The organism is Ruegeria profundi (assembly GCF_020171505.1).
GTDB classification, from domain to species: domain Bacteria; phylum Pseudomonadota; class Alphaproteobacteria; order Rhodobacterales; family Rhodobacteraceae; genus Ruegeria; species Ruegeria profundi.
This window is the reverse complement of sequence record NZ_JAIUZS010000006.1, coordinates 1-56,672: the sequence shown is the minus strand read 5'-3', so window position 1 is coordinate 56,672 and position 56,672 is coordinate 1. Positions and strand designations below refer to the sequence as shown.

The window sequence follows — 56,672 nt, the reverse complement described above, 5'->3', positions numbered from 1 at the left end:
AAGGCCAGACCGAAGGCGCCCACGGCCCGCGCAAGCATCACAACCACATCTTCACCTGGGAGCAGGGCGACAAGGACGCGACCGAGGCCATTCTGGCCGAGGCCGATGTGGTCGCCGAGGAAATGGTTTACTACCACCGCACCCACCCCTGTCCGCTGGAAACCTGCGGCTGCGTGGCCTCAATGGACAAGGTGACGGGTAAGCTGACCCTCTATGGCACATTTCAGGCGCCGCACGCGATCCGAACGGTTGTGTCTCTGATCTCAGGTATCGCCGAGCACAACATCCGCGTCATCAGCCCCGATATCGGAGGTGGGTTCGGTAACAAGGTCGGCGCCTATGCGGGCTATGTTTGCTCGGTCGTGGCCTCCATCGTGACCGGCAAGCCAGTGAAATGGGTTGAGGATCGGATGGAGAACCTGATGACCACCGCCTTTGCCCGCGACTACTGGATGCAGGGTAAGATCGCGGCCACCAAGGATGGCAAGATCACCGGGCTGTGGTGCCACACAACAGCGGATCATGGCGGGTTCGATGCCTGTGCTGATCCGACCAAGTTCCCGGCTGGGTTCATGAACATCTGCACCGGATCCTATGATATTCCCACCGCTTATCTGGCTGTTGACGGCGTCTATACCAACAAAGCTCCGGGCGGGGTCGCTTATCGCTGTTCCTTCCGGGTCACCGAGGCTGCTTATTTCATCGAACGGATGATTGAGGTTCTGGCCATCAAGCTGAACATGGACGCGGCCGAGCTGCGCCGGATCAACTTTATCAAGGCTGATCAGTTCCCTTACCAGTCTGCGCTGGGTTGGGAATATGACTCGGGCGATTATCATACCGCGTGGGACAAGGCGCTGAAGGCGGTCGATTATGAAGGTCTGCGGGCGGAACAGGCGCAGCGGATCGAGGACTTCAAGGCTGGCAAAACCCGTAAACTGCTGGGGATTGGTCTGACGCATTTCACGGAAATCGTGGGCGCTGGGCCGGTAAAGAACTGCGACATCCTTGGGCTGGGCATGTTCGACAGTTGCGAGATTCGCATCCACCCAACAGGTTCGGCCATCGCGCGGCTGGGGACGATCAGCCAAGGGCAGGGCCATGCCACGACCTTTGCCCAGATCATCGCGAGTGAGATCGGCCTGCCCGCCGATGACATCACGCTGGAGGAAGGCGATACCGACACCGCGCCTTATGGGCTTGGCACATATGGGTCTCGGTCCACGCCTGTGGCCGGAGCGGCAACGGCCATGGCGGCACGCAAAATCCGCGCCAAGGCTCAGATGATCGCGGCCTATCTGCTTGAGGTGCATGACGACGATGTCGAATGGGACGTGGACCGGTTCGCCGTCAAAGGCGCGCCCGAACGGTTCAAGACCATGAAGGACATCGCCTTCGCTGCCTACAATCAGGCTATACCTGGGCTTGAGCCGGGTTTGGAGGCCGTCAGCTACTATGACCCGCCGAACATGACCTATCCGTTCGGTGCTTATATTTGCGTCATGGAGATCGACGTGGATACCGGCGAATGGGAGGTCCGGCAATTCTATGCGCTGGATGATTGCGGCACCCGCATCAACCCGATGATCATCGAAGGCCAAGTCCATGGTGGGGTGACCGAGGCGCTGGCTATCGCAATGGGTCAGGAGATCGCCTATGATGACATGGGCAATGTGAAAACCGGTACGTTGATGGATTTCTTCCTTCCAACTGCATGGGAAACGCCCAACTACACGACTGATCACACCGTTACGCCCTCACCACACCATCCGATTGGTGCAAAAGGCGTTGGGGAAAGCCCGAATGTAGGTGGCGTGCCTGCATTTTCGAATGCGGTTCATGATGCGTTCAAGCCGTTCGGGCTGGTTCAAAGCCACATGCCGCATGACCATTGGCGGATCTGGAAAATTGCGAATGGGCTTGGGATGCACGGGTAATCGATTTCGAACCGGCCTAGCCGGTCCGATCAAACGGAGGGGGTTCTACCCCCTCCGAACCTCCCCCGGGATATTTTTGGCCAGATGAAGAGTGGATCCTGGTTGTGACGCTGAGTGACGTAAAGAACGGATTGGCAAAGCAGGGGTATGTGGCCGATGACCGCCTGGCAATGGCGCTGCATCTGGCAGACAGCCTGGGTCGGCCTTTGTTGCTGGAAGGTCCTGCGGGTGTGGGCAAGACCGAAGTGGCCAAGGCGCTGGCTGCTTGGCGCGATACTCGATTGATCCGCTTGCAGTGCTACGAGGGACTGGACGCCAGTCACGCAATTTACGAGTGGAATTATCAACGCCAGCTACTAGCGATCCGGGCCAGTGAAGCGCAGGGTGCGACCAGTGAAGCACAGCTGTTTTCTGATGAGTATTTACTGAAAAGACCTTTGTTAGAGGCTATATCAGAAGACAACCCCCCGGTTCTTCTGATTGATGAGATTGATCGCGCGGACGAGGAGTTCGAAGCGTACCTTCTTGAAATATTGTCCGATTTTCAGATCACGATACCCGAGTTGGGCACGATTTCGGCACGGGTAAAGCCAATCGTCATTCTCACCGCGAATGGTACGCGGGATCTGTCCGACGCCTTGCGGCGCAGGTGCCTGTACAGTTTTCTCGACTACCCGTCACGCGATACGGAACTTGCCATCTTGCGCTCTCGGATGCCGAAGGTCGAGGAAAGACTGGCTCGCCAGATCATCGGTGTCGTGCAGGCGCTGCGGAAAGAAGAGCTTGAGAAAACCCCCGGCATTGCCGAGATGCTGGACTGGGCTGCGGCACTGTCTGGTCTGGGGGTCAACGATCTTGCCAAATCAAGGGATGAGGTACAGGCAACGCTTGTCTGCTTGCTGAAAACCGCCGCCGACTATGATGCGGCCCCGCCGGAAGTGATGGACCGGCTTATCGGGAAAGTGGCGTGATGCAGGTTACGCGTTTCCCCTCTCGTGCCGACGGTCTTTCTGACCGTATGTCGGGATTTATCGCTCATCTTCGCATGAATGGCTTGCGTGTCGGGCCGCGGGAAACCGGGGATGCGCTGGCTGCCCTAGCTGCGGTCAACGCGACCGACGTACAGCAAGCGCGGCAAGCCCTATGCGCCGTATTGGCTGGCGATTCCGAAGACTGGCGGCGATTTGATGATCTTTTCGATGCTTATTGGTTCAATATGGGCAAACAACGCAAAGGCGCGGCACAGACGTCACATGTCCGGGTTCAAGCCGCAAAGCCAATGATCTGGCAACAAAACGACCAGACAGAAAAGGGTGAGAACTCGGATACGGATCAGAAGGCCACAGCTGATCCGCGCGATGGGTCGGCCACGGGGATAGACGGGAAGCTTGTTGCAACCCGTCAGGCCGACCTATCGCGTCAAGACCTGCGCGAGTTGTTGGACGAACAGAGCCTATTGCAGGCAGAAAAGGCTGCTATTGCGATAGCGCGTGCAATTCGCGACAGGCGCTCGCGCAGACGTAAACAGGCACTTCGCGGCCCGGCGCTGGATATTCGTCGCATTCAACGCGCCAGCCTCGCGCGGGGCGGAGAGCCGATTGACCTCTTTCACCGCGCTCGTCCACCGCGCCCTATGAAGATCGTGGCGCTGTGTGATGTCAGTGGGTCGATGACCGTTTATTCGCGAGTCTTTCTGGCCTTTCTCAAAGGGTTGATTAGCAGCGGGACGCAGGCGGATGCCTATCTGTTCCACACGCGCCTGATGCGGGTCACAGACGCCTTGCGCGACCATGATACTCTGCGCGCTGCTGGGAGGCTGTCGCTGATGGCCGAAGGGTTCGGCGGTGGAACCGATATCTCGGGGAGCCTCAACACCTTTCTGAAAGGCTATGGTGCGCGGGCACTGAATGGTCGAACCATCGTGCTGATCCTGTCTGATGGGTATTGCAGTTCGGATCCGAAGGCGCTGGGCGATGTGCTGGCGCGTATCCGCCGCAAGGCAAGGCGGATCGTTTGGTTGAACCCGCTAAAAGGCTGGCGGGACTATCAGCCCATCGCCGCGGCGATGCAGGAGGCCAAACCCTACCTGGATGCGCATCTGCCTGCCAACACGCTTGAAGCCTTGGCAGCGCTAGAGCCGCAGTTCCGAAAGCTGTGAGAGGAGTCTGGTATGGGAAGTTTCGACATCTTCGACACCATTGAACAGTTGCGCAAAACGGATGAGGCGTTCTGTGTCGCTACGGTGTTACGAACGGCGGATGCAACCTCGGCCAAGGCCGGGGCCAAAGCCGCAATCACTCGGGACGGGCGCATTTTGGGGCATCTCGGCGGGGCCTGCGTTCAACGGGCTGTTCGGGCCTCGGCTCAGGAGGCCTTGAGCAGTGGTGCGCCGCGAATGATCCGTGTGAAACCTTCGGACAAGGTGGTGAATATGACCGATCCTGATGGTGTACAGACATTCAAAAGCGGCTGCCCGTCAGGTGGTACCGTCGATCTGCTTGTGGAACCTTATCAACACGCACCAAGGCTTGTGATCTTTGGCGAGTCGCTGATTGCCAAGGCGCTTGCTGCGCATGGGGCATTATCAGGGTTCCGTGTTTGCATAAGCGAAAGTGCCGAGATCGAAGGGGATTTTCAGCGCTTTACACAGGAGTCTATCGGGCAGTTGGGCGTCGAGGCGCGCGACTACGTTGTGGTTGCCTCTCAGGGTCGCGGTGACGCCGCGGCTCTGAAAGCCGCGTTGCAAACCGATGCTTTGCGCGTTTCCATGGTGGCCAGCCGACAAAAGGCTGATACTTTGATGACGAAACTTATCGCTCAGGGGTTGGACCCGGTGCGGGCAGGGCGGCTAAAATCACCTGCGGGTCTGGATATCCATGCGATTGACCCGCACGAAATTGCCTTGTCGATCCTGGCCGAGATTGTGCTGTGGCGAAACAGTGATAAGACGACGGAGGCGTCTGATGATGAGAAACGCGCTTAACCGCCTGCGGGTCCTGTGGCCCCTGCGTCCTGAGCAAACGCCGAAAGAAGCGACGGAAACTGCGCTTTTGGTCTATCCGAGATGTTGCTGAACAAAGGAAATCTGAATGGAACTGAGTGATGAAATCCGAATCGCAGCACCGCGTGATGTTGTGTATCGCGCTCTGAACAACCCCGAAATACTGCAGGAGTGTATTCCGGGGTGCGAAGAGCTGACCCAGAACTCACCCGAGGAACTTGCCGCGAAGGTTGTTCTCAAGATCGGTCCGGTCAAGGCAAAATTCGCCGGAGAGGTCACACTGGACAATTCCAACGCGCCCGAGAGGTTTTCGCTGACCGGTGAAGGTAAGGGCGGGGCAGCGGGTTTCGCCAAGGGCGGCGCCGATGTCACCCTGACCGAGGACGGATCGGAAACGATTTTGGCCTATACCGCCAAGGTCGATGTCGGCGGCAAGATCGCTCAGCTTGGCAGCCGTTTGATCGCCGGAACAGCCAAAAAGTTATCAGGCAAGTTCTTCACGCGATTTGGTGAGATCGTGTCGGAACAGTCGGTTTCCTGACCATCGCCAATCACATGCGATAAAACCGGCGGGCCGTCGCCCCAAAAACCTGGTCGCGGTGCTTTTCGGGAACCAGAGCGGTATGCCGGCCAAGCAGTTCCGCATAAGTGGAGGACAGGCTATCCACTGGAAAGTTTGATCCGAACATGCAGCGATTTGCCCCGAATTGGCTCAGGCATGTTTCGACGATGGGCCGGACGCTGTCGACGTTCCAGTTGTGATCAAACATGCCAAGACCGGACAGTTTGCAAGTAACCTGCGGCAGACCCGAAAGGTTCCGCAGTGCCTGCGACCAGCTTTCAAGCCCCTGCGCTGACCGATCATGGGGTGAGCCAGCATGGCACAGCGCCACTTGGGTCGCGGGGGATTGCGCCAAAACGCTTGCGGTGTGTTCCATCAGTTCCGGCAGCAGTTGTAGGTCAAAGCTTAAGCCACGATCGCCAAGCTGTTTCAGCCCGTCCAGAAACTTGGGGTTATCCAGCAGGTCATTTGTGCCGGATATTTGGTCCTCACCCGGTGCGCGACCGACGATCTGGCGCACACCGCGCACAGAAGGCAGTGTTTGCAAGCGGTCAAGCTGTGCGCTCGGATCATCCGAAGTCAGGTCGCAAAACGCGACCTGCACAAGCGGCCAGTCAGGGTTTTCATCGGCAACGGATTGTATCCATTGCGCCTCGGCCCATGGGTCTGACGCGCCGACCTGAATATGGACCGACGCATCAAACCCCACGGCATCACTGCGAAACCGGGGCAGAAGATAGTCGCACTGAATCGGCGTTGGGTCACCGAAAAAACGCACGGCACCCTTTTCCATCAGCCAGGGATAGTGGACGGTGCTCAGATCCCACAGATGGTGATGCGCGTCGACCCTCATGGTGTTTCGATCCCTGTTGTGCGGGTCAGAATATCCACCCCTTGTTGGTTCCAGAAGTGGAGGAGGTCGATGAATATCCAGTTTTCAGCCAGCTTGTCACCTGACCGGCGATAGATATCGATTACGCGGAACTCACCGGGTTTTCCGGTGGCGGGCATTCCCATGAAGCCGCCAGAAGGTACAGCCGTAAAATTCGGCCAGCCGAAGAAACCACCATAGTGCCCTTCGGCCAGACGGCAGATATGCTTGGTTTTCGTCCTATCTGTAAAAGCCGCGCGGAACGGGCCGGAATGCTGCCGCGCGTAGCGTTCGATCGTATAGGTGGCACCGACGCCTTCGGGACCCCACCAGATCATATCGTCATGCCATGTGCGCGCCAGCTCGTCGGTCAGGGACAGGCCGCTATCCCATTGCCCAAGATCCGCGATCATGGCGTTGATGGCGTTTAGCGTTCTTTGCGCTTCTTCTGCGGGTTGGTCTTCGAATAGCAAACCGTCGTGGGTTATCGGTCCCGGCTGCACCAGATGCGCGGCGGTTTGCGGCGGAAACGGATTTTGACCGGCTTGCACCATCAGGTGCGGAATGTCGAAATACATTGCCGTTTCGGTGATCTGACCGTCCGCGACCTTGTGGAATGCGCAGTAACGCAGAAACGCCATCTTGCCAGTGGGGCGAATCCCCAGCCATGCCGCATCGAAAAGACCCATGAGGTGCCCCATCGACACCACCCATACGCCGTCATCGCTAAGTGAGTTGGCGCCTGCAAAAAAGATATCCTGCCGCCGCTGCAACCGTGTGAGGCTCTGTTTCAAGGGCTGCCAGAACCTGCGTGCAACCTCTTGCGGGCCGGTGATCTCGTCAAATGGATGAAAGCCGCGCCACAGCAGATTCGGCGCGCAGAAGCGGGTCATGACAGTAGTGAGGTCGGTCCCGCTTGCACTGTCGAGTGCGTCGTAGAAGGACAGGATCAACTTTTTTTCGGCTTGGAATCCCACAGTGCTTTCCATTTCATTTCAGTGGTTTGAGGTTTGAAAACCGTAAATCCGACTCGGTGTTCGGGCGTATAATTGCATACGTATGCAAAAAAGTCTTGCCTGATTTGATATATCCGAATTACAGTTTTGCAAACGTATGCAAATCGAATCCTTGCAGGGGGCACCATGGCGGAAATTCAATTGCGCAACGTTGGCAAGCGCTGGGGCTCGTTCGTGGGGGTTCACAATTTCGACCTGACCATCGCTGACCGCGAATTCCTTGTCCTTCTCGGTCCGTCAGGGTGCGGCAAGACAACCACGATGCGTATGATTGCGGGTCTTGAGGACGTAACTGAGGGCGACATTCTCGTGGACGGCAAGGTCGTCAACGATCTGGAGCCAAAGGATCGCGATGTCGCTATGGTGTTCCAAAGCTACGCCCTTTATCCCAACATGAACGTCTACGAAAACATCCGCTTTCCGCTGAAGGTGCGGGGGATTGATCCGTCGACCCATGACGAAAAGGTCCGCCGCGCCAGCGCGATGGTCGAGCTGGATGACTTCCTGCATCGCAAGCCCGCTGAATTGTCGGGCGGTCAGCGTCAGCGTGTGGCTTTGGCCCGCGCCATTGTGCGTGAACCCAACGTGTTCCTGATGGATGAGCCGCTGTCGAACCTTGATGCCAAGCTGCGGGTGTCGACCCGCGCACAGATCAAGAACCTCAGCCATGAACTTGCGGTAACAACCATCTATGTGACCCATGACCAGATCGAAGCGATGACCTTGGCCGACCGTGTCGTGGTGATGAAACAGGGTGTTGTGCAGCAAGTGGGCAGCCCGACCGAAATTTATGACCGACCCGCCAATACATTCGTAGCCAGCTTTATTGGCTCGCCCGCGATGAACCTGATGGATGGTGAGGTCTCGGGTGGAGTGTTCCGTACCAAGCATGTGGAAATACCGGTTGATGCGCCGGACGGCCCGATGACGTTAGGCTTTCGCGCCGAAGACGCCAGCCTTGCCGAGGGCGATGGTGAAATTTCCGCACCGATCTACACGCTGGAGCTGTTGGGTGACGCGACCATGATCTCGGTCCGGGTTGGCGGTGCCCTTGTTTCGGTCAAGGCCGACAAATCTTTCCGCGCCGAGATAGGCGAGCCGGTCTCGTTCTCGGTGCCAACAGAAATCTGTCACCTCTTTGAAGCTGAAAGCGGTGCGCGGATTGGGGAGTAACCCCGAAACAGCCCATTCGGGCATAACACCGGTCCGGACGTCGACGACGGACCGATCCTGACAGGGAGAAACGCATGAAACTCAAATCACTTTTCATGGCAGGTGCCATGTCCCTTGCCGCAGGTGGCGCGTGGGCCGATTGTGCCTTTGAAAATGACGTGCCGTTGAAATCGCTTTCGGCAGGGTTCGAAGCCTGGAAAGCCGTGACCGATGCGATGGCTGAATGCGGCAACTTCACTGCTTCGCTGGACCAGGAGTTCCGCGAAAAGCAGCCCGAAGCGTTTGCGGCCGATCCGGCGCTTTATCAGATTGGCGGTGTCTCGAACGCGACACTGGTGCCTCTGCTCAATGCAGGAACCATTCGTCCGGTGGATGACCTGGTCGAAAAATACGGTCAGAACCTTCTGCCGAACCAGTTGATCAAGGTCGACGGCAAAACCATGGCGATTGCGATGATGGTTAATGCCCAGCACCTGATGTATCGCAGCGATGTTCTGGCCGATCTGGGCATCGAAGAGCCCAAGACGTACGCAGATGTTCTGGCTGCTGCCGCCAAGATCAAAGAGGCAGGCGTCATGGAATATCCGATCGGAGCCACCTTCAAAACCGGTTGGAACCTCGGTCAGGAATTCGTCAACATGTACCTCGGTGAAGGCGGTGAGTTCTTTGGCGAAGGAAACATGCCGACGATTAACAACGACCAAGGCGTCGCAGCGCTGGAAATGATGAAGGCCATGACCGAATACATGGACCCGGAATACCTCGTGTCTGACTCCACCTACGTTCAGCAGCAGTTCCAGCAGGGCAAGATTGCCATGGCGAACCTTTGGGCCAGCCGTGCAGCGGCAATGAATGACGAGGCCGAAAGTCAGGTGGTTGGCAAGGTTACGATGGCGGCAGCCCCGATGGGTTCGGTCGCTCCTGCGACCACGGTCTGGTGGGACGGGGTCGTTTTTGCCACCAACATGAGCGATGAAGAGGCTGATGCCGCTTTTCGCGTTGCGCTTGAAGGCATGGATGAAGACATGGTTCGTGCCAACAATGATGCCGCCGTCTGGCTAAGCCCTGCCTATTCCGCAGGTGAACTGGCCGCAGGTGCTGCCGCATCCGCCGAAGCGGGCGCCAAGGCTTATCCGGCGTCGGGACCGATGGGCATCATGCACACCGCTTTGGGCAACGGCCTTGCCGATTACCTGACCGGTGCGAAGGACGCCCAGACAACACTGGCCGATATCGAGGCGGACTATACAACCGCCGCCAAAGAAGCCGGTCTGATCTCCAACTGATCCTCCTGCGGGAGGGCCGCGGCCCTCCTGCGCCTTCCCCTGAGAACCATGAGAAAGGCAGAGCCATGAATTTCCGGACATTTGCCGCCTTTGTCGGCCCTTCTGTCTTTATGATGCTTCTCTTTATCGCGTATCCTCTGATCAGCGTGTTCATGCAGAGTTTCTACATCACGCAACCGATTTATGAGACGGTAGAGATAGAAACCTGTACGCCCGGTTTCCTGACACAGACTTGCATAACGGAACAGGTCTCTCAGCCCAAACTGGACGAGCACGGAGAGATCATCACACAAACTGAATACGTAGGGCTGCAAAGCTATCGCAATGTGCTTGAGCCTGAACGGGCCTGGCGCGCGATCAGCAATGGCGAATGGAACGTGTTGTCCACGATTAACTTCTGGAAGGCGTTGCGTTTTACCCTGACGTTCACCCTGATTACATTGCCGTTGGTGATTGGGTGCGGTCTGGGCATTGCGGTCCTTATCAACAATGCTGCCCGAGCCATTCGCGGACCGGTGATTTTCGTCTCGTTGCTGCCTTTCATTATCACGCCCGTGATTGGGGTGCTGTCGATCAACTGGCTGTTTCGGGGCGATGGTATTCTGACCGCGATGCTTGAGACATGGCTGAACCGCGACATCGCCTTGTTTGCACAGGCCTGGACGATCGAGATCCTGATGATGGTCTACCGTGTCTGGCACGTCGCGCCCTTTGCCGCCATAGTGTTCTATGCCGGATTGCAGACCGTCAACCAGGACAGCCTTGAAAGCGCGGTAATCGACGGTGCGACCCGTTGGCAGCGGATGAAGTACATCGTGATCCCGCATCTGATGCCGCTGATCATCTTCGTGTCGATGATTCACCTGATGGACAGCTACCGGGTGTTTGAGGAAATCGTCGGCTTCTCAAGCCAGGGATACGTCATCTCTCTGCAGTGGCTGACCTACGACTTCCTTGTGCCTGATCAGGCCGGCAACCGGTCGATCAGCCGGGCCTCGGCCAGTGCCATGCTGACCATGATCGGTGTCGTCATCCTGCTTATCTTCCCGCTGCGCCGGACATGGCGTGATCATAAAGGAGGTCACTAAGATGTCTTCACGTGCGCTTCGCCAACCCCTCAGCTTAAGGCTGACGTCGAATATCTTCCTTGCATTCTGGTGCATCGTGGCCGTGTTTCCGATCCTTTGGATTACGGTCATGAGCTTCAAATCGCCGGTCGATGCTTTTGACAGCAATGCGCTGAACGTCATCTTTGGGCCAGCAACATTGGCCAAAGGGCAGGGAATATCGATACTCGATATCATTGCGGGCATTGCGGTTTTCTGGGGTACGATCCTCGTTTCAACGAAGACGCTGCCCTCGATGGTCAGGACGTACAGCAAACCCGGACAAGCGTGGTTTGGGTGGGTGATCGGTGTACTGGTTGTGATCGTCGGCTTCCTGCTGGTGTTTTTCGTAATCCTGCCCGCAGTTCTGGGTGTGCTGAACCCGATATTCGGCCCGCTTGGAAAAGATGTGCTGGGTCTGACCACCGAGCACTACAAGACAGTGTGGATCGACCGCGGCTTCTCCGACAATTTCCAAAACTCGCTGATCGTAACGACTGGAGTTGTCACGCTGTCACTGACCGTGGGTACACTGGCCGGATATGGGCTGGCGCGTTCCGGCTCGACATTGGCGTTTTGGATCCTGATTGTTGCGCTGATTTTCCGGGCTTTGCCCCCTTCGGTGCTGGTTTCGGGTTACCTGCCGGTCTTTATCTCATCGGCGGAATGGCTGGCCCCGATCCTTGGGGAAAACGCGCCTACGCTTTACGGTAAGCCATTTGCCGTGATCGCGGTACTTGTTGCGATAAACCAGCCCTTTACCATCTGGATGCTGCGGTCGTTTTTCCAGAACATTCCGTCCGAACTGGACGAGGCTGCGCGGGTCGACGGTTGCAGTCACTTTCAGGCGTTCCGGCGTGTTATCATGCCGGTGATGTGGCCGGGTGTTATCACCACGGGTTTGTTCAGCTTCCTGCTGGCATATAACGACTTTCTGGTCACGTCGCTGCTTTTGGACGCACAGAACCAGACGATGGTTCCGGCCATTGTTGGTATGTTCAACCGCGAAACGACGACTACCGATCAGGTCGTCGCCGTGGCGGCTGCCGTATCGATCACTGCACCGCTGATCTTTCTTGTTCTGATCTTCCAACGCCAAATCGTAAGCGGCCTGACCGCCGGAGCCGTGAAAGGCTGATGAGCAACCACGCCCGACACAACGCCATGGCGCGCCATCCTGCCTTAAACAGGTTGCCACGGGACTTCCTGAGCTTTGGGGTTTCTCCTCAAAACTCATCCCCGGACAACCTGAAAGGATATGAAGAATGAAAGGTTCCCGCCCCGAACAAGCGGTTCTGACCCGCGACACGGACCTTAGCAAGACGGAAGAAACACGCCATGTCATCGAAACCATGGTCGATGGGCTGAACGACCACCGAATTGACGATATCGGCGAGTTTTTTTCGCAGGGTTTTCGCTGGATGGGCAACCAGGGCTGCGGCACCAAGACCGGTTTGAAAGAGTTTCAGGACAACTGGCAGCGCCCGTTTCAGGCGGCGTTCTCGGACAAGACCTGTATCGACGAAGCCCGACTGTACATGGGCGAATGGGCGGCTGCGTTCGGCCGTCAGGAGGCCACCCATTCAGGCGAGTTTCTGGGTATCGCCCCGACAGGTAAACGGGTCGAGATTCGGTACATGGATTTCTGGAAAGTGGTCGACGGCAAGATCGTGGACAATTGGGTGAATGTCGATTTCGCCCATGTTGCGGCGCAGTTGGGCGTGGACGTGTTCAACGGGCAAGGTTGGGAAGCATTTGACCGGGGCGAAAAAACTCCGCCCCGGCCCGAAAACTGAGGATTGGAAACATGACAATCAAGTATCTGAAACGCGGGAAGTCTGACGCTGACCGGGCCGAGGATGACGCCAAGACACGGGCCGTTGTTGAGGCCACGCTGAAAGACATCGAAACCCGTGGCGATGCCGCCGTGCGTGAACTGAGCGAGAAGTTTGACAACTATTCCCCGACCTCGTTCCGGCTGTCGAAGCAGGAGATCGACGATCTCATTGGTCAACTGACTGACCGTGAATTGGCTGATATCAAGTTCGCGCAGGAACAGGTGCGAAACTTTGCGCAGGCCCAGCGCGACTCGATGCTGGATATCGAGGTTGAGACATTGCCCGGTGTCATTCTGGGCCACAAGAATATCCCGGTTCAGTCGGTCGGATGCTACGTGCCTGGCGGCAAGTTCCCGATGGTGGCCTCGGCGCATATGTCGGTGGCGACGGCCTCGGTCGCGGGTGTGCCCCGGATCATTGCTTGCACGCCTCCGTTCAACGGCAAGCCCAACCCAGCGGTAATTGCGGCCATGCATCTGGGCGGGGCGCATGAGATTTATGTCATGGGCGGTATTCAGGCCATCGGTGCTATGGCAATTGGGACCGAGACGATCGACCCCGTTCACATGCTGGTCGGCCCCGGCAACGCCTTCGTGGCCGAAGCCAAGCGTCAACTGTTCGGCCGTGTCGGTATCGACCTGTTTGCTGGTCCGACCGAAACAATGGTGATTGCCGACGAGACCGCTGCGGATGCGGAACTCTGCGCAACCGACCTTCTGGGTCAGGCTGAGCATGGCTATAACAGCCCCTGCGTGCTGCTGACCAATTCGCGCAAACTGGCCGAGGACACCATGGCCGAGGTCGATCGCCTGCTTGGCATCCTGCCAACGGCTGGCACTGCAAAAGTGTCATGGGACGAGTATGGCGAAGTGATCGTCTGCGATACCTATGACGAGATGTTGCATGTCGCCGATGACATCGCGTCCGAGCATGTTCAGGTTATGACTGACCGCGATGACTGGTTCCTGGAAAACATGACCTGCTACGGCGCGTTGTTCCTTGGTCCGCGCACCAATGTCTCGAACGGGGACAAGGTGATCGGAACAAACCATACCCTTCCAACGAAGAAAGCCGGGCGCTATACCGGCGGGCTTTGGGTAGGCAAGTACCTCAAGACGCACAGCTATCAGAAAGTGCTGACGGATGAGGCGGCGACGCTGATCGGCGAATATGGCTCGCGCTTGTGCATGCTGGAAGGTTTCGTTGGCCATGCCGAGCAATGCAATGTTCGCGTGCGCAGATATGGCGGCATCAATGTCCCCTATGGCAAACCCGCACCCTATCGGGATGCTGCTGAATGAGTGACGCGCATACCCAACACAAGGCTCTGATCGCACCGCTTAGGGCCGCGATGTACGATTTTTCCGAGGCTGGTGTTCGCAAGGCGCTGGCTGATGTTACCGCTGAGAATGCCGTGTTCCACCTTTGCCATCCTTTAGGGGACAGCGTTGGCGGCGAAGCATTTTATGACCGCGCCTACAAGGATCTCCTGGAAGCCTGGCCCGATCTCGAACGGCGCGACTACATCGTCATGGCCGGACCGGATGAAGATGGCGCCGATTGGGTCGGCTGCGGGGGTTACTATACCGGTACTTTCACGGGTCAGTGGCTTGATATTCCGCCAACCGGTCATCAAGTGACCATGCGGTTCCACGAATTCTTTCGGTTCGTGGACGGCAAGGTTGTTGAGGTTCAGGCGCTTTGGGACATTCCTGAGGTCATGATGCAGGCAAACGCCTGGCCGATGGCCCCCAGCCTTGGTCATGAATGGCATGTGCCCGGACCGGCGACACAGGACGGTTTTGTACCCGGTCCCTATGATGCGGCCAAGGGCAAGGCGACCTGTCAGCACATCATCGACATGCTGGAACACCTGAAAAAGCACCCGTCGCAAGGTGGACCCGAAGTTATGGAGATGGAGCATTTCTGGCACCCGCGGATGAACTGGTACGGCCCGTCTGGGATCGGGACCGGGCGCGGCTATGCTGGGTTTCGTAACTGGCACCAGATACCGTTCCTGAACGGTATGCCGGATCGCGGGCAGTACGTGGATGACATCACCTATCACTTCTTCGGCGATGGCGAATACGCGGCGGTGACTGGCTGGCCCAATATGATCCAGACGGTGACGCATGATGGTTGGCTGGGGATCGCACCTTCCGGCAAAAAGATCACCATGCGCAGCCTCGACTTCTGGCGGCTGGAAAACGGCCGCATTCGCGAAAACTGGGTTCTGGTTGATCTTCTTGATGCGTATCGGCAGCTTGGCGTTGACGTCTTTGCCCGTCTGCGGGAATTCAACAAGGCCCGGAATCTGGGCCGTATTGAAACGCCTGATGGAATGAGCTGATGACTGACCTGCCCCGTACTCCTTCGTTTTCGCTAAAGGGTAAAACCGCCCTTGTAACTGGAGCGTCCTCGGGGATCGGGCAGGGCTGTGCCGTGGCGCTGGCCGAGGCCGGCGCCCACGTGGTCTGTGCCGCGCGGGGTGCCGACCGCCTGGCTGACACCGTTTCCGCGTTGCAGGGGCAGGGCTGGTCAGCCGAAGCCGCGGTCTTGGATCAGGGTGACCTGGATGCTCTGAAACACCTGTTCGAAGACCGCGCCTTTGATGTCGTTGTGAACTCTGCCGGAACCGCGCGCCACAGCCCGGCGGTTGAGACGACGCTCGAGGATTTCGACGCCGTCACCGATGTAAACCTGCGATCCGCCTATTTCCTGTCGGCCTATGCAGCCAAAGCATTGATGGTCGCGGGCAAACCGGGGTCGATCATTCACATCTCAAGCCAAATGGGTCACGTGGGCGGTGTTGACCGGGCGCTCTACTGCGCAACCAAACACGGTTTGGAAGGCATGGTCAAAGCCATGGCGATCGAATGGGGCAAGCAGCGCGTTCGGATCAACACAATCTGCCCGACCTTTATTCGCACGCCACTGACCCAATCGACTTTTGAAAATCCGGAGCGGGCCGCCTGGATACTTGAGAAAATCAAGCTGGACCGGGTGGGTGAGGTTGAAGACATCATGGGTGCGGTCACATACCTTGCCTCGGACGCCTCGGCACTTGTCACCGGGACTTCGATGCTGATTGACGGCGGGTGGACGGCGGACTGATGCCCGAGAAAGTCACCTCTCTTCAAGTTGCGCAGCTGGCCGGTGTTAGTCAGTCGGCGGTCAGCCGGGTGTTTACCCCCGGTGCGTCGGTCAGCAAAAAGACCGAAGAGAAGGTGCGCGAGGCCGCGGCAAAACTGGGCTATCGCCCTAACGTTCTGGCGCGGGCGATGGTGTCTGGCAAAAGCCGCATCATCGGCTTGGTGGTCGGGTATCTGGACAATTACTTTTATCCCGAAGCGCTTGAGAAGCTTTCGAATGCCCTGCAAGAGCGGGGCTACCACGTTTTGATTTTCATGGCTTCACGCTCGGCCGGGAATATCGACGATGTGATGGACGAGATCCTTGATTATCAGGTGGACGGGGTCATTCTGGCCTCGGTCCCAATGTCATCGGACATTGCCATGCGCTGCCAGCAGGCGGGCGTTCCTGTGGTTCTGTTCAACCGTAGTCAGGATATTGAGGGGATCACCACCGTCACGTCCGACAACTATGCGGGTGGTCGCAAAGTGGCCGAGTTCCTGGTGGCGGGGGGCCATGAACGGATTGCTTACATCGCAGGTTGGCAAGGCGCCTCGACCCAGCGTGACCGCGAGGCCGGATTTCGCGCGGCGCTGAACGCGGCCGGGCATGACCTGTTTGCCCATGACGTGGGTGAGTTTCACACCGAAAACGCCCGCGCCGCCGCGCGCAGGATGTTCGATGTGGACCCCAACAAAAGACCGGATGCCGTATTTGTTGCCAACGACCATATGGCCCTGGCGGTGATGGATGTGATCCGTTTTGAACTTGGCCTGCGCGTGCCCGAGGACGTCTCGGTCGTGGGTTATGATGACGTGCCGCCCGCCGGGTGGCCCGCCTATAACCTGACGACAATCCGGCAGCGGGCCAACATGATGGTGGCCGAAACCGTGGCCGCACTTTTTGAACATATCGACTCCCCCGCGACGATCGAGCCGCGCAAGGTGGCCATTGATGGGCCATTGGTCGTGCGGACCTCGGCCCGGTTGCCAAAGGGGTGGACACCACAAAGGACAGAGACATGAAAGGCTTCGATCCGAAGTTCCGGGATTTTCCGGATTACATCATCGGTATCACCAAGGAAATCTGGGAAGACCGGGGTATAGCCACACTGCATGACTATTACAGCGAGGATATCGTTGTACGGTCGCCCGCGTCGGTGGTCGTGGGCAACCAGAATGTAATCGGCGCAACCATGGCGACGCTGGCCGAGTTTCCTGACCGGCAGCTTCTGGGCGAGGATGTGATTTGGTCTGGTACGCCCGAAGACGGAATGCTGAGCTCTCACCGGATCATCTCGACCGCGACGCATCTGGCCGAGGGTGTGTATGGCAGGCCAACCGGCACCAAGCTGCGCTACCGGATTCTGGCGGATTGCCATGCCATCGACAATCAGATCAACGATGAATGGCTGATCCGAGATCAGGGTGCCATCGTGCGGCAGATGGGTTGGGACCCCAAGGAATATGCCGCGGACCTGATCGCGCGCGAAGGTGGGTCGGAGAACTGCGTCAAACCGCTGACGCCCGAAACCGATAGACCTGGACCCTATAAGGGCACTGGCAACGACAATGAATGGGGTCAGCGCTATGCCGATATACTGATCCGGATCATGAGCGCCGATATGCGCGTGATCGAGGCCGAGTATGACCGCGCCGTGCAGTCCGAATATGTCGGCGGTGTCACGGGCCACGGGTGGGACTCGGTAGACCGGTTCTGGATGGGCCTGCGCGCCAGCTTCCCCAATGCCGAATTTAAAATCGAACACCAGATCGGTCGCGACGATCCGAACATGGCCCCTCGTGCCGCTGTGCGCTGGAGCTTGTGGGGCAAGCATGACGGGTGGGGTGTTTTTGGTGCGCCGACTGGTACTCAGGTCTATGTTCTGGGCATCAGCCATGCCGAGTTCGGCGAGTTGATCACGGGCCACCCGCAATTGCGCCGTGAATACACGTTGTTTGACGAAACCTCGGTCTGGAAACAGATTCTGCTGCAAGGCGGAGAGGGCTGAGTGACCGCGACAGTATCATCTCTGAACGCCAGTCAGGCGGCGCGGCGACATCATTCGCATCGCGCGTCGCTGCGCGCGCGGCGTCTGAACAATCGTCCTCCGGGGGTGGGAATTGATCCCAACACACCCCTCAATCCCAAGGAGACACAGTCATGAGCACCATTCAACAACGCATCGTCCGCTATGGCGAATTGCAGCCCTGTAAAACCGCCTTTATCGATGCGCATACGCCGGGCAGCGATCAAAAGGAAAACTTCACCATTATCGGTGGTGGCGTGTCGGAATCGCCGGATCAGCACGTGCATATTACCGACAAGATCGGCTTTAACATCGGTGCGGCGGGTCAGCCGCCGAAATGCCGCAACTCGCTGCACAGCCACACCACGGCCGAGGTGTTTTTCGTTGCCAAAGGCCGCTGGCGGTTTTTCTGGGGCCGCTATGGGACGGCGGGTGAGTTCATTGCTGAAGAGGGCGACATTTTCAACATTCCTACCGGCATCTTCCGTGGTTTCGAAAATGTGGGTCAGGACTATGGGATGATCATGTCGATCCTTGGTGGCGATGATGCGGGCGGGGGTGTCACATGGGCGCCGCAGGTGATCCAAGACGCGCAGGCGCATGGTCTGATGCTGGGTGACAATGGCGTCTTGTACGACAGCAAGAAGGGTCAGGAACTGCCGCACAATGTCCGCCCGATGCCCGTGCTGACGGAAGAAGAGTTGAAAAACTATCCCGAGGTTCCAGTCGATGCCGTGGTTGGCAAATACGTGGCCCGATACTGGGACCTGATGGCGCTGGCAGCAGACAAACCGGCGCTGGTGATCGGCGAAACCGGCCTTATCAAAGACAAACCGGGTTTTGAGGTTGATTTCCTGACCCGTGGCTCGTCCGTCACCGAAGCGGTCAAGGCCGATAAGCCAGTGGTTCTGATGCCAGCCAGTGGCCATTGGCGCATCTCTGTCGACGGGTACGAGACGGTATTGTCCAACGGTGATACCGCGCTGGTCATGCCGGGCGAGGCATACAGCGTAGCGCCCTCCATGACCGGGCAGGCAGGTCTGTATCGGATCACGGCAACCGACGATCCCGCCGGGGCCACCTGGGCCGGATGACGCTTGATCCCGACAATACCCGCGCCGTCTATGACCGGCAGGCCAGAACCTATGATGAGCAACGCTCGCGGGTTCTGTTCGAAGCGCGCTGGCTTGCGCGCTTCACCGCCAGTCTGAAACCCGGTGATCACGTTCTGGATCTGGGCTGCGGCACGGGCGAACCCATCGCGCGCTGGTTCATGGCCGAGGGGTTCACTGTCACCGGCGTTGATTTCTCGGACGCCATGCTAGAGATTGCCCAAAGCCGTTGGCCCGATTGCGATTGGCGGCAGGCGGATATGCGCGATTTTGAGTTGAACCAGACCTTTGATGGGATCATCGCCTGGAACAGCTTTTTCCACCTGACGGCTGATGAGCAGACAAGCTGTATCGCACGAATGTCACGCCATCTGCGTTCGGGCGGTATGCTGATGCTGACCGTAGGCCCAAGTGCCGGTGAGGAACACGGCACAGTCGGCGGTGAGGCGGTGTATCACGCGTCCCTTTCGCCCGCAGGCTATGCGACTTGTCTTGAGGAAAACGGGATGATTATGACCGGCTTTCTGGCAAAAGATCCGGAAACCCAAAGCCATACAGTTCTGATGGCGCGCAAGATATAACGGAGGGGCCATGCCTGTAAAAACAACACATGTCGGGTCTTTGCCACGCTCGCAAGAGGTGGTCGATTTTATCTTTGCCCGCGAACGTGAAGAGCCTTTCGATCAGGCCGCTTTTGACGCGAGCATGTCGAAAGCCGTTTCCGAGACTGTGCGCAAACAGGTTGAGGCGGGCGTGGACATCGTCAGTGATGGCGAGACCTCAAAGATATCCTACGCCACCTATGTCAAGGATCGCTATACTGGGTTTTCAGGCGACAGCCCGCGCAATGCTCCGGCTGATCTGAAGATGTTCCCCGGCTTTCTGAAACGGCTGGCCGATGACGGTGGCACACCTAAATACGCGCGGCCACAATGCACGGGCGAGGTGCGCTCGAAAGGGCAGGGAGAGCTTGAGAAGGATATCGCCAACCTCAAGGCTGCCATGGCGCAGCACGGGGCCGAGCGCGGGTTCATGAACGCGGCATCTCCGGGCGTGATTTCGCTTTTCCTGCAAAATGATTTCTACCCAACGCGTGAGGCTTATCTGGCCGCGTTGGCGGATGCGATGAAGGATGAATACGAAACCATCGTGGCCGCCGGTCTGGATATCCAATTGGATTGTCCCGACCTTGCCCTGTCACGCCATATGCTGTTCACCGATCTGACAGACGAGGAATTCGTCAAGATCGCGGATATGCATGTCGAGGCGCTGAACCATGCGTTGCAGAATGTACCGCAGGATCGGGTGCGGGTGCATATCTGTTGGGGAAACTACGAAGGCCCGCATTGCTGCGATATCGCCATGGAGAAGGTGTTCTCGACGCTGATGAACACCAAATCTCGCTATGTGTTGTTCGAAACCTCGAACCCGCGCCATGCGCATGAATGGACGGTGTTCCGTGACCGCAAGGGTGAGATTCCCGACGACAAGGTTCTGGTTCCCGGTGTCGTCGACACCACGACGAACTTTGTCGAGCATCCCGAACTGGTGGCGCAGCGGATTGAACGGTTCACCGATATCGTCGGCGCTGACCGGGTTATCGCAGGCAGTGATTGCGGTTTTGGCACCTTCGCGGGCTTTGGTGCGGTTGATCCGGACATCGCTTATGCCAAGCTGACAGCATTGTCCGAGGGCGCAAAGCTGGCCCGGGCATGACTCCGCTGGTTCTTTTACCCGGAATGATGTGCGACGCGCGGTTGTTTCAGCCGCAGATCGCCGCACTGTCGGGTTCGCGGCCATTGATGACCTTTCCACTTTCGGCGCAGGACAGCGTGCAGGCCATGGCGGCCGAAGTTTTGTCCAATGCGCCCCCGGTTTTCGCGCTGGCGGGTCTCTCCATGGGTGGCATCGTGGCGATGGAGGTGGTGCGGCAGGCACCAGAGCGGGTTGAACGGTTGGCCCTGCTGGACACCAACCCGCTGGCCGAAAAGACGCAGGTCAAGGCGCGTCGCGGGCCGCTGATGGCTGCGGTGAAGGCGGGCCAACTGCGCCAGGTGATGCGGGATGAGATGAAGCCCAATTACCTGGCCGATGGCCCCGACCGGGGTGCCATCCTTGACCTGTGCATGGCCATGGCGATGAATCTTGGCGCCGATGTATTCCTGCGCCAATCCCGCGCTTTGATGGATCGCCCCGACCAGAGTGAGACCTTGAAAGCCTATACCGGTCCCGCACTGGTTCTGTGCGGGCGCGAGGATGGCCTGTGCCCGGTCGAGCGGCACAGGTTGATGCATGAATTGCTGCCAAACAGCTCATTGGAAATCATCGAAGAGGCCGGGCACCTGCCTACTTTGGAAAAACCCGATGATACGACAGCAGCCCTGATCCGGTGGTTAGAGGCCATATGATACGACCGTTGCGCAGGGTAAGTGCTTCTCTGCTTGCGAACTTTGTCAATTGTATTGCACTGATCTTTGCATCAAGCGGTACCCCGCGCGAAAAATCGCAGAGATCTCATGCTCTGAGAGGTGACCGTCACCTTACAGAAGGCCCGACGCGGCGTGCACGTCGGACTTTGGATATAGCTGTTTAGGGATATGCTGGCTTCATCAGGCGCGCTGTGTGGCTTTGCGCCCGTATTTGTTGCCGCGCAGAAGCATGAATGCTGACAGACCCAACGCCATGACCTGAAGGTCAGCAATTGTAAGCGCACCCCAGTAAAAATAAATGATTACCCCGGTAACAGCCGCCACACCTGCAAAGCCGCCAAGACGGGTCAGGGCATCGCCAGCAAGCCGGAACTTACCCAGTTGCGGTCTGAACGTTTCGATTACACCACCCACGATCAGTGCGGCAGCGCCAAAAATTTCCGCAAATGCGGCAAGGATGTACAATGCAGCCGGTACGCCAAAATCCCCCGGTGACGTGAACACGGACGGAAACTTTTGTTGGCCGTAGTAGAACAGTAGCCCCGCAAGTGGGATGCGGATTGTCCAGTGCGCGATGCGATCACTCCAATCGAATCCGGGCACACGGCCCTTGCGCCGCCCAATCGTGTAGACCACTTGTGCAAGTCCCTGACGTTTCGATGTGTTTGAGTTTACCGTCATGTCGCTCGGCATGTCATTCCTTCCTTGTGTTGCTGATAACTGCTTTGGGTTCTCCGTCCATCGTTCAGCAGGACCTGTGCGTCCCGCTGCCATTTGTGCCGTTTCTTTAGCTGCTTTGATCAGTGCTGCTTTCGTCGGAGGTGATCAAAGACTTTGCTTCTTCCACCAGTGCCTCAAGCTTATCGCCACCTTTTCCGGGCACGCGTGCGTTCAGGATGTCATCGGCATTTGAGAGGTCATCCCCGACTACAACCAATGCGACCATACCCATGGCCTGATGCGGCAAGCACACAACAGCAGTAAGGCCGGTTTTTGTTACTTCGTACTCAATTGCCTGGTTCACGCGTCCTCGGAACGGTTCCTGTCCTTCGGGAAGCGCGTCTTTTACGGATTGAGCGTTGTGTGACTTGTCAGTTGGAACGAAACGGATAATGTCACCGACTTCGGCACGGATCAGTTCCTGGCTGAAGATCATTCGGTCTCCGTCCTCGTTCTTGTTCAACATCTCGATCTCGATGATGTCAGCAAGCGCAGGTGCGGCAGATGCCACACTGAGTGCAATAGCGAGCAATGTCGTTTTCATAGCGGTCTCTCGATTATTGATCTGACAGCAGATAGCGAGCGCTGTTGAGAAGTCCGGTGAGGAACCGAAAATAGCGACGGTTTAGCGCACCAAGGGGAGCAGACGCACACAGGCAGGTTTCGATTGGACGTATCTGCCCCATGTCCAAATGATGGATTAAAGGCCGCAGGATTTGCCCCATGTGGCAGGTGATCTTTGTGCTTCGAACATATCAGAGGTTCTTAATTACCGATCTGCCGTCCCCTACGTGGTGCGGTTTCAACGGCTTTTGCAGCGTTGAGAAGCCGTCTTGCGGCTTGCCCCGGAAATCCTTCTTCCTCGCCCTCGTCGAATACCGCGTAGGCAGCATATGCAAATCGGGGCGCTTCCTCGATCAGGCTTAACCAGCCTTCACTCAGTGCCGGTTCAACAACACGCCGCGGAAAATAACCGGCCGAGGGCACAGACCTCAGGTACTGAAGGCCAAGTGTACCAATCCCCAATTGCAGGCGTGGCGCATCAAGTTCGGGAAAATTCAGCAAATGGTCAGCCCGGAATTCCGGACCCCAATCTATCAGAACGTATGCTTCACCCAGCTCGGTGGGCAGTGCATGTGGTCCACTACTCACCAGGACAAACTCATCCTGAAAAAGTTGAAGGGCAGAGAGGCCGGAGGCTTTGCGAGGGCGGTACATGATAGCAAGGTCAAGGCCGCCCTCTGAAATCTCGCGCGACAGGGTTTGAGGGGACGCAGCCGATGCCCGTATCGCGACATCTGGCAGTGCTGCCATTAGATCGGGTAGGGCCTCGATGAGGTACCCGTCCCAAAGGCTGGGAGCGGCCCCGATTTCTAGCGCGGCGGCCATTGTCACGGGCAGGCCCGCATCCAGTTTTGCCTGCGTCCAGGTACGCACAAGGACCTGAGCATGTTTCAAAAAATGCCGCCCTGCCGGTGTTAGGGTTGCGCCCGATTTGCCACGTTCAAAGACCGCCTGTCCCAGCTGTTGCTCGAGCGTTCGAATGCGCATACTGACCGTCGATTGCGTAACATGCACCTTGTTTGCCGCATCAAAAAAGGTGCCTGTTTCAACAACGGCCAGAAATGTTCGGGCAAGCTCAATATCCAAGGTTCACCTATTTGAATATCCGATATTATCGACGAAATAAATTCGTTATTCAATACGATACGACTGTGGCATAGTGCCGGCGTAGCGCAAAAGTGCCCCCACAGATCGGAACACCAATCAACGGAGTTCATTTTGTAGTGGAGATTCCGGGCTGCGGAGCGGTTGCAACCTGAACACCCGGTTATGCACCGACACCAGCGTGCTACACCAACCCTGAAACGGGCAAGCTGCCCATGTTTCCCGGAGACCAAAAATGGGTCGAGTTTCAATTGTTACTCTGCTCTCACCACTGTTCGCGCTGCCTGCGTTCGCCGTACCTGCCGATCCCGATATGGATGGCGACGGGCTTGCGTCTTTGGCAGAGCTGCAGACGAAGTATCCTCAGATAACCGAGGATATTTTCCTTGATATAGACGCGAACGCAGATGGTTTCATCAACGAAGTCGAATTGTTGGCCGCCGTTGAGGCCGACCTTCTGCCTGCGTCCATTACCGATCAGTAAGCCAGGGGCGATCAAGCTATGAGAAAGCCAATCCCACCCTACAGGTGGATGCTTGCAGCGTTGGGTATCTGGTTGGTCATGTCTCCATTTCTTCTGTTCAGCCAAGAGGTTCTGCTACGGGGCTTGGCTGATCGGGAAATGCTTGTTTTCATGACCTTCGGATTTGGCATCCTGCTCATTTGCAGCAGAGCTACCCAAGGCCACCTTTTCATGCGGGTGGCTCCGGTCGTGGCGACAGGGGGTGTTTTGATTGCGATGCCAATGGTTCTGGGTTTCACCGGACACCATATGGCTGCGGCCAATGCGTGGGTGTCCGGTTCGGTTCTGATTGTGCTTGCCGCGTGGGAGGCGTTGGTGAGCCAAAAACGGTACATGATCGTTTAGAATGACACGGGGCGCGGGATGTCGTCCCGTGTTATTCTGAAATGGTGCCATGAACCGAGAACTCTCAAATGAGGCATAGCCATGACCATCGCCAGCATAGTTGACGCGCAGAAATTCAAGCGTCGCCCCTTCTGTGATACCGACACAACCGTTTTTGATGCAGCCGTGACGATGGCCCTTCTCGAAGTCAACGCGTTGGCTGTTATTGAGGATGGGCAACTGGCCGGAATTATCACGGATCATGATATCCTTCTGTGCCTTGCGGATTCCGGCTCGTCTTTTTACGAGCAAACCGTAAATGATTGGATGACCGAAAACCCGGTTGCCTGTCCGACTGGCGCTAAGCTGTCCACCGCTCTAAACTTGATGGCCAAGCACGAGGTCCGCAATCTTGTAATTACGAGGCGCGGTGACCCGTTGACCGTGGTGAGCAGCAAGGAAATCCTTGCGCGCATCCATGAAGAGGATGAGCTTGAACTGGCGGTGCTCAGGGGCATGGCTCGCAAACCCTCGGATCGGCCAAACGCCTGAAATTAAGGCGATACGCAATTATTAATGAAGGTCAGTGAACGGCCCGTTGACCAGTTTTCAGCTTTTGAGAAAACAGTCGGCGAGGGTCAGGCAAAACGTTTTGCCTTATTCATCCGTAACACGGAACTCACCAGACGCCGCATCGGTCGGAGGTTCATCAAACTCCTGCGAGATGAGCCCTCTGCGGATAAGCTCGCGAATTGCGGCTGCTCTGGATGGCAAACGGTTTTCAAACCGCCAGTCATCGATCGCTTTCAGCTCTTCCAAGTCTAGCATCAGCTGGAGTTTTTCAGTTCTTTTCGGCGGCCGGGATTGGTCAGACACTGAAACACCCTCAATTACATACGTCACTTACTCCAAATATGTATGACAGGGCATCTCCATTTCTACAACCGCATGCGTCAGCGCTGTTCGACATCTTGTTCATGGCGCCTCATGAACCTGGGTGGCTGATGGCGTATACGTCTGTTAAGCATATGTTTTTATTTGATTTTAATATAATCCACATCCATGTTGACGACAGCTGGTCAACAAAAAGGATTGAATATGACGTATCAAGTTCTGAAACCCGAAGCGCAAGACCAAACCCACGATACGGGCATCGGCAAAAACACTTGGATCGCCAATGCCGTCACTGAAGTGCTGGCCGACAGCATGCTGCTGATGGTGAAAACCCAAGGGTGCCATTGGAATGTCGTAGGTCCGCTGTTTTTACCGATACATGAGCTGACCGAGCGTCAGTATCGTGACCTTTTTGAGGCGGTCGACGAATTGGCGGAACGTATCCGCGCCTTGGGTCATATTGCGCCGATTTCATTCACGGACATGATAAGCCAAGCGACGTTGGCGGAAGAAGAGACCGTAAAGGACGCGCATGGAATGATAAAGCAGTTGATTGCCGATAACGAAAGAATTGTGCGCAACCTGCGGGAAACGGCGGCACTTGCATCACGGCACGGCGACGGAGCGACCGAAGACCTGATGAATGCGCGCATGGTCAAACATGAAGAGGCGGTTTGGATGCTGAAAGCTGTCGTGGCATCCTGACGTTGCGCCGTTCGGTATACAGAAAGTGTTCGCAATCTAGTTGGTTAGAACACGAGCAATTTCACAGTTGAAAAGCTATCTAGATCGCGCGCACGACAGTCTCTCACCGCCTTTTAAGCGGTGAGAAGACCACCTGGGCACTATTTGTCGGCAATTTCAGGTCTTGCCTTTCATTGACCTGGTGCTGCTTTTGCAAAGGTCAGACTGAGAATAGGACATTCACGGACTTCCGACGTATACCTACGCACTTTGCACTTTGGTCCCTACAACGCATCAAAATCGGAAAACCTTCTGGCTCATCGCGTATCATTCAGAGCGCTTTGTCACCAGCGTTTTTGGTTGCTTCTTTCCAGCTTCTGACTTACCGCAATCGTGCTGATGTCATGAGGCGTCGGTTGATCGACACGGTGAAAATACAAGAGTATTTTTCAAAGTTTAAACATTGGCAACAGGTGCCCTTTGGAACGTTTTCATGTTTCTCAACGGCCCGCTGCCCGTTAATCTGTACAGCATGGTCCGACATCTTTTTCCCATCTCATCCTTGCTTTTTGGATCGGGTCTTCTTTTGTTCGCGGGTGGCGTGCACGGCCTCATCCTCCCGGTTAGGGGATCAATGGAGGGCTTTTCCCCAAGCGCTCTTGGTCTTTTGGGAACGGGATGGGCCATCGGCTATGTTGGCGGATGTCTTGTCGTCCCAAGGCTGGTCGGGGCCGTCGGTCATATACGCACCTTTGGTGTGATGTGCGCGCTGGCTGCAGTAACGATCCTGTTTCAAGCCATATTCATCAACGCATGGGCGTGGATACCGACCCGCGCACTCTCTGGATTTTGTTTTGCCGGCGCTGCGATGATCGTTGAATCGTGGCTGAATGACCGGGTTGCGCCCAACAGCCGCGGAACGATTTTCGGCGTGTATACGATGGTGAATTTAGGGGCAGTTACAGCCGGACAAATGGCTATCTCTCTAGGCGACGCAACAGGATTTGTCTTTTTTGCGATCGGAGCAATCGTGTATTGCCTGGCTCTTATTCCAACCGCCTTGTCCACCTCGGCTTCGCCCGCACCGCTGACATCCGTAAGGCTAGACCTGCCCGCGCTGTGGCGAAACTCACCCGTTGCGGTCGCAGCGGTTTTTCTTGTCGGGATTTCGAATGCGGCTTTCGGCACGTTGGCTGCCGTCTATGCAGACCGCGTGGGCCTGTCACTTACGGCCATTGCGTTGTTTGCGAGTATCCCCGTTCTGGCCGGTGCCCTGGCGCAGTTGCCAATCGGATTTATCAGTGACCGCATGGACCGACGGAAGGTCCTGCTTTTCACGGCTGTACTGGCCCTTGCATCTGATTTGGCATTCGTCATCCTAGTACCGGAGTCCCAGTTCATGAACCTTGTTCTTGTCGGCGCGTTTGGTGCAGCGATTTTTTCGATGTACCCGGTTATCGTCGCCCACGCGAATGACCATGCGCCGGCGGGCACCTCGATCCAGGTTTCAGGTGGTTTGCTGATGGTTTTTGGCCTGGGTTCGATTATTGGCCCGTTGATCGCTGGTGTGGCCATGGCTGGCGTTGGGCCGCAGGGGCTGTTCATGACGACGGTTGCCGCGCATTGCCTGATGATCGCTTTTACTATCTGGCGCATCTTTGCCAAATCCGCCGTGCCTGAGAGTGAGAAAACAGCGTTTCGTGTCAGCGCTCCGGCCCGTGGCGTCACGCCCGAGACCGCCGTCCTTGCCGTTGGCGAGGACGAGGCAGCGTCTTTAGCTGAGGCAGAGAGTGAACTGACCCGCGCCAGATAAAAGTAAGATGGCCGGGAATCCGGGTTTAAGACCCAGATGAGAAGGTTAGCGCCTTTGGCTGCGTTGGTTCAGTCTCGAAACAGTGCGGCTGCTGTAGGCTACGCGAAGCGAATTTCGGAAATTGAACTGGAAAAGCGAAACTCAATCAAAGTGCGGGTCAGCGCCGAATACTAGATCGCGCTCTGGATGAAGTGTTCGGGTTCTCAATACTATTCTGCAAGTCACTGTGATATATAGATAAATTGATATTTGGGTACAAAAAACGAGCCCACATAAAATTCGTTTTTAGCAAATTTCTTGAATTCAGTAGAAGTAAAGGAGTTTGAATTCCGTAACTCACAAATCCATTCAAACTTTTAGAACTTGCTTAGAGATCAAATGGAAATTTGGTGCCCAGGAGAGGACTCGAACCTCCACGTCCATACGGACACTAGCACCTGAAGCTAGCGCGTCTACCAATTCCGCCACCTGGGCAGGTGTCGTGGAGGGGCGTTTAAGCCTACTGGCGAGGGGCGTCAACCGGATTCGGGAAGTTTTTTTAAGTTTTTTGTCACACAACCACGTTGGTTCACAGCCTGTCGAGTTTTCGCATGTTCGCGGCGTTATTGCGCCTTGTTTGCGAGGGCTTTGAGCGCTAATTCAGGTCAAAACCAGTCAGTAGGAGCCCTCGCATGTCCAAACTGGTCACGATTTATGGCGGATCGGGATTTGTCGGTCGGTATATCGCTCGGCGTATGGCAAACGAAGGATGGCGCGTGCGGGTTGCCGTGCGGCGCCCGAATGAGGCGATGTTTGTCAAGCCGTACGGCGTGGTGGGACAGGTCGAACCCGTGCTGTGCAATATCCGCGACGATGCGTCTGTTGCAGCCGTGATGCATGGCGCCGATGCCGTGGTAAACTGTGTGGGCGTTCTGAACGAACTGGGGAAGAACGCGTTCGATGCGGTGCAGGCTGACGGCGCGGCGCGCATAGCACGTGTTGCCGCTGACCAAGGTGTTGAGCGCATGGTGCACATCTCGGCGATTGGTGCGGATGCCGGATCGAACAGCGCATATGCCCGCAGCAAGGCGGATGGTGAGGCCGGTGTGCTGGCGCATATGCCAAACGCGGTGATCCTGCGCCCGTCGATTATTTTTGGAACAGAAGACCAGTTCTTTAACCGTTTTGCCGGAATGGCGCGTATGGGGCCGCTGCTGCCCTTGGTCGGGGCCGAGACCAGGTTTCAACCGGTTTACGTGGATGATGTGGCCAAGGCCGCAGTAATGGGCGTGCTGGGTCAGGCTGAAGGTGGCGTCTATGAGTTAGGCGGACCCGAGGTAAAAACTTTCCGCGCATTGATGCAGCAGATGCTGGACGTGATCAATCGCCGACGTGTAATTGTCGGTATACCCTTCTGGACGGCATGGATCATGGCGAACGTGCTCGATTTTTTGAAATTCGTAACGTTCCAGTTGTTCTCCAATCCCATCTTGACCCGTGATCAATTAAAAAACCTGCGACGGGACAATGTGGTGGCCGATGGCGTTAAAAGCTTTGCGGATCTGGGCATTGCTCCTGCGACGCTGGAGTCTGTACTCCCGGACTATCTGTGGAAGTTCCGCCCCTCGGGCCAGTATAATGAGATTCAGAAGTCGGCTGACAACCTGCGATCCTAATCAGCTATACGCAATCACTAAAAGGATCGCGCCCAGAATTACGCGGTAGATGACGTAGGGTGTAAAGCTGACGCTTCGCAACAGTCGCATCATCAGGCTAAGGGCCAAAAGAGCCGAAACAAATGCGAAGAGGGCGGCGATTGCGCCATCTTTGGCCAGTTGTGTATCCGCCTCGCGGATGACATCAGCCGACAGCAACACGCCCGACGCCGCAATTGCGGGGATTGACATCAACATTGCAAGCCGCGCGCCGTCTTCCCGCTTGTAGCCAAGGTGCCGTGCGCCGGTAATCGTGATTCCTGAACGCGAAGTGCCGGGGATCAATGCCAGCACTTGCCACAGCCCCATGATCATTGCATCCCGCAAACCCCAGTCGCTGGTCTTTTTGGCTTGCGGGCCTTTCTGGTCCATCCAATACAGCAAAAGCCCGAAGCCCAACATTGTCCATCCGATGACTGCCATTGAACGAAGGGACTGGCTGAAACCGGTTTTGAACAGGATGGCCCCAACGATAACGGTGGGAATGGTTGCTATGATCAAACTCATCGCCAAGCGTGCCTGCGGGGTATCAATTCGTCCTGTCAGGGCGCGCGGCAGACCCGCAATGAGTTGTTTTACATCGGACCAAAAATAAAAAACCACTGCACCCAGCGTTCCAACATGCACCGCGACATCGATTGCAAGCCCTTGGTCATCCAGGCCGGTCAGGTTGGGCAAGAGGATCAGGTGACCCGATGATGAGACGGGCAAAAATTCGGTGATACCCTGAATAATCGCCGCGAGAATCAACTGAAATAAACTCATTTAACCTGCCGTGTTGCCGTCACGTAATAGTTGCGAGCAATGGGTATAAGTGTGGTGTGAAAAAGGAAAGCATGTAAATAGGTCCGAATCGGACATTAAAAACATACTTTTCTTCAAAATTTTTTACCGCAGCCCTGCATTTTTTTAAAATAGGTAAGTATAATTGACTTTTAATATCAGAACGTATCCCGTAAACAGGCGCGACCAAGCCAATTCATGGAGTCCGACCCGTGGCCAAGCAAGCGATGCTGAAATTTGTCCAGATCGATCGTGTCATGCCCGAAAAGCGTGCCGCCGATGACCGCAAAGACGACTTTGACGAAATTTATGCCGAATACGCTTCGGCCAAAGCGGAAGAACAGGCCAGCCGCTGCAGTCAGTGTGGTGTTCCATATTGCCAGTCGCACTGTCCGCTGCACAACAACATTCCGGACTGGCTGCGCCTGACCGCAACGGGACGGTTGCAAGAGGCCTATCAGACCAGCCAAGCCACGAATACCTTCCCGGAAATTTGCGGCCGTATCTGCCCGCAGGACCGTCTGTGCGAAGGCAACTGCGTGATCGAGCAATCGGGTCATGGGACGGTTACCATTGGCTCAATCGAGAAATACATAACTGATACGGCGTGGGACAAGGGCTGGGTCATGCCCGTTTCGCCGTCGTCCGAGCGCAGCGAGAGTGTTGGGATCATTGGTGGCGGCCCCGGTGGTCTGGCGGCTGCGGATATGCTGCGTCGTGCCGGGATTCAGGTCACGGTCTATGATCGCTATGATCGCGCTGGCGGTCTGTTGATGTATGGCATACCGGGATTTAAACTGGAAAAGGATATCGTGCAGCGCCGCAATGATCTGCTGGCTGACGGTGGGGTTGAGTTTGTTCTGAATTGCGACGTGGACGCGGCCAAGTTCGACGAAATCCGTGCCAAGCATGACGCCGTGATCATCGCCACGGGCGTATACAAGTCGCGTGATCTTTCCATGCCGGGCAGCGGATTGGATGGCATTGAAAAGGCTATCGATTTCCTGACCGCCTCGAACCGCAAGAGCTTTGGCGACGTGGTTGAGGATTTCGACAACGGACGTCTGAATGCCAAGGGCAAAAAGGTTGTCGTGATCGGCGGCGGGGACACTGCGATGGACTGTGTGCGCACATCTATCCGCCAAGGCGCGACCTCGGTCAAATGCCTGTATCGCCGTGACCGCGCCAACATGCCCGGTTCGCAACGCGAGACACAGAACGCCGAGGAAGAAGGCGTAATCTTTGAATGGCTCAGCGCGCCCAAAGGATTCACCGGCGATGACAACGTCACCGGTGTGATGGTGCAAAAGATGCGGCTGGGTCAGCCCGATGCCTCGGGTCGTCAGGCGCCTGAAGTTATCGAAGGTGCGGATTATGTCGAAGAAGCGGATCTTGTGATCAAGGCGCTGGGCTTCGAGCCCGAGGATCTGCCCACTCTGTTCGGACAGCCAGACCTGCCCGTAACACGATGGGGAACCGTCAAGGCCGCCTTCCAGACCGGTGCGACCGAGATGGATGGCGTCTACGCGATTGGTGACATCGTGCGCGGCGCGTCTTTGGTTGTTTGGGCGATCCGGGACGGGCGCGACTGTGCCAATGCGATCATCGACACGTTCAACAGCAAGGCTGCAATCGCGGCCGAGTAACAGTCACGCTCAGCGGCAGGAGGAACGGAGTGTCCGAATTGCAAGGCCAATGTATGTGCGGCGCGGTCACCGTTACCGCGACCCCGGCGCGTGATGCGCTTGGTGCGTGCCATTGCGACCAATGCCGCCGCTGGACCAGTTCGATGCTGATCACGTTCCCGGCCGAGCATGGCTATGCCGCTCTGGGTCCGGTCAAGACCTTTACCTCGTCGGACTGGGCAGAACGCGCCTTCTGCTCCGAATGTGGGTCGGCCCTGTGGTACCGGATCACACTGCCGGGTGAGATGTATGGACACACACAAATGGCGGCGGGCCTTTTCGAAGACATCGACCACCCGCTGAAACTTGAACTTTATATCGACAAGAAACCCGAGGGTTACGCGTTCGCGGGTGAGCGCCAGCAAATGACCAAAGCCGAGGTTGAAGCCATGTATGCCCCCTCGGAAGAAGGAGACAGCCAATGACCAAATATGATGCCAATTGGGTGCAGGCCGAAGAAGCCAAGCGCAAATGGATGGCGGAAAACGGTCTCTATTCCGAGCAGGAAGAACATTCATCCTGTGGTGTCGGGCTTGTTGTATCGATTGATGGCAAGCCATCGCGCAAGGTTGTGGATGCCGGGATCAACGCGCTCAAGGCGATCTGGCACCGTGGTGCGGTGGATGCCGATGGTAAAACAGGCGACGGCGCGGGTATCCACGTTCAGATCCCGGTTCCCTTCTTTTACGACCAGATACGCCGCACTGGTCATGAACCGAACATGGGTGAGCTGATTGCGGTCGGTCAGGTGTTCTTGCCCCGCACCGATTTTGGTGCGCAGGAACGGTGCCGAACGATTGTGGAAACCGAAGTTCTGCGCATGGGCTATTACATCTATGGCTGGCGCCACGTGCCGGTGGATGTGACCTGTCTTGGCGAAAAGGCCAACGCGACCCGGCCCGAGATTGAGCAGATCCTGATCTCGAACTCCAAGGGTGTGGATGAAGAGACGTTTGAGCGTGAGCTTTACGTCATCCGCCGTCGCATTGAAAAAGCAGCCATCGCTTCGGGCATTTCGGGTCTGTATCTTGCATCGCTGTCCTGCCGTTCGATCATCTACAAGGGCATGATGCTGGCCGAGCAGGTTGCGGTCTTCTACCCCGATCTGATGGATGAGCGGTTTGAATCGAATTTTGCGATCTATCACCAGCGCTATTCGACCAACACGTTCCCTCAATGGTGGCTGGCGCAACCGTTCCGCATGTTGGCCCATAACGGTGAGATCAATACGCTGAAGGGCAACATCAACTGGATGAAAAGCCATGAAATCCGCATGGCGTCGGCGACCTTTGGCGACTATGCCGAAGACATCAAGCCGATTATCGCCGGTGGGTCTTCGGATTCAGCTGCATTAGACTCGGTTTTCGAGGTTCTTGTGCGTGCTGGTCGTTCGGCCCCGATGGCTAAAACCATGTTGGTGCCCGAAAGCTGGTCCAAGCAGGCGGTGGAACTGCCACAGGCCTGGCGCGATATGTATTCCTACTGCAACTCGGTGATGGAGCCTTGGGATGGCCCCGCCGCGCTGGCGATGACCGACGGGCGCTGGGTTTGTGCCGGCCTGGACCGCAATGGCCTGCGCCCGATGCGCTATGTCGTGACCGGCGATGGTCTGGTCATCGCGGGTTCGGAAGCAGGCATGGTGCCGATTGACGAGGCCAGCGTGACCGAAAAAGGCGCGTTGGGACCGGGTCAAATGCTTGCGGTCGATATGAAAAAGGGCAAGCTGTACCGCGACAAGCAGATCAAGGACAAGCTGGCGCGCGCGTTGCCTTTTGGCGAATGGGTCAGCAAGATCAACGATCTGGACGAGTCGCTGGCCGGTGTGACCGAAGTGCCGATTTTCTCAGGTGAAGAACTGCGCAAGCGTCAGATTGCAGCTGGCTATTCGGTTGAGGAGCTAGAGCAGATTCTTGCCCCAATGGCTGAGGACGGAAAAGAATCCATTGCCTCGATGGGTGACGATACGCCGTCGGCCGTCCTGTCCAAGCAATACCGCCCGCTGAGCCATTTCTTCCGCCAGAACTTTAGTCAGGTGACCAACCCGCCAATTGACTCACTGCGTGAATACCGGGTGATGTCGCTGAAAACGCGGTTTGGAAACCTTAAGAACGTGTTGGACGAGGACAGCAGCCAGACCGAGATCATCGTGCTGGAAAGCCCCTTTGTTGGCAATGCGCAGTGGGACAAACTGGTTGAGAACTTTAACGCTCCGCTGGCTGAGATCGATTGTAGTTTTGAACCTGGACGGGGTGCACTTAGCGCCGCTTTAACCCGTGTTAGAGCCGAAGCAGAAGAAGCCGTGCGCTCGGGCGCGGGGCATCTGGTGCTGTCTGACATGAACTCGGGATCAGGACGCGTCGCGATGCCGATGATCCTGGCGACCAGCGCCGTGCATTCGCATTTGACCCGTCAGGGGCTGCGGACCTTCTGCTCGTTGAATGTTCGCGCGGCCGAATGTGTGGACCCGCACTATTTCGCCGTACTGATCGGCTGCGGTGCAACCGTTGTAAACGCCTATCTGGCCGAGGATTCGCTGGCGGACCGTATTGATCGCGGTTTGCTGGATGGCACATTGACGGAAAACGTCGCGCGCTATCGTGAAGCCATCGACCAGGGCCTCCTGAAGATCATGGCCAAGATGGGGATTTCGGTGATTTCCTCGTATCGTGGCGGTCTGAACTTTGAAGCCGTCGGTCTGAGCCGCGCCATGGTTGCCGAGTATTTCCCGGGCATGACCAGCCGGATATCCGGGATCGGCGTCACCGGTATTCAGACCAAGGTCGAAGAAATCCACGCCAAAGGCTGGGAGAGCGGTTTGGACGTGCTGCCCATAGGGGGCTTTTACAAAGCCCGGACATCGGGTGAGACCCACGCGTGGGAAGCAACGTCGATGCATATGATGCAAATGGCCTGCAACCGCGCGTCTTATGAGTTGTGGAAGCAATACTCGGCCAAAATGCAGTCGAACCCACCGATCCACCTACGTGATCTGATGGATTTCAAACCGCTGGGCAAGCCGGTGCCGATTGAAGAGGTCGAGTCGATCACCTCGATCCGTAAACGTTTTGTCACGCCGGGCATGTCGCTGGGCGCGCTGTCGCCCGAGGCGCACAAGACGTTGAACGTGGCGATGAATCGGATCGGTGCCAAATCCGACAGCGGTGAAGGTGGTGAAGACCCGGCGCATTTCGTTCCGGAGCCGAATGGCGACAACCCGTCGGCCAAGATCAAACAAGTGGCCTCGGGCCGGTTTGGCGTGACCGCAGAATATCTGAACCAATGTGAAGAGTTGGAAATCAAGGTCGCCCAAGGTGCAAAACCCGGTGAGGGTGGCCAGCTGCCCGGCATGAAGGTCACTGACCTGATCGCGCGGCTGCGTCACTCGACCAAGGGTGTAACCCTGATCTCGCCGCCGCCGCACCACGACATCTACTCGATCGAGGATCTGGCGCAGTTGATCTATGACCTGAAACAGATCAACCCGCGCTGCAAGGTGACGGTTAAGCTGGTGGCGTCGTCTGGCGTTGGCACGATTGCCGCCGGTGTCGCCAAGGCAAAAGCGGATATTATCCTTATTTCGGGTCACAATGGCGGCACAGGTGCCTCGCCCGCGACCTCGATCAAATACGCTGGTCTCCCTTGGGAGATGGGCCTGACCGAAGCGCATCAGGTTCTGGCGATGAACAACCTGAGGGATCGCGTCACGCTGCGAACCGATGGCGGTCTGCGTACCGGGCGCGATATTGTCATGGCTGCGATGATGGGGGCCGAGGAATACGGCATCGGTACGGCCGCTCTGATCGCGATGGGCTGTATCATGGTGCGTCAGTGTCAGTCGAACACTTGTCCGGTTGGTGTCTGTACGCAGGATGAATCCCTGCGCGCCAAGTTCACGGGGAACGCGGATAAAGTGGTCAACCTGATCACCTTCTATGCGCAGGAAGTGCGCGAACTATTGGCCAGCCTTGGCGCGCGGTCCATGGACGAAGTGATCGGGCGCGCGGATTTGTTGGCACAGGTCAGCCGTGGCTCGGCGCATCTGGACGATCTGGATCTCAACCCGCTTTTGATCACCGTAGATGGCGCGCAAGACATCGTTTACAACAGGGATAAAGACCGCAACGCGGTGCCGGATACGCTGGATGCTGAGATCGTCCGCGATGCCGCGCGGTTCCTGAAAGACGGCGAAAAGATGCAGCTGTCTTACGCGGTGCAGAACACGCATCGGACTGTGGGCACCCGCGTCTCAAGCCATATCGTTCAGAACTTCGGTATGCGGAATACCTTCCAGCCCGACCACCTGCATGTAAAGCTGCAAGGTTCGGCCGGGCAGTCGCTGGGGGCATTTGCTGCACCGGGTCTGAAGCTTGAGGTATCGGGCGATGCCAACGACTATGTCGGCAAGGGCCTGTCGGGCGGCACCATTGTGGTGCGACCGCCGCAGGTCAGCCCGTTGAAGGCGGATGAAAACACCATCATCGGTAACACGGTTCTGTATGGCGCCACCGACGGTCACCTGTTTGCTGCCGGACGCGCCGGAGAGCGTTTTGCGGTTCGGAACTCGGGCGCAAAGGTCGTGATCGAAGGCTGCGGCTCGAACGGGTGTGAATACATGACGGGCGGTGTTGCGGTGATCCTGGGCGATATCGGTGCCAACTTTGGCGCAGGCATGACCGGTGGCATGGCCTATCTCTACGACCCGGAAGGTAAGGCAGAAAAGCTGATGAACAAGGAAACGCTGGTGACCTGTCCGGTGACGGTTGACCATTGGGAAAACCAGTTGAAATCGCTGGTTCAGGCGCATCAGACCGAAACCTTCAGCCGCAAAGCCGCCGATATCCTGCAGCATTGGGATGTTGAAAAGGCGAACTTCCTTCAGGTCTGTCCGAAAGAGATGCTGAACAAGCTCAGCTATCCTCTGACCCACGAAGCCACTGCGGTGCCGGCAGAGTAAACCCGTCAGTCTTCGCTGCTGACAAACCCGCGTGTCGTAGAAAGCACGCGGGTTTTCTATTTTTGTCAAATTTATATGCACTTATTGATTTATCATCAGGCGCTCGTACAAAAGTCCAAGTTCCTTCACAATTTGCTGCCAAGCTGCTGTGCAATGTGACGAAGAGGCAAGAGCGAACCTATGCCGACGACCTATACAGATCAGTTTTTTGACATGGACCCTGCGAACCCGCCGGCGGCCGGAACGACGCTGACTGTGCAGAGCTACACACTGGTTGATCAAAATGACGATGATGATATTGACCGGTTCAACAACGACACGGTGAATGGTCAGGATGTTACCCGCTCGTGGCCCGGCGATACGGTGACGATCAACGTTTCGGGCGTGGGGAATGTCACATATACCGGCACGACTTTTTATCTTGCCGACGGTACACGGGTTTTTACACCAACCGATGGTCAGGTTCTGCAACCCGGAACATTTGTATCGTCTTCATTTGTTACGTCGCAGGGTCCGTTGGATGTTGGCGATCTTGGCCCTCCCTGTTTCACGCCCGGTACGCTAATCGAAACGCCGAGTGGTTTGCGCCTTGTCGAAGACTTAAAGCCTGGCGATCCGGTGTTAACTGCGGATAACGGCGCGCAGCCCTTGTTGTGGGTAGGTCGCACCACCGTTAAGGCCGAAGGCAAGCTGGCCCCAGTCCGGTTTGAGGCCGGCGTGCTGGGTCTGGATCATGCGCTGATCGTATCTCCTCAGCATAGGATGCTTATCGAAGACTGGCGCGCGCCGTATCTGTTTGGTTACTCAGAGGTGCTGATCGCAGCGCATTGCCTGGTTAACGGCGACACTGTCACCCGCGTCGAATGCGATGAGGTTACATACATCCACCTGCTTTTCTCACGGCACGAGATACTTATCGCTAATGGGGCGAAAAGCGAAAGCTACTATCCCGGACATGCGGTACGCGCGTCGGACCGGGATACGCAGGCTGAACTGCTATCGCTGTTTCCGGAGTTGCGCACCCGCAACCCGGTTCTGCCGGAAACTGCCCGCCCGGTGATCCGCCCGCGCGAAGCGCGCGCCTTGGCGATTTAAGCCGTTTTCAAGCCTTGCGCCGCGTCGTATAGCAAGAGGATGGCAAAAAAGGCAGTACGCAAGTCGGGCGGCAAGAAACGCAAGGCGTCCAAAACACAAAAACAAACATTCACACGGATTCGTCTTTGGGCGACCCGTATTGTGTTGGGTGTGGTTGTTTTTGTTGTTGGGTTGGCGGCGCTTTATTCTGTGGTAAACCCACCATTGACTCATACCATCTGGTCCGAATGGCGCAGGTTGGGCAAAGTAGAGCGAAATTGGGTGCCGATTGAAGACATCTCTCCAGTTATGGCGCGTGCCGTTGTTGCGGCCGAGGATGCAAATTTTTGCCTGCATTGGGGTTTTGACGTCGAGGCGATCCGCGATGCCTTGGAAGATGGGGGGTCTCGTGGCGCATCGACCATTTCTCAGCAAGTGGTCAAGAACGTATTCCTGTGGCAAGGGCGCAGCTGGGTTCGCAAAGCTCTGGAAACCTCGCTTACGCCGGTGGTTGAGATCTTCTGGAGCAAGCAGCGCATCCTTGAAGTTTATCTGAACGTGGCTGAAACCGGAGAAGGCGTGTTCGGTGTTGAGGCAGCAGCCCAACGGAATTTCAATGTGTCTGCCGCCCAGCTTAGCCCGGTACAAGCGGCCCGGATTGCCGCCATCCTGCCTTCACCACGTAACCGATCTGTCACGGACCCTTCGGTTCGCACCCGCAGGCGGGCCGCGGCAATACTGGATGGAGCGGCCACCATCCGCGCAGATGGTCGCTCAAACTGTTTCGAGGATTGAAACTTATTGCCCCTCAAGGCTAAAGCTGAGGGGTCTACACTGGTTCGATTGGAAGCCCATGGCGCGTCTGTTTCATGTTCCCCTGTCCCCTTTTTGCCGGAAAGTCCGCCTGTCCCTTGCGGAAAAGAAGATCGAGGTTGAACTGGTCGAAGAGAAATACTGGGAAAGAGACCCGGATTTTTTGCGTCGCAATCCTGCGGGGAAAGTGCCGGTCTTGCGTCTGGATGGGAAGATTTTGGCAGAAAGCACCGCCATCTGTGAATATATCGAGGAAACCCGCCCAGAACCCTCGTTGATGCCAAAAAACCCTGACGCTCGGTATGAGGTTCGGCGCCTCGTGGGGTGGTTCGATGATAAATTCCACCATGAGGTCACATCAAAGCTGCTGTACGAGCGGGTCAACAAGAAAGTAACCGGCGAAGGCTATCCAGACAGCAAGAACGTCAAGGAAGGTGCCCGCGCGATCAAGTACCATCTGGATTACATGGCTTGGTTGCTGGATCATCGCCGCTGGTTGGCTGGGGACACCATGACTTTGGCGGATTTCGCAGCGGCGGCGCATTTTTCAGCGCTGGACTATATCTCGGATGTGGATTGGAACCGATCCCAGGCGGTTAAGGATTGGTACGCCAAGATTAAATCACGTCCTGCATTCCGATCGATTCTGGCGGATCAAGTTCCGGGATTCCGGCCACCGTCCCATTACGCCGACCTTGATTTCTGATTACTGCATCCGGGGGCCGTTTGCCTGATTTTGGTGTAAATCGTCCACAAGAAGATTGGGCTTTCGCCGTTCACCGCCCGAGGATTACTCTAACCAGATGACGAACGGATCGAGCTTAAAGGATAAGCTAGTGGCGCAGGCGCTGACCGAAGGGTTCGTGTCGTGCCGCGTGTGTCGTCCTTGGGACGTTCCCGAAGTCCCTGCTCGCCTTGAGGCGTTTCTGGAGGCTGAGTATCACGGGCAGATGGGTTGGATGGCTGAGCGGACCCATTGGCGCGGCGATCCCGCGGCATTGTGGCCGGATGCACGGTCGGTGATCATGCTGGCCGAAAGCTATACACCTGAACATGATCCGACAGAGGTTCTGAACCACCCGGACAAAGCCGCGATTTCCGTTTATGCGCAGAACAAGGATTATCATGATCTGGTCAAGAAGCGGCTGAAACGTCTGGCGCGTTGGCTGATCTCTGAAGCCGGTGGAGAGGTGAAGGTCTTTGTTGATACCGCGCCGGTTCCGGAAAAGGCGCTTGGCCATGCTGCGGGGCTTGGCTGGCAGGGGAAGCACACCAATCTTGTCAGTCGGGGTTGGGGCAATTGGGCTTTTATAGGGTCTGTTTTTACCACTCTGGACATACCAGCTGACATGGCAGAGGTGGATCATTGCGGATCATGCCGGGCCTGTCTGGATGCCTGCCCGACAGATGCTTTTCCTTCGCCGTATCGCTTGGATGCGCGACGGTGTATTTCTTATCTGACCATTGAACACAAAGGCCCGGTGGATGAAGAGTTGCGGCCTAAGCTTGGCAATCGGATTTATGGCTGCGATGACTGCTTGGCCGCGTGTCCGTGGAACAAATTCGCGGTGGCAGCCAGCGATATCCGCTATGCAGCCCGTGATGATTTGAAGGCACCGTCGTTGGCAGAGTTGGCCGCGCTGGACGACACTGCATTCCGCGCAAAGTTTTCCGGTTCACCCATCAAGCGGATCGGGCGTGATCGGTTTGTGCGCAACGTGCTCTATGCAATTGGGAATTCCGATATCTCAGAACTGTTGCCCTTGGCGCAGGAATTGACTAACGATCCGGACCCTGCCGTGGCGGATGCTGCGCGCTGGGCTGTCAAACAACTGCTGTAAGTGCCGCAAACAGGCTGGACGTGTCGGTCCAAACCGTTACACCCAACGACAGCGAACAGGAAGGAGTTCCCGATGGCGCTGGCTTTGGGGGTGGATACGGGTGGAACCTACACGGACGCGGTTCTGATCCGGGATGAGCATGAGGTGATCGCCTCGGCCAAATCCCTGACGACACGGTCCGATCTGGCAATTGGCGTCGGTAAGGCGATTCAGGCAGTTCTGGACGCGGCGCAGGTGGCGCCAGAGCAAATCTCGATGGCGTCGCTGTCGACCACATTGGCGACAAATGCACTGGTCGAGGGGCAGGGCGGGCGCGTGGCGCTGATCTATATCGGGTTCAAGGAAGACGACCTCGGTAAGCACGGTCTGAAGGATGCACTGAAAGGTGACCCGGCCCTCGTCTTATCAGGAGGTCATACCCATGCCGGAGGACAGGCTGCTCCGCTGGACATTGCGGCGCTGGAGTCGTTTTTAGACTCTCACAAAGGCATTTCTGGCTTTGCGGTGGCCGCTCAATTCGCCACGCGCAACCCCGCGCATGAGTTAGAAGCGGCGCGACTCATTGCCGACAAGACCGGTGCGCCGGTGACGTGTTCGCATCATCTTTCAGCCAAGCTAAACGGGCCGAAACGCGCCGTTACAGCGGTTTTGAATGCCCGTTTGATCGGTATGATTGACCGCTTGATCGGGCGGGCCCAGGATCAGCTATTGGAACTTGGTATAACCGCTCCGATGATGGTTGTACGCGGCGATGGTGCATTAATGAGCGTCGAGCAAGCGCGCGAGCGACCGATCGAAACGATCCTAAGCGGTCCGGCGGCGTCCATTGTTGGCGCTAGCTGGCTGACGGGGGCTGAAAATGCGCTGGTTTCTGATATTGGTGGCACGACCACGGATGTTGCACTGATCCGGGATGGGAAACCGGCGATAGATCCAGCAGGCGCACAGGTCGGCGGGTTTCGCACTATGGTCGAGGCTGTGGCGATGCGGACGCATGGTTTGGGCGGTGACAGTCAGGTGCATGCTGTGACCGAAGGCTTGGGCGGTGGGGTGTTTCTGGGGCCGCGGCGGGTGGTGCCTGTCTCTTTGATCGCGTCAGAAGCCCCCGAAATCGTTCATGCCGTTTTGGATGCGCAGCTACGGTCGACCACTGTTAGTGAGCATGACACGCGCTTTGCGCGCCTTGTTCCCGGTATTCACGCTGGGGGGCTGGGTGGACGCGAAGAGGCTTTGATCGAGCGGTTGGGAGACCGGGTTATGCCGCTGAGCGATCTGTTGCGCACCCGGATGGAGAACGGGGCCCTGACGCGTCTGGTGGATCGAGGGATCGTTCAGGTTTCGGGCGTCACGCCATCAGATGCCAGCCATGTACTGGGCCGGCTGGATAGCTGGGATGCTGAGGCTGCCGAGAAAGCGCTGGAACTGATGGCGCGCAAGCGTGTGGGAACTGGTGACAGATTGGCAGCCACGCCCAGTAACCTGGCGGAGATGATTGTAAACCAGCTAACGGAACAGACCGTTTTGACCGTATTAGAGACTGCTTTTGCTGAAGAAGCAGAGCATTTCGGTCTGCCACCCGCCGAATTAGCCCGCCATGTTCTGACGCGCAAAGGCTTGTCAAAGCATCGCGGGCTTTTGGCGCTGGATGCAGCGTTGAATGTGGATGTGGTGGGGCTTGGCGCGTCGGCCCCAAGCTACTACCCGGCAGTTGGCAAACGCTTGCACGCCCGGATGATCCTGCCTGAGCACGCAGGTGTGGCCAACGCCATCGGTGCCGTGGTCGGGCGGTTGACCCTGCGCCGGTCCGGTACGGTGACATCCCCGTCCGAGGGGCGCTATAGGGTTCATCTTGAAGATGGTCCGCAAGACTTTACCGAATCCGACACGGCACTGGACATGCTTGAATCTGTGCTGCGGGATGAGGCAGAGGGCGCCGTTCGCGAAGCCGGGGCTGCGGATATCCGGGTCGTGGTCGATAGAGACATCCGCACCGCACGGATCGAAGCGCAAGACGTGTTCGTCGAGGCGATGGTCACTGTCGAGGCCAGTGGTCGGCCCCGCGTGGCGTCAGGGTAGCCCCGCAAGGGGGCTGCCCCACTATTCTGCCGCGTCGCGCTTGGGCAGAACCCAATCTGCGCGTGGGAAATGGCAGGTGTAGCCGTTCGGGATACGCTCAAGATAGTCCTGATGCTCGGGCTCGGCCTGCCAGAAATCACCGACAGGCTCGACTTCGGTTACAACCTTGCCGGGCCATAGCCCGCTCGCATTCACGTCGGCAATCGTGTCCAGGGCCACTTGTTTCTGCGCGTCGTCAACATAGTAAATCGCCGAACGATAGCTCATCCCGCGATCATTGCCCTGACGGTTCAGCGTTGTTGGATCATGAATCTGAAAGAAAAACTCCAGCAATTCGCGATAGGTGATTTTTGTTGGATCGAAAAAGATCTCGATCCCTTCGGCATGGGTCCCGTGGTTGCGATAGGTTGCGTTTGGCACGTCACCGCCGGTATAGCCGACACGGGTGCGCGACACCCCCGGCAGTTTGCGGATCAGGTCCTGCATGCCCCAGAAACAGCCCCCGGCCAGTACGGCACGATTTTCGGTCATCAGATATCCTCCACATGGTTCAGGTAGTCGCCATACCCTTCGGCTTCCATCTCATCGCGATGAATGAACCGCAGCGCGGCAGAGTTGATGCAATATCGCAGGCCGCCATGCTCGCGCGGCCCATCAGGAAACACGTGGCCCAGATGGCTGTCGCCGTGTTTCGAGCGTACTTCGACCCGCACCATGCCAAGACTTGTGTCAGATTTTTCCAGCACGTGTTCATCAATGATTGGCTTTGTAAAACTGGGCCAGCCGCACCCGGATTCGTATTTATGGGTCGAGGCAAACAGTGGCTCGCCTGATACGATATCCACGTAGATGCCCGGTTCCTTGTTGTGCAGGTACGCGCCCGTTCCCGGACGTTCAGTGCCGTTGCGTTGCGTCACCCGAAGCTGTTCGGGTGTCAAGGCAGCAATGGCTTCACTGGATTTGGTGAAACGCGTCATGGTTCCTCCCGCTTGGTTTGACTGATATGTAATCTGGTGCGCCAGAGAGGAAATAAAAAGCCCATTTCAGCGGCCTCGCGGTGTCGTGTGAATGATCCACATGGGCGCTTGCCGCGTACACTCAATATATCGGAGGGGTAGAAATGGTTCGTGTACTTCTTTTGACCGCTTTAATCCTGATTGGTCGCACCGTTCAAGCGTCACAGATGAGTGGTGAGTTTCCGTCGATCGACGGGGGCACATTGTCGATCGAGGATTGGCGAGGTCAGGCGGTTCTGGTGGTGAACACGGCGTCGCAATGTGGATTTACGGGCCAGTACGAAGCACTCCAACAAGTTCATGAAGAGTATTCGGACCGTGGCTTGGTCGTTTTGGCCGTACCGTCGGATTCGTTCAATCAAGAGCTGAACTCGGCCGAAGACGTTAAGCAGTTTTGCGAGGTGAATTTTGGCCTGACCCTTCCGATGACTGATATCACGCCGGTCATCGGGCCGGATGCGCACCCTTTTTACAAGGCAGTCCGGGCCGAGACCGGGTTTGCACCGCGTTGGAATTTCAACAAGGTTTTACTTGATAAAAATGGCTCTGTTGTCGCCACGTTTGGATCGAATGTCCGGCCGGATTCGTCAAAGCTGCTGCGTCAGGTCGAGGCCGTGCTTCCCTGAGATGGCTGCCGCGACAGCTGCACAGCCAGAATGCCCAAGGTGGTGATCCCCACCCCGACAAAATCCAGCGGTCCGAGTTGTTCCCCCAAAAGGATCGCCGCGATGCTGACGCCGAACACCGGATTGAGGAAATGGAAAGTTGCGGCACGGGTCGCCCCGATCCGATCCAGCAACAACACCCAGATCAGAGTGGCCAACAGACCTGGAAATAGCGTCGTATATGTGAACGCCAGCGCAAGGGGTACGGTTGGGTGAACAAATATTGTTTCAAACATGGGCGCGGCAACAAACAGGACCGCCGACCCCACCAGCATCTGTAACCCGACCACCATCATGAAGTTTCCACCTGATGTGGCGCCGCGAATGGTGAGCGTTGCGAATGTCAGCGCCAAAGCGCCGATGCAGCACAGTGTAACGCCGAATAGATCGACACCACCGCCGATGCGGGTGCTCAGGATAAGTGCGACGCCCGCGAAACCGGCAAACAAGCCTAATACCGCGACCGGCCGTAGCTTTTCGCCCAGAAACAGAAAACCCGCAAATGCCACCAGCAGGGGCATGGTGGACGCGATTATTGCCGCAACCGAAGCCTCGACCGTTTGCATTGCATAGAAGTTTAGACCCAAATAAAGGGCATTTTGGCAGATACCGAACAAAATCGTTGCACGCCATTGGGATCGTGTCAGATGCCAGCTTTGTCCCATTACCCGGGCAATGAGGACCCCGAGGAAACCCGAGATCAAAAACCGCAGCGCCAATGAAAACAATGGTGAAGCATCCGCGACGATGATCCGGGCCGAGGTGAAGGCTGACGACCAGATGAAGGCAAAAACCAGCCCCATGGCGATTGCGCGAAAATCCATTGGTCCCCCATTAACTCGGTGGGACTTTTTCTGATTTTCAGGTGGGTCGCAAGCATCCTTGTCAAAAATACCATGCCTTTAGCACAGGCATGGCTGTCACGATTTTGTTGGTTGGCCTTGCGATGTAAGACACGCCTCAAAAAACAAACAACGAGAGCTTAGTCGCGCGTTGCCCGCTGACCTCAATCTGGATTTCCGAATGATCTGATCGGCTCAATGACCTTGCCCTGAACGAAAACGGAGTACATTCGCCCGGTTTTTGTTATGCGGGTCAGAGTTGGCAGAGCTCACTGCTACGCTACCTTCTATTAAAGGTAATTGGGAAAACCACAGAATGTTGGAAGAAAAACGCAAAGATCTTGATGCAGAAAAGCAGAAGAAGATCCTGCTGCGGCTTGTTGACGAACTCAGCCAGTCCTCACCGGACTTGTACTACAGGCCAACTAGCGACATTGCGGCATATCTTGAGAAATATATTCGTGGCGATGCAAAGCTGACGGTGGATGAACGTACGTTGATGAACCGGCTCAGCCGCCGCGATCTGGAAGTATTATTGAGCCTGCACTAACGCCATAGAAACTGACACCATAGAAAAAGGGCCCCCGATCGGGTGGCCCTTCATCATTTTTCATGCTGCCTGCGATCAGCCGTTGACGCTGTCCTTAAGAGCTTTCGCAATGGTCATCTTGACCACTTTGTCGGCTTCTTTCTTGAACTGCTCGCCAGTGGCAGGATTGCGCACCATGCGCTCGGGGCGCTCGCGGCAATAGATTTTGCCGACGCCAGGCAAGGTCACCGCACCGCCAGCCGATACTTCGCGGGTAATCAGGCCAGTAATAGCCTCCAGCGCGCTGTTGGCGGCTTTCTTGTCGGTTCCCATTTCCTCAGCGAGAGCAGCAACCAGCTGAGTCTTTGTCATAGGCTTTGCCATTTCTTGGTCTCCTTAACGTGCCCGATAGATTGGGCCTCACCGCGTAACTGTAACGGGATATTGTGGTCAAACACAACGAATAGTAGCGCTGAAAACCCTAAAAATAGGGGGGTTTCGTTGCTTTTTTGCGTCAGAGAAAGGCTGTTTCGTCAAACGAACGCAATTTCCGGCTGTGTAAACGCTCCAGCGGCATGCCGCGCAGGTGTTCCATCGCTCGTATTCCAATTGCCAAATGACGGCTGACCTGAGTGGTATAAAACGCCGAAGCCATACCGGGCAGCTTTAGTTCGCCATGCAGAGGTTTGTCTGACACACACAGCAAGGTGCCATAGGGCACCCGGAACCGATAGCCGTTTGCAGCAATGGTGGCGCTTTCCATATCCAGCGCGATTGCGCGGGATTGGCTGAGTCGCTGCACCGGGCCGGACTGGTCGCGCAGTTCCCAGTTGCGGTTGTCGACCGAGGCAACTGTACCGGTTCGCATGATCCGCTTAAGTTCATAACCTTCCAATTCCGTAACCTCGGCCACGGCCTGTTCCAGCGCCACCTGAATCTCGGCCAGTGGCGGGATCGGCACCCAGACCGGCAGATCATCGTCCAGAACCTTGTCTTCGCGCAGATAGGCATGGGCCAGCACGAAATCCCCCAGCGCCTGGGTGTTGCGCAACCCGGCGCAATGGCCGACCATCAGCCAGGCGTGCGGGCGCAGTACGGCTATGTGGTCCGTGGCAGTTTTGGCGTTCGACGGGCCAACGCCGATGTTCACAAGCGTGATCCCGGACCCGTCGGCACGTTTCAGGTGATAAGTGGGCATCTGCGGCAGTTTCAAAGGCTGTTCAATCACGCCATCTGGGTCCGTAATTTCGGCATTCCCGGTCGAGACGAAGCTGGTATAGCCGCTGTCGGGGTTCGCCAGTTGCGCACGGGCGTAGCTTTCAAACTCAGATACATAGAACTGGTAGTTGGTGAAAAGAACGTGGTTCTGAAAATGATCGGGGTCGGTTGCGGTGTAGTGTGACAGCCGCGCAAGCGAATAGTCCACCCGCTGCGCAGTGAACAGCGAAAGCGGTCCGGGGTTGCCCTCGGCATCATGGACGCCGTTGACGATGTCGTCATTGGTTGAGGTCAGATCCGGTACGTCAAACACATCGCGCAGGGTGAAACTGGCCGCCCCCTGATGTGGAACCACGAGGTCTGGATTGTTGGCCACGGCGAAATGCACCGGAATCGGCGTGTCGGACGCGCCGATTGTCACCGGTTGATCGTGGTTCTTGATCAGCAGCGCGATCTGCTGGGTCAGGTATGAGCGGAACAGATCGGGGCGGGTGACAGTCGTTGCATGAGTGCCCGGTTCCGATACATGACCAAAGCTCAGTCGGCTGTCGACCTGCGCATAAGATGAGGTCTTGATGCGAATCTCTGGGTAATAGGCCCTGTATCGTTCAGTTGGTGTCTCTCCATCCATCGCGTCTGCAAAGCTGTCGCAGAGGAATTGGGTTGCTTGGGTATACAGCTCTTCCAGGCGAGCAACTGCTTCAGCTGGGTCTTTGAATGCTTCCGGTGTCGGAACATCAGGGGTTCTTATAATCGTCATGCAAGGGGTTCCAGAAGGTCGATCTTTTTAAATGTCCGCACGTCCACCAGACCAAGGTCTGAAATCCGCAGCTCGGGGATCACGACAAGGGCCAACAGTGAGTGCTGCATATACGCGTTGTTCAATTGGCAACCGCAAGCCTGCATTGCAGCAACCATCTGTTCTGCTTTTGCCGCGACATCGGTTGCCAGGCTGTCTGACATCAGGCCCGCGATCGGAAGCTCAACCAAAGCCAATTCTTCGCCATCGCGGTAAATGGTGATACCGCCGCCGACCTCAGCCAGACGGTTCGCGGCCAGTGCCATCTGCTCGCGGTCCGTGCCGACCACGATCATGTGGTGACTGTCATGCGCAACGGTAGAGGCCATCGCCATTTTGCCCTGATACCCGAAGCCCGAGACAAAGGCATTGGTCACACCCCCGGTCGCGCGGTGACGTTCGACCAACGCGATCTGGCAAACATCTCCCTCCCCTTCGACCAGCCCGCCTATGATAGGAAGCTCGGCCTTCAGCGCCTTTGTGGGTGCCTGGTTTTCAACGACGCCAATCACATTGGCCTGCACACGATTGGCACCAACGGGCGCTTTGATTTCGAAATCTGTGTCTGTCAGCGTGTGGCCGAGATGCACGGTATTGCGTGCGGTGTCTGGCCAGTTCAGATGTGGGCAGTCAACTGTGATCGTGCCGTTCTCGGCCACCACCTGACCACGGGCGATGACCATTTCGATGGGCAGTTCCGACAGGTCCGAACTCAGCACAACATCTGCTCGCCGTCCCGGAGTGATTGAGCCGATCTCACGCTCCAGCCCGAAATGGGTTGCGGTGTTGATTGTCGCCATCTGCAAAGCCACAAGCGGATCGCAGCCGCAGGCAATTGCATGGCGTACAACGCGGTTCATGTGCCCTTCGTTGACCAACGTGCCCGAGTGGCAGTCATCCGTACACAGGACAAAGTTCCGCGGGTCCAGCCCCTTTTCAGTAATGGCTGTGATCTGGCTTTCGACATCATACCAGGCTGAGCCCAGTCGCATCATCGACCGCATCCCTTGCCGAACCCTGGCAATTGCGTCAGCCTCGCATGTCCCTTCGTGATCATCCGCTGGACCTCCGGCCACATAAGCCGCGAAGTCTGGTCCTAAATCAGGTGATGCATAGTGTCCGCCCACGGTTTTGCCGGCGTTCTGCGTTGCTGCAATTTCCGCCAGCATCTTGGGGTCGCCCTGAATGACACCGGGGAAATTCATCATCTCACCCAGTCCGATGATACCGGGCCATGTCATCGCCCGGGCGACGTCTTCGGGCGTGATCTCGTACCCAGTTGTCTCAAGCCCCGGTGCTGATGGCGCGCAAGAGGGCATTTGGGTATAGATGTTAACGGGCTGCATCAGTGCTTCGTCATGCATCATGCGTACGCCATCCAGCCCCAACACGTTGGCGATTTCATGCGGGTCCGTGAACATCGACGTCGTACCATGAGGAATCACCGCACGGGCGAATTCGGCCGGGGTCAGCATGCCCGATTCGATATGCATGTGTGCGTCGCAAAGGCCGGGCAACATATGACGGCCCTGCGCCTCGATGATTTGTGTATCAGGACCCACGCAATGGGATGCATCCGGTCCAACAAATGCGATGCGCCCTGCCGCGATGGCGATATCGTGGTTGGGCAAGGTCTCACGGCTGTGAACATTTACCCAGATGCCGCCACGGATGACCAAATCCGCAGCCTCGCGTCCTGCGGCGACGGCAATTAATCGAGGGGCGACTTCGGGCCAGCTTGGGAAGGGTGTGTATTCCATGACGCAACTTTCCTGAATGCTGAGAAAGGTGCAACCCCCGTCGAACAGCTATCATGAAACCGTCACGCAGCGCGTCAGCGCTGCCGGGCCCAACCAGAGGAGATGTCGCGCAGCGGCATTGACGATGGGCGGGAGCACCCTTGATTACCGCAGTTGGTCCACCTGCATCTCACGGCGAACCCAATCGGCAAACGCGACAGCGCCCGGAGTATCTTCGGCTTGGGGCGAAAGCAGCAGGTAATAGGCCTCGGGCATTTCGGCACGATAGGTAAAGGGTGCCCGCAGTCGTCCCTGCTCAATCAGGTCGTGCGCGATTGTATCATGGGTCAGGCACAGCCCCCCACCGGACATCGCAACCGATAAGCTAACGAGATAGGTGGTTGAGTACACAATTGGCGGATTTTCCCACGTCAGATCCTGATCTTGAACCCAATTCATCCAATTGGACATCAGGTTTGAGCAGTCAAACAGTGGTTTTTGTTGCAGCGTGTCCAACGTCACCTGATAGCCCGGCGCGCAGACCGGGTAATAGTAGTCGGTCCGCAGCAATTCTGTCCGCACCGTATCGGATGGTCGCAGCGAATAGCGTATCTCCACCGCAGCACCCTCGGCCATTTCTCGGGGCTCCCACAGGTCGGTGAAGATGTTCAGGTGCACCTCGGGATGCTCGGTCTGGAATTTTGGCAGGCGCGAAGCCAGCCAGTTTACAGCGAAACTGATGTTGCTTTGGACCTGAACCGCATTCTGCTGCGCGCCCGTGACCGCCTGTGTGCCACGCATCAGTGTCCGGAAAGCGTCACGCACAACAGGCAGATAGGTGATGCCTGCCTCGGTCAGTTCCAGCGCTCGTGGCCGGCGTAGGAACAAGGGTTGGCCAAGATACCCTTCAAGAGACTTTATCTGCTGACTGACCGCGCTTTGGGTCATGTTCAGGTCACGGGCCGCACCGGTGAAGGACATATGGCGCGCTGCAGCTTCGAATGTACGCAGCCAGCCAAGCGGCGGAAGCGGTGTCTGCATGACATAACCTTGCCATTAGTTCAACTAATGCTCTACCTGCGTATTTTTCGTTGGTCAAACTCTGGTTGCCAAGGCACCCTGTCCCACAGCCCTTGCCAGCCTGATCGGAGACGCCAATGACCGTCACAAACCTGCGCCCAAATATCGACTACTGGACCGAACGAGTAGATCTGGCCGCGACTTTCCGCTGGACAGAGCGGCTGAACATGCATGAAGGCGTGGCAAATCATTTCAGTCTGGCTGTCAACGACGAGGGAACACAGTTCCTGATGAATCCCAACCAGATGCATTTTGCCCGCGTGAAAGCATCGAATCTGCTGTTGCTCGACGCCAATGACCCGAATGTCATGTCCCAGCCCGGTGCCCCGGATCCGACGGCATGGGGGCTGCACGGCTCGATCCATCGCCAATGCCCGCATGCGCGCTGCGTGATGCATGTGCATTCAATCTTCGCCACCGTTCTGGCGTCGCTGGCAAATAGCACTTTGCCACCAATTGATCAGAACACGGCGACGTTCTTCAACCGGTATGTGGTTGATGAGGAATTTGGCGGGCTTGCTTTTGAAAGCGAAGGTGTGCGCTGTGCCTCAATGCTGTCGGACCCGAAAAAGAAGGTGGTGATCATGGGCAACCACGGGGTGCTGGTGATCGGCAGCGACCCGGCGGACACCTTCAATCGCCTCTACTATTTTGAGCGCGCGGCAGAGACCTATATCCGCGCGCTTCAAACCGGCCAGCCCCTGCGTGTGCTGTCAGACGAGATCGCCGAGAAGACCGCGCAGGAATTGGACGACTATCCCGACCAGGCCGAAGCGCATCTGCGTGAGATCAAAGCTCTACTGGATGCCGAAGGCTCCGATTACGCCACATAAAGGGTATCGACATGACCGACGCCTCACAGGATCCCGAAACTGCCCGCTGGCACTATCACCCGAAAGGGCCGGTCGGGTTGAACCCGTTGTTCAGTTGGCCCCCTCGCCCTAGGGCCGTTTTGAAATGGTATAGCGGAGCGTGGCTGCAAATCACGTCACTGACGCTGTGCATGGTGCTGGCTGTAACAGCATACATATTCTTTTTCCCTGCGTTAGAGACGATGCAAAGCTTTGCTCCGGCCTGGATGTTTCGCATTTGGCTGCTGAACATGGTGCCGCAGATATTGATCGCGGGCGGCCTACACTGGTGGCTGTACATGCGCAAAGGACAGGGCATGTACAAGAAATTCGACCGCCGGGACCTAACGCGGAACAATAGCAATTTCACCTTCCGCAATCAGGTCTGGGACAATATCTGGTGGACGCTTGGCAGTGCGATGACTGTGGCGACCGTGTATCAGTGGATCATTTATTGGGCGATGGCCAACGGATATGTGCCCACCATGACCTGGGCCAGCGCGCCGGTTTGGTGTTTTGTCTGGATGGCATTCATTCCGATGTGGTCAGGCTTGCACTTTTACTGGGTGCATCGTCTGGTGCATCACCCCAAGCTCTACAAACACGTCCATGCCGTGCATCATCGCAACGTGAACATCGGTCCGTGGTCAGGAATATCGAACCACTGGTACGAGAACCTGCTATACTTCTCTGGCTACTTTATCCACCTGATCGTGCCGTCGCATCCGCTGCACGTGTTATTCCACACGTATTTCCAGCAGATCAGCCCTGTTCTGTCGCATTCCGGATTCGAAAAGCTGAGGGCTGGAAACACCGATGCCGCCAGCGCCGGTGATTTCTTTCATCAGCTGCATCACCGGTATTTCGAGTGCAACTATGGCACCTCCGAGATTCCGTTCGACAAATGGTTTGGCACCTATCACGACGGCACCGCCGAAGCGACGATCCGCACCCGCGCGTTCAAAAAGCAGATGTACACCTAGGGGGTCAGGTCCGTTCGAACAACGCAATCAGCGCCGTGTCATCCTTGTTGGGCCCGGCTGCGAGTTCGCCGTAAATGCGTACCTCTGGCAGGGCAAGGTTTTGTATCTCGCCCTGCGTCAGCCTTTGCAGAGTTTCGGCAAAGTGCATCTTTTCATAGTGCTTTGCATTGATCGACAGTGCGAATTGCGCGCCGGGCCGGGCGATGCGCAGCAAGGCGGGCAGGGCCTTGGGGCCCAGATGACCGTGGGTGAACGTTCCAGAAGAGACAATGCCCGCATAGCTTTTGTCCGGGACTGGAATGCCGTGGTTCAGGTCGGCCTCGATCGCGTCTCGATAGATGGCCTTGCGCATGGCTTCGCCCAGCATCTCGGCGCTGATATCGGTTGCATCAATCGGACCGACGCCCAGCCCGGCCAGAATCGCACCGCATAAGCCCGTACCTGCACCTACATCCAGAACCGGTCCCTGGCCGCCAGCATACACAAACGCGCGCGCTGTATGGATATGCAGCTGATAGTCTTCAAGCGCGGCAAAGCCTTCGTCATAGTCTCCGGCCCATTCGGCATATAGCCGTTTATGGTCTTCCGGAGTGTCTAGCGCGTAGGCGGCGTGTAGGTTGGGTGTTTTCTTACTCATGCTTCAATGAAAGGCGCATCGAAGGATTCGATCAAGTATTCTGACGCAGATGCTTGCATCCACCGGGATTGCGGACCATCAAGGGCAGCATGACAGGTACTCTTTTTTCCTTCGGCCACGGGTATTCGGCACAGGCTTTGTCCCGCCTGTTGTCACCCCAGGGCTGGACCATCCGCGGGACCACACGCGACCCGGCCCAATTCCACACGATTCGCGCATCCGGCGCGGAGCCTTTCGTTTGGCCGGGGCAATCTCCGGACTTGAATGGGGTGACGCATCTGTTGATCTCGACCGCACCGAATGCCGAGGGCGATCCGGTTCTGGCGGTTTTGAAAGAAGAAATTGCCGCGCGGGCTGAGCAGTTTCAATGGGTCGGATATCTGTCGACCACAGCAGTTTATGGGGATCATCAGGGCGCATGGGTGGACGAAACCACTCCAACCACCCCGACGGCCAAGCGGGGCAGATGGCGGCTGGAGGCTGAGCAGCAATGGCTTGGCATCCCGGAACTGCCCGTACATATCTTTCGGCTGGCCGGTATTTATGGCCCCGGCCGCGGACCGTTTTCCAAGCTCAAGCGTGTGGGGATGCGTCGCATCATAAAGCCCGGGCAAGTGTTTTCGCGCATTCATGTGGCAGATATCGCGCAAGTTCTTGCAGCGTCGATGGCTGCGCCGAATCCAGGCGTGGTTTACAATGTGTGCGATGATGAACCGGTGCCGCCGCAAGACGTAATCGCCTATGCGGCCGAGCTGCAAGGGCTGCCTCTGCCCCCGGCAGTGCCGTTTGACGAAGCTGACCTGACACCGATGGCCCGAAGCTTTTACAGCGAGAACAAGCGCGTCAGGAATGACCGTATCAAGGATGAACTAGGCGTGCGCCTGCTGTACCCGGATTATCGCAAAGGGCTTCAGGCACTGATGAGCGATGGCTGACCTTTAACGCGCAGCGGCCTTTATCAGGTCAGCCGCCTTTTCGGCGATCATGATCGTTGGTGCATTGGTGTTGCCAGAGATTAGAGTCGGCATAACCGAGGCATCGACAACCCGCAGCCCCTCGATCCCATGCACGCGTAATTCGGGGTCAACTACGGCCATATCATCCACACCCATCTTACAGGTTCCGACAGGGTGATAAATCGTATCAGCCCTGTCTCGGATGTGTCCCTCCCAATCCGCATCTGTCTGGGCGGTATCAGTCCCGAACATTTCTTTATGCCGGTATTTCTCAAGGGCAGGCGCCTGAATGATGTCGCGCATCATGCGCGCACCTTTGATCATCGTCTCCAGATCACGATCATCGGACAGGAAGGCTGGATCAATGGCCGGTGGAGCAAACGGGTCGGAGCTGGTTAGCCCGACGGTCCCCCGGCTTTCGGGGCGGAGTTTGCAAACATGGCAGCTGAACCCGTGGCCATAATGCAGCTTGCGGGCGTGATCATCGACCAGCGAGATAACGAAGTGAAGCTGAATATCGGGTCGATCCAGATCCGGGGACGTTTTCAGGAACCCCGCCCCCTCTGCAAAGGGGGTGGCCGCCATTGAAACTCCGGTTTGACGCCAGCGCCACAGGTGGCGCAGCAGGTTGGCGGTAGCAAACGCTCCGATCCCGAAATTGTCGGTATCCCTGGTTTTATAGGACAGGATGAAATCCAGATGATCCTGCAGGTTCCTGCCAACGCCGGGAAGGTTGTGACGCACGGCGACGCCATGTCGGGTCAAGTCCTCGCCTGCTCCGATCCCTGAAAGCTGCAACAATTGCGGTGACATGAAGGCTCCGGCACAGATCAGCACCTCTCGCCGTGCCGTAACCGTAATGTCTGCGCCTTTGGCTTTCTTCTTGTAAACCACCCCGGTTGCGCGTTTCCCGTCAAACGTCAGTTCTTTGGCGTGGGCATTGGTTATGACCGTCAGGTTCGGACGCTCCATCACCGGATGGACATACGCCGCAGCGGCAGAACAACGCTCGCCATTTCGAGCAGGGTCGTGGAATTGCGTGACTTGGTAAAGACCAACGCCTTCGTTGTCGCCGCGGTTGAAATCTTGCCTGCGACGGTGCTGCATCTGTTCAGCCGCCTCAATGAACGCATGCGTTATAGGGCGGGGCTCTTTCTGGTGTGAGACCTGAAGCGGGCCGCTGTCGCCATGTAGGTTATCTGCACCATCCTCATTATTTTCGGACCGTTTGAAATATGGCAGGACGCTGTCCCAGTCCCATCCGGTACAGCCATGTTCGGCCCACCCGTCATAGTCCTGACGCTGCCCCCTGATATACAGCATCGCATTGATGGCGCTGGACCCGCCCAGCACCTTGCCGCGTGGCTGATACCCGCGGCGCCCGTTCAGCCCCGGCTGTGGCACGGTCTCCAAAGCCCAGTTGTTGATCTTTGGCCGCCCCGGCAGCGCAGCAACCACAGCTGCGGGCATCCGCACCACAATACCGTCGCCACGCCCGCCGGCCTCAAGTAGGCAAACATGCGTGTCGGGGTCTTCGCTCAGTCGGTTTGCCAGAACAGAACCTGCTGACCCGCCGCCGACGATCACATAGTCAAATTCCATTCCGCTCTCCTTGGTGCTGGATCGGGCATGGTCCTGCCCGCCTTGTCCTTCTGATCAGAGAGTGGCGTAACTGCGAAAAAACACAATCTCCACAAATGCCTTGTGACCCAAGGTTATATAGGGACGCAGTTGCGGAACCGAGTGTAGCCCGGGCCTCCGCCGAAGTTATCCCGAATTCAAACTGCAGAACTGCCATGAAACACAGCTTTCGTGTTGTCGTTGGTCTGGGATCACATAGAGGGACAAGATAGGATTGCGGCCGCTGATACGAAGATGAGCATGGGCGCGATTGATGACCCAGTCTCGAAAACGGTTCTGAGAGAACGCCAAAGAGCTTGATGTTGTCTTTGCTAAAATCGTTCGTGACTTCATCTCGGGCGGCGTTTTCCGTGGCGCAAGGCTTTTGTGTATACCAAGCATTGGGTACGATTCCGCTAAAAGGTCGCCTGTTCGCCCACTTGAAGCAGTGCTTTGGCGGCTTCACAGTGAAAAATTTTAGCCTAACCAATTGTTTTAATTGGATTTAATGGGTTTCCCTTGAGAAATGTGAAGTTTTTTCAAAATGGGGGTTGCAGGTCCCAGACCTAATCCGTAAATACCCCTTCACCGGCGCTGCTGAGGCGGTTGTTGGGTCGCTGGAGACGGCGGGGACGCACTGGAGAGACGGTGGGACGCTCGGGAGAGACTGGGGGCATCTTGGGAATGAGTTAGGCGGGC

General features: G+C 56.8%; 54 protein-coding genes and 1 tRNA gene (1 of these 55 running past the window's edge). 38 read left to right on the top strand and 17 right to left on the bottom strand.

The window, feature by feature from the left end; all coding sequences use genetic code 11:
* The 5 genes from LCM21_RS14615 to LCM21_RS14595 form a co-directional block, all read left to right on the top strand.
* Positions 1–1,937 carry the 3' portion of an aerobic carbon-monoxide dehydrogenase large subunit gene (locus LCM21_RS14615; RefSeq protein ID WP_224891264.1) on the top strand. Its footprint begins 481 nt before the window's first position, so 1,937 of the gene's 2,418 nt are visible here — the last part of the coding sequence; its start codon lies off the left edge, out of view; its stop codon occupies positions 1,935–1,937.
* A 104-nt stretch (positions 1,938–2,041) separates the two neighbouring features.
* A complete protein-coding gene (locus tag LCM21_RS14610) occupies positions 2,042–2,908 on the top strand; it encodes an AAA family ATPase (protein ID WP_224891263.1) in 867 nt (288 codons plus the stop codon).
* On the top strand, positions 2,908–4,095 hold the full coding sequence (locus LCM21_RS14605; RefSeq protein WP_224891262.1) for a vWA domain-containing protein: 1,188 nt from the start codon (positions 2,908–2,910) through the stop codon (positions 4,093–4,095). Before LCM21_RS14610 ends, LCM21_RS14605 begins: the two co-directional genes overlap by 1 nt.
* A 12-nt stretch (positions 4,096–4,107) precedes the next feature.
* Positions 4,108–4,920 carry an XdhC family protein gene (locus LCM21_RS14600; protein ID WP_224891261.1) on the top strand — a complete coding sequence of 271 codons (813 nt, stop codon included), beginning with the start codon at positions 4,108–4,110 and terminating at the stop codon, positions 4,918–4,920.
* Between the two features lie 106 nt (positions 4,921–5,026).
* Positions 5,027–5,479, top strand: a complete 453-nt coding sequence (locus LCM21_RS14595; RefSeq protein ID WP_224891260.1) for an SRPBCC family protein — start codon at positions 5,027–5,029, stop codon at positions 5,477–5,479.
* A gap of 10 nt (positions 5,480–5,489) precedes the next feature.
* Here LCM21_RS14595 and LCM21_RS14590 read toward each other — a convergent pair whose 3' ends face one another.
* On the bottom strand, positions 5,490–6,353 hold the full coding sequence (locus tag LCM21_RS14590; protein WP_224891259.1) for an amidohydrolase family protein: 864 nt from the start codon (positions 6,351–6,353) through the stop codon (positions 5,490–5,492).
* On the bottom strand, positions 6,350–7,360 hold the full coding sequence (locus LCM21_RS14585; protein ID WP_404818128.1) for a nuclear transport factor 2 family protein: 1,011 nt from the start codon (positions 7,358–7,360) through the stop codon (positions 6,350–6,352). Before LCM21_RS14585 ends, LCM21_RS14590 begins: the two co-directional genes overlap by 4 nt.
* Positions 7,361–7,513: 153 nt before the next feature.
* On the opposite strand from LCM21_RS14585, the gene LCM21_RS14580 reads away from it, so the two are divergent.
* The 14 genes from LCM21_RS14580 to LCM21_RS14515 all read left to right on the top strand — a co-directional run bounded on the left by LCM21_RS14580 (position 7,514) and on the right by LCM21_RS14515 (position 21,471).
* The gene (locus tag LCM21_RS14580; RefSeq protein ID WP_068340842.1) at positions 7,514–8,560 is read left to right on the top strand and encodes an ABC transporter ATP-binding protein; all 1,047 of its coding nucleotides are present in this window, start codon (positions 7,514–7,516) and stop codon (positions 8,558–8,560) included.
* A 74-nt stretch (positions 8,561–8,634) separates the two neighbouring features.
* Positions 8,635–9,846, top strand: coding sequence for an ABC transporter substrate-binding protein (locus LCM21_RS14575; RefSeq protein ID WP_224891257.1), 1,212 nt, complete (start codon positions 8,635–8,637; stop codon positions 9,844–9,846).
* Between the two features lie 65 nt (positions 9,847–9,911).
* Complete coding sequence (locus LCM21_RS14570; protein ID WP_224891256.1) at positions 9,912–10,934, top strand: carbohydrate ABC transporter permease; 1,023 nt, start codon at positions 9,912–9,914, stop codon at positions 10,932–10,934.
* Between the two features lies 1 nt (position 10,935).
* A complete protein-coding gene (locus tag LCM21_RS14565) occupies positions 10,936–12,090 on the top strand; it encodes a carbohydrate ABC transporter permease (protein WP_224891255.1) in 1,155 nt (384 codons plus the stop codon).
* Positions 12,091–12,217: 127 nt separating this feature from the next.
* The gene (locus tag LCM21_RS14560) at positions 12,218–12,748 is read left to right on the top strand and encodes an ester cyclase (protein WP_068340853.1); all 531 of its coding nucleotides are present in this window, start codon (positions 12,218–12,220) and stop codon (positions 12,746–12,748) included.
* Positions 12,749–12,759: 11 nt separating this feature from the next.
* The gene (gene hisD / locus LCM21_RS14555) at positions 12,760–14,091 is read left to right on the top strand and encodes a histidinol dehydrogenase (protein ID WP_224891254.1); all 1,332 of its coding nucleotides are present in this window, start codon (positions 12,760–12,762) and stop codon (positions 14,089–14,091) included.
* On the top strand, positions 14,088–15,140 hold the full coding sequence (locus LCM21_RS14550) for an ester cyclase (RefSeq protein WP_224891253.1): 1,053 nt from the start codon (positions 14,088–14,090) through the stop codon (positions 15,138–15,140). The genes hisD and LCM21_RS14550 overlap by 4 nt, the downstream gene beginning before the upstream one ends.
* Positions 15,140–15,904 (top strand): SDR family NAD(P)-dependent oxidoreductase, encoded by a 765-nt coding sequence (locus LCM21_RS14545; protein ID WP_224891252.1) that lies wholly within the window; start codon positions 15,140–15,142, stop codon positions 15,902–15,904. Before LCM21_RS14550 ends, LCM21_RS14545 begins: the two co-directional genes overlap by 1 nt.
* Positions 15,904–16,947, top strand: coding sequence for a LacI family DNA-binding transcriptional regulator (locus tag LCM21_RS14540; protein ID WP_068340866.1), 1,044 nt, complete (start codon positions 15,904–15,906; stop codon positions 16,945–16,947). Before LCM21_RS14545 ends, LCM21_RS14540 begins: the two co-directional genes overlap by 1 nt.
* Positions 16,944–17,933: a nuclear transport factor 2 family protein gene (locus LCM21_RS14535; RefSeq protein WP_224891251.1), complete on the top strand. Its 990-nt coding sequence runs from the start codon at positions 16,944–16,946 to the stop codon at positions 17,931–17,933. Before LCM21_RS14540 ends, LCM21_RS14535 begins: the two co-directional genes overlap by 4 nt.
* Before the next feature lie 152 nt (positions 17,934–18,085).
* Positions 18,086–19,045 (top strand): cupin domain-containing protein, encoded by a 960-nt coding sequence (locus tag LCM21_RS14530; protein ID WP_224891250.1) that lies wholly within the window; start codon positions 18,086–18,088, stop codon positions 19,043–19,045.
* A complete protein-coding gene (locus tag LCM21_RS14525) occupies positions 19,042–19,644 on the top strand; it encodes a class I SAM-dependent DNA methyltransferase (RefSeq protein WP_224891249.1) in 603 nt (200 codons plus the stop codon). The genes LCM21_RS14530 and LCM21_RS14525 overlap by 4 nt, the downstream gene beginning before the upstream one ends.
* Positions 19,645–19,654: 10 nt before the next feature.
* Positions 19,655–20,779 (top strand): cobalamin-independent methionine synthase II family protein, encoded by a 1,125-nt coding sequence (locus LCM21_RS14520; protein ID WP_224891248.1) that lies wholly within the window; start codon positions 19,655–19,657, stop codon positions 20,777–20,779.
* The gene (locus LCM21_RS14515) at positions 20,776–21,471 is read left to right on the top strand and encodes an alpha/beta fold hydrolase (RefSeq protein ID WP_224891247.1); all 696 of its coding nucleotides are present in this window, start codon (positions 20,776–20,778) and stop codon (positions 21,469–21,471) included. Before LCM21_RS14520 ends, LCM21_RS14515 begins: the two co-directional genes overlap by 4 nt.
* 201 nt (positions 21,472–21,672) lie before the next feature.
* On the opposite strand, the gene LCM21_RS14510 is transcribed toward LCM21_RS14515, so the two are convergent.
* The 3 genes from LCM21_RS14510 to LCM21_RS14500 all read right to left on the bottom strand — a co-directional run bounded on the left by LCM21_RS14510 (position 21,673) and on the right by LCM21_RS14500 (position 23,862).
* A complete protein-coding gene (locus LCM21_RS14510; protein ID WP_224891246.1) occupies positions 21,673–22,185 on the bottom strand; it encodes a hypothetical protein in 513 nt (170 codons plus the stop codon).
* Between the two features lie 94 nt (positions 22,186–22,279).
* Positions 22,280–22,756 carry a plastocyanin/azurin family copper-binding protein gene (locus LCM21_RS14505; protein ID WP_224891245.1) on the bottom strand — a complete coding sequence of 159 codons (477 nt, stop codon included), beginning with the start codon at positions 22,754–22,756 and terminating at the stop codon, positions 22,280–22,282.
* A 221-nt stretch (positions 22,757–22,977) separates the two neighbouring features.
* A complete protein-coding gene (locus tag LCM21_RS14500) occupies positions 22,978–23,862 on the bottom strand; it encodes a LysR family transcriptional regulator (protein WP_224891244.1) in 885 nt (294 codons plus the stop codon).
* A 253-nt stretch (positions 23,863–24,115) separates the two neighbouring features.
* On the opposite strand from LCM21_RS14500, the gene LCM21_RS14495 reads away from it, so the two are divergent.
* The 3 genes from LCM21_RS14495 (at position 24,116) to LCM21_RS14485 (ending at position 25,279) form a co-directional block, all read left to right on the top strand.
* Positions 24,116–24,364, top strand: coding sequence for an EF-hand domain-containing protein (locus tag LCM21_RS14495; RefSeq protein WP_224891243.1), 249 nt, complete (start codon positions 24,116–24,118; stop codon positions 24,362–24,364).
* Positions 24,365–24,382: 18 nt separating this feature from the next.
* On the top strand, positions 24,383–24,748 hold the full coding sequence (locus tag LCM21_RS14490; protein ID WP_224891242.1) for a hypothetical protein: 366 nt from the start codon (positions 24,383–24,385) through the stop codon (positions 24,746–24,748).
* An 81-nt stretch (positions 24,749–24,829) separates the two neighbouring features.
* Entirely contained in the window at positions 24,830–25,279 is a 450-nt protein-coding gene (locus LCM21_RS14485) for a CBS domain-containing protein (RefSeq protein ID WP_224891241.1), read from the top strand.
* A 105-nt stretch (positions 25,280–25,384) separates the two neighbouring features.
* On the opposite strand, the gene LCM21_RS14480 is transcribed toward LCM21_RS14485, so the two are convergent.
* Positions 25,385–25,555 carry a hypothetical protein gene (locus LCM21_RS14480; RefSeq protein WP_224891240.1) on the bottom strand — a complete coding sequence of 57 codons (171 nt, stop codon included), beginning with the start codon at positions 25,553–25,555 and terminating at the stop codon, positions 25,385–25,387.
* 270 nt (positions 25,556–25,825) lie between these two features.
* On the opposite strand from LCM21_RS14480, the gene LCM21_RS14475 reads away from it, so the two are divergent.
* Together LCM21_RS14475 and LCM21_RS14470 are read left to right on the top strand one after the other, a co-directional pair.
* A complete protein-coding gene (locus LCM21_RS14475; protein WP_224891239.1) occupies positions 25,826–26,326 on the top strand; it encodes a Dps family protein in 501 nt (166 codons plus the stop codon).
* Positions 26,327–26,798: 472 nt separating this feature from the next.
* The gene (locus LCM21_RS14470) at positions 26,799–28,118 is read left to right on the top strand and encodes an MFS transporter (RefSeq protein ID WP_319003919.1); all 1,320 of its coding nucleotides are present in this window, start codon (positions 26,799–26,801) and stop codon (positions 28,116–28,118) included.
* 387 nt (positions 28,119–28,505) lie between these two features.
* On the opposite strand, the gene LCM21_RS14465 is transcribed toward LCM21_RS14470, so the two are convergent.
* Positions 28,506–28,592: transfer RNA gene (locus tag LCM21_RS14465), tRNA-Leu, on the bottom strand.
* 197 nt (positions 28,593–28,789) lie between these two features.
* Between LCM21_RS14465 and LCM21_RS14460 the strand changes: the two genes are divergently transcribed.
* Positions 28,790–29,773 carry a complex I NDUFA9 subunit family protein gene (locus LCM21_RS14460; RefSeq protein WP_224891238.1) on the top strand — a complete coding sequence of 328 codons (984 nt, stop codon included), beginning with the start codon at positions 28,790–28,792 and terminating at the stop codon, positions 29,771–29,773.
* On the opposite strand, the gene LCM21_RS14455 is transcribed toward LCM21_RS14460, so the two are convergent.
* Complete coding sequence (locus LCM21_RS14455) at positions 29,774–30,577, bottom strand: undecaprenyl-diphosphate phosphatase (protein ID WP_224891237.1); 804 nt, start codon at positions 30,575–30,577, stop codon at positions 29,774–29,776.
* A 230-nt stretch (positions 30,578–30,807) separates the two neighbouring features.
* Here LCM21_RS14455 and LCM21_RS14450 point away from each other — a divergent pair, with 230 nt between their 5' ends.
* From LCM21_RS14450 to LCM21_RS14415, 8 genes are all read left to right on the top strand, one after another.
* Positions 30,808–32,241: an NAD(P)-dependent oxidoreductase gene (locus tag LCM21_RS14450; RefSeq protein WP_224891236.1), complete on the top strand. Its 1,434-nt coding sequence runs from the start codon at positions 30,808–30,810 to the stop codon at positions 32,239–32,241.
* Between the two features lie 29 nt (positions 32,242–32,270).
* On the top strand, positions 32,271–32,705 hold the full coding sequence (locus LCM21_RS14445; RefSeq protein ID WP_224891235.1) for a GFA family protein: 435 nt from the start codon (positions 32,271–32,273) through the stop codon (positions 32,703–32,705).
* The gene (gene gltB / locus LCM21_RS14440; RefSeq protein WP_224891234.1) at positions 32,702–37,234 is read left to right on the top strand and encodes a glutamate synthase large subunit; all 4,533 of its coding nucleotides are present in this window, start codon (positions 32,702–32,704) and stop codon (positions 37,232–37,234) included. The genes LCM21_RS14445 and gltB overlap by 4 nt, the downstream gene beginning before the upstream one ends.
* Before the next feature lie 180 nt (positions 37,235–37,414).
* Entirely contained in the window at positions 37,415–38,329 is a 915-nt protein-coding gene (locus LCM21_RS14435; RefSeq protein ID WP_224891233.1) for a Hint domain-containing protein, read from the top strand.
* Positions 38,330–38,368: 39 nt separating this feature from the next.
* Positions 38,369–39,103 (top strand): monofunctional biosynthetic peptidoglycan transglycosylase, encoded by a 735-nt coding sequence (gene mtgA, locus LCM21_RS14430; RefSeq protein WP_224891232.1) that lies wholly within the window; start codon positions 38,369–38,371, stop codon positions 39,101–39,103.
* Positions 39,104–39,161: 58 nt separating this feature from the next.
* On the top strand, positions 39,162–39,827 hold the full coding sequence (fzlA, locus tag LCM21_RS14425) for an FtsZ-binding protein FzlA (protein ID WP_068341126.1): 666 nt from the start codon (positions 39,162–39,164) through the stop codon (positions 39,825–39,827).
* Positions 39,828–39,924: 97 nt separating this feature from the next.
* Complete coding sequence (gene queG, locus LCM21_RS14420) at positions 39,925–40,962, top strand: tRNA epoxyqueuosine(34) reductase QueG (RefSeq protein ID WP_224891231.1); 1,038 nt, start codon at positions 39,925–39,927, stop codon at positions 40,960–40,962.
* A gap of 72 nt (positions 40,963–41,034) precedes the next feature.
* Positions 41,035–43,038 (top strand): hydantoinase/oxoprolinase family protein, encoded by a 2,004-nt coding sequence (locus tag LCM21_RS14415; protein WP_224891230.1) that lies wholly within the window; start codon positions 41,035–41,037, stop codon positions 43,036–43,038.
* Between the two features lie 21 nt (positions 43,039–43,059).
* Here the strand turns inward: LCM21_RS14415 and msrA are convergent, their stop codons facing one another.
* Positions 43,060–43,569, bottom strand: a complete 510-nt coding sequence (gene msrA / locus LCM21_RS14410) for a peptide-methionine (S)-S-oxide reductase MsrA (protein ID WP_224891229.1) — start codon at positions 43,567–43,569, stop codon at positions 43,060–43,062.
* Entirely contained in the window at positions 43,569–44,015 is a 447-nt protein-coding gene (msrB, locus tag LCM21_RS14405; RefSeq protein ID WP_068341137.1) for a peptide-methionine (R)-S-oxide reductase MsrB, read from the bottom strand. The genes msrA and msrB overlap by 1 nt, the downstream gene beginning before the upstream one ends.
* Before the next feature lie 143 nt (positions 44,016–44,158).
* On the opposite strand from msrB, the gene LCM21_RS14400 reads away from it, so the two are divergent.
* Positions 44,159–44,680 carry a glutathione peroxidase gene (locus LCM21_RS14400; RefSeq protein WP_224891228.1) on the top strand — a complete coding sequence of 174 codons (522 nt, stop codon included), beginning with the start codon at positions 44,159–44,161 and terminating at the stop codon, positions 44,678–44,680.
* On the opposite strand, the gene LCM21_RS14395 is transcribed toward LCM21_RS14400, so the two are convergent.
* Entirely contained in the window at positions 44,656–45,543 is an 888-nt protein-coding gene (locus LCM21_RS14395) for a DMT family transporter (RefSeq protein WP_224891227.1), read from the bottom strand. The genes LCM21_RS14400 and LCM21_RS14395 overlap by 25 nt on opposite strands.
* 334 nt (positions 45,544–45,877) lie before the next feature.
* Between LCM21_RS14395 and LCM21_RS14390 the strand changes: the two genes are divergently transcribed.
* Positions 45,878–46,111, top strand: a complete 234-nt coding sequence (locus tag LCM21_RS14390; RefSeq protein WP_224891226.1) for a hypothetical protein — start codon at positions 45,878–45,880, stop codon at positions 46,109–46,111.
* 75 nt (positions 46,112–46,186) lie between these two features.
* Here LCM21_RS14390 and LCM21_RS14385 read toward each other — a convergent pair whose 3' ends face one another.
* The 4 genes from LCM21_RS14385 to LCM21_RS14370 all read right to left on the bottom strand — a co-directional run bounded on the left by LCM21_RS14385 (position 46,187) and on the right by LCM21_RS14370 (position 50,887).
* Positions 46,187–46,474 carry an HU family DNA-binding protein gene (locus LCM21_RS14385; protein WP_068341148.1) on the bottom strand — a complete coding sequence of 96 codons (288 nt, stop codon included), beginning with the start codon at positions 46,472–46,474 and terminating at the stop codon, positions 46,187–46,189.
* A gap of 130 nt (positions 46,475–46,604) precedes the next feature.
* Positions 46,605–48,068, bottom strand: coding sequence for an AMP nucleosidase (locus LCM21_RS14380; RefSeq protein WP_224891225.1), 1,464 nt, complete (start codon positions 48,066–48,068; stop codon positions 46,605–46,607).
* Positions 48,065–49,867, bottom strand: a complete 1,803-nt coding sequence (ade, locus tag LCM21_RS14375; RefSeq protein ID WP_224891224.1) for an adenine deaminase — start codon at positions 49,865–49,867, stop codon at positions 48,065–48,067. The genes LCM21_RS14380 and ade overlap by 4 nt, the downstream gene beginning before the upstream one ends.
* 144 nt (positions 49,868–50,011) lie before the next feature.
* Complete coding sequence (locus LCM21_RS14370) at positions 50,012–50,887, bottom strand: LysR family transcriptional regulator (RefSeq protein ID WP_224891223.1); 876 nt, start codon at positions 50,885–50,887, stop codon at positions 50,012–50,014.
* Between the two features lie 116 nt (positions 50,888–51,003).
* Between LCM21_RS14370 and LCM21_RS14365 the strand changes: the two genes are divergently transcribed.
* Positions 51,004–51,759, top strand: coding sequence for a class II aldolase and adducin N-terminal domain-containing protein (locus tag LCM21_RS14365; RefSeq protein ID WP_224891222.1), 756 nt, complete (start codon positions 51,004–51,006; stop codon positions 51,757–51,759).
* 11 nt (positions 51,760–51,770) lie between these two features.
* Positions 51,771–52,760: a sterol desaturase family protein gene (locus LCM21_RS14360; RefSeq protein WP_224891221.1), complete on the top strand. Its 990-nt coding sequence runs from the start codon at positions 51,771–51,773 to the stop codon at positions 52,758–52,760.
* 4 nt (positions 52,761–52,764) lie between these two features.
* Here LCM21_RS14360 and LCM21_RS14355 read toward each other — a convergent pair whose 3' ends face one another.
* Positions 52,765–53,397: a class I SAM-dependent DNA methyltransferase gene (locus LCM21_RS14355; protein ID WP_224891220.1), complete on the bottom strand. Its 633-nt coding sequence runs from the start codon at positions 53,395–53,397 to the stop codon at positions 52,765–52,767.
* A gap of 89 nt (positions 53,398–53,486) precedes the next feature.
* Between LCM21_RS14355 and LCM21_RS14350 the strand changes: the two genes are divergently transcribed.
* Entirely contained in the window at positions 53,487–54,332 is an 846-nt protein-coding gene (locus tag LCM21_RS14350; RefSeq protein WP_224891219.1) for an SDR family oxidoreductase, read from the top strand.
* Positions 54,333–54,335: 3 nt separating this feature from the next.
* On the opposite strand, the gene LCM21_RS14345 is transcribed toward LCM21_RS14350, so the two are convergent.
* On the bottom strand, positions 54,336–55,955 hold the full coding sequence (locus tag LCM21_RS14345) for a GMC family oxidoreductase (RefSeq protein ID WP_224891218.1): 1,620 nt from the start codon (positions 55,953–55,955) through the stop codon (positions 54,336–54,338).
* Between the last annotated feature and the right edge of the window lie 717 nt (positions 55,956–56,672).

What these genes read in the sequence shown, in the direction of transcription:
- LCM21_RS14475 (WP_224891239.1), top strand. Translation starts at nt 25,826, where the DNA reads ATGACGTATCAAGTTCTGAAACCCGAAGCGCAAGACCAAACCCACGAT.
- LCM21_RS14595 (WP_224891260.1), top strand. Translation starts at nt 5,027, where the DNA reads ATGGAACTGAGTGATGAAATCCGAATCGCAGCACCGCGTGATGTTGTG.
- LCM21_RS14390 (WP_224891226.1), top strand. Translation starts at nt 45,878, where the DNA reads ATGTTGGAAGAAAAACGCAAAGATCTTGATGCAGAAAAGCAGAAGAAG.
- LCM21_RS14580 (WP_068340842.1), top strand. Translation starts at nt 7,514, where the DNA reads ATGGCGGAAATTCAATTGCGCAACGTTGGCAAGCGCTGGGGCTCGTTC.
- LCM21_RS14590 (WP_224891259.1), bottom strand. Translation starts at nt 6,353, where the DNA reads ATGAGGGTCGACGCGCATCACCATCTGTGGGATCTGAGCACCGTCCAC.
- LCM21_RS14370 (WP_224891223.1), bottom strand. Translation starts at nt 50,887, where the DNA reads ATGCAGACACCGCTTCCGCCGCTTGGCTGGCTGCGTACATTCGAAGCT.
- LCM21_RS14585 (WP_404818128.1), bottom strand. Translation starts at nt 7,360, where the DNA reads ATGGAAAGCACTGTGGGATTCCAAGCCGAAAAAAAGTTGATCCTGTCC.
- LCM21_RS14510 (WP_224891246.1), bottom strand. Translation starts at nt 22,185, where the DNA reads ATGCCGAGCGACATGACGGTAAACTCAAACACATCGAAACGTCAGGGA.
- LCM21_RS14570 (WP_224891256.1), top strand. Translation starts at nt 9,912, where the DNA reads ATGAATTTCCGGACATTTGCCGCCTTTGTCGGCCCTTCTGTCTTTATG.
- LCM21_RS14350 (WP_224891219.1), top strand. Translation starts at nt 53,487, where the DNA reads ATGACAGGTACTCTTTTTTCCTTCGGCCACGGGTATTCGGCACAGGCT.
- LCM21_RS14575 (WP_224891257.1), top strand. Translation starts at nt 8,635, where the DNA reads ATGAAACTCAAATCACTTTTCATGGCAGGTGCCATGTCCCTTGCCGCA.
- LCM21_RS14470 (WP_319003919.1), top strand. Translation starts at nt 26,799, where the DNA reads ATGTTTCTCAACGGCCCGCTGCCCGTTAATCTGTACAGCATGGTCCGA.
- LCM21_RS14560 (WP_068340853.1), top strand. Translation starts at nt 12,218, where the DNA reads ATGAAAGGTTCCCGCCCCGAACAAGCGGTTCTGACCCGCGACACGGAC.
- mtgA (WP_224891232.1), top strand. Translation starts at nt 38,369, where the DNA reads ATGGCAAAAAAGGCAGTACGCAAGTCGGGCGGCAAGAAACGCAAGGCG.
- LCM21_RS14455 (WP_224891237.1), bottom strand. Translation starts at nt 30,577, where the DNA reads ATGAGTTTATTTCAGTTGATTCTCGCGGCGATTATTCAGGGTATCACC.
- LCM21_RS14515 (WP_224891247.1), top strand. Translation starts at nt 20,776, where the DNA reads ATGACTCCGCTGGTTCTTTTACCCGGAATGATGTGCGACGCGCGGTTG.
- LCM21_RS14545 (WP_224891252.1), top strand. Translation starts at nt 15,140, where the DNA reads ATGACTGACCTGCCCCGTACTCCTTCGTTTTCGCTAAAGGGTAAAACC.
- LCM21_RS14490 (WP_224891242.1), top strand. Translation starts at nt 24,383, where the DNA reads ATGAGAAAGCCAATCCCACCCTACAGGTGGATGCTTGCAGCGTTGGGT.
- LCM21_RS14435 (WP_224891233.1), top strand. Translation starts at nt 37,415, where the DNA reads ATGCCGACGACCTATACAGATCAGTTTTTTGACATGGACCCTGCGAAC.
- LCM21_RS14380 (WP_224891225.1), bottom strand. Translation starts at nt 48,068, where the DNA reads ATGACGATTATAAGAACCCCTGATGTTCCGACACCGGAAGCATTCAAA.
- LCM21_RS14550 (WP_224891253.1), top strand. Translation starts at nt 14,088, where the DNA reads ATGAGTGACGCGCATACCCAACACAAGGCTCTGATCGCACCGCTTAGG.
- LCM21_RS14345 (WP_224891218.1), bottom strand. Translation starts at nt 55,955, where the DNA reads ATGGAATTTGACTATGTGATCGTCGGCGGCGGGTCAGCAGGTTCTGTT.
- LCM21_RS14600 (WP_224891261.1), top strand. Translation starts at nt 4,108, where the DNA reads ATGGGAAGTTTCGACATCTTCGACACCATTGAACAGTTGCGCAAAACG.
- fzlA (WP_068341126.1), top strand. Translation starts at nt 39,162, where the DNA reads ATGGCGCGTCTGTTTCATGTTCCCCTGTCCCCTTTTTGCCGGAAAGTC.
- ade (WP_224891224.1), bottom strand. Translation starts at nt 49,867, where the DNA reads ATGGAATACACACCCTTCCCAAGCTGGCCCGAAGTCGCCCCTCGATTA.
- LCM21_RS14605 (WP_224891262.1), top strand. Translation starts at nt 2,908, where the DNA reads ATGCAGGTTACGCGTTTCCCCTCTCGTGCCGACGGTCTTTCTGACCGT.
- LCM21_RS14360 (WP_224891221.1), top strand. Translation starts at nt 51,771, where the DNA reads ATGACCGACGCCTCACAGGATCCCGAAACTGCCCGCTGGCACTATCAC.
- queG (WP_224891231.1), top strand. Translation starts at nt 39,925, where the DNA reads ATGACGAACGGATCGAGCTTAAAGGATAAGCTAGTGGCGCAGGCGCTG.
- LCM21_RS14485 (WP_224891241.1), top strand. Translation starts at nt 24,830, where the DNA reads ATGACCATCGCCAGCATAGTTGACGCGCAGAAATTCAAGCGTCGCCCC.
- LCM21_RS14540 (WP_068340866.1), top strand. Translation starts at nt 15,904, where the DNA reads ATGCCCGAGAAAGTCACCTCTCTTCAAGTTGCGCAGCTGGCCGGTGTT.
- LCM21_RS14530 (WP_224891250.1), top strand. Translation starts at nt 18,086, where the DNA reads ATGAGCACCATTCAACAACGCATCGTCCGCTATGGCGAATTGCAGCCC.
- msrB (WP_068341137.1), bottom strand. Translation starts at nt 44,015, where the DNA reads ATGACGCGTTTCACCAAATCCAGTGAAGCCATTGCTGCCTTGACACCC.
- LCM21_RS14480 (WP_224891240.1), bottom strand. Translation starts at nt 25,555, where the DNA reads ATGCTAGACTTGGAAGAGCTGAAAGCGATCGATGACTGGCGGTTTGAA.
- LCM21_RS14365 (WP_224891222.1), top strand. Translation starts at nt 51,004, where the DNA reads ATGACCGTCACAAACCTGCGCCCAAATATCGACTACTGGACCGAACGA.
- LCM21_RS14495 (WP_224891243.1), top strand. Translation starts at nt 24,116, where the DNA reads ATGGGTCGAGTTTCAATTGTTACTCTGCTCTCACCACTGTTCGCGCTG.
- gltB (WP_224891234.1), top strand. Translation starts at nt 32,702, where the DNA reads ATGACCAAATATGATGCCAATTGGGTGCAGGCCGAAGAAGCCAAGCGC.
- LCM21_RS14505 (WP_224891245.1), bottom strand. Translation starts at nt 22,756, where the DNA reads ATGAAAACGACATTGCTCGCTATTGCACTCAGTGTGGCATCTGCCGCA.
- LCM21_RS14525 (WP_224891249.1), top strand. Translation starts at nt 19,042, where the DNA reads ATGACGCTTGATCCCGACAATACCCGCGCCGTCTATGACCGGCAGGCC.
- LCM21_RS14460 (WP_224891238.1), top strand. Translation starts at nt 28,790, where the DNA reads ATGTCCAAACTGGTCACGATTTATGGCGGATCGGGATTTGTCGGTCGG.
- LCM21_RS14355 (WP_224891220.1), bottom strand. Translation starts at nt 53,397, where the DNA reads ATGAGTAAGAAAACACCCAACCTACACGCCGCCTACGCGCTAGACACT.
- LCM21_RS14415 (WP_224891230.1), top strand. Translation starts at nt 41,035, where the DNA reads ATGGCGCTGGCTTTGGGGGTGGATACGGGTGGAACCTACACGGACGCG.
- LCM21_RS14395 (WP_224891227.1), bottom strand. Translation starts at nt 45,543, where the DNA reads ATGGATTTTCGCGCAATCGCCATGGGGCTGGTTTTTGCCTTCATCTGG.
- LCM21_RS14385 (WP_068341148.1), bottom strand. Translation starts at nt 46,474, where the DNA reads ATGGCAAAGCCTATGACAAAGACTCAGCTGGTTGCTGCTCTCGCTGAG.
- msrA (WP_224891229.1), bottom strand. Translation starts at nt 43,569, where the DNA reads ATGACCGAAAATCGTGCCGTACTGGCCGGGGGCTGTTTCTGGGGCATG.
- LCM21_RS14400 (WP_224891228.1), top strand. Translation starts at nt 44,159, where the DNA reads ATGGTTCGTGTACTTCTTTTGACCGCTTTAATCCTGATTGGTCGCACC.
- LCM21_RS14535 (WP_224891251.1), top strand. Translation starts at nt 16,944, where the DNA reads ATGAAAGGCTTCGATCCGAAGTTCCGGGATTTTCCGGATTACATCATC.
- LCM21_RS14565 (WP_224891255.1), top strand. Translation starts at nt 10,936, where the DNA reads ATGTCTTCACGTGCGCTTCGCCAACCCCTCAGCTTAAGGCTGACGTCG.
- LCM21_RS14520 (WP_224891248.1), top strand. Translation starts at nt 19,655, where the DNA reads ATGCCTGTAAAAACAACACATGTCGGGTCTTTGCCACGCTCGCAAGAG.
- hisD (WP_224891254.1), top strand. Translation starts at nt 12,760, where the DNA reads ATGACAATCAAGTATCTGAAACGCGGGAAGTCTGACGCTGACCGGGCC.